The 50,198-nt window shown below is 31.4% G+C and carries 41 protein-coding genes, 7 tRNA genes, 2 pseudogenes and 1 riboswitch; of the genes and pseudogenes, 32 read left to right on the forward strand and 18 right to left on the reverse strand.

The annotated features are described in order from the left end of the window. Window positions 1-9 precede the first annotated feature (9 nt). The gene (gene surE / locus N5D90_RS13280; protein WP_038333074.1) at window positions 10-774 is read right to left on the reverse strand and encodes a 5'/3'-nucleotidase SurE; all 765 of its coding nucleotides are present in this window, start codon (window positions 772-774) and stop codon (window positions 10-12) included. 193 nt (window positions 775-967) lie between these two features. Here surE and N5D90_RS13285 point away from each other — a divergent pair, with 193 nt between their 5' ends. Both N5D90_RS13285 and N5D90_RS13290 read left to right on the forward strand, forming a co-directional pair. Next, on the forward strand, window positions 968-3,040 hold the full coding sequence (locus N5D90_RS13285) for a carboxy terminal-processing peptidase (protein ID WP_280062797.1): 2,073 nt from the start codon (window positions 968-970) through the stop codon (window positions 3,038-3,040). Then, window positions 3,040-4,152, forward strand: coding sequence for an ABC transporter permease (locus N5D90_RS13290; protein WP_280062798.1), 1,113 nt, complete (start codon window positions 3,040-3,042; stop codon window positions 4,150-4,152). Before N5D90_RS13285 ends, N5D90_RS13290 begins: the two co-directional genes overlap by 1 nt. 272 nt (window positions 4,153-4,424) lie before the next feature. Here the strand turns inward: N5D90_RS13290 and N5D90_RS13295 are convergent, their stop codons facing one another. The 4 genes from N5D90_RS13295 to N5D90_RS13310 all read right to left on the reverse strand — a co-directional run bounded on the left by N5D90_RS13295 (window position 4,425) and on the right by N5D90_RS13310 (window position 7,648). Beyond that, window positions 4,425-4,838 carry a GxxExxY protein gene (locus N5D90_RS13295; RefSeq protein WP_280062800.1) on the reverse strand — a complete coding sequence of 138 codons (414 nt, stop codon included), beginning with the start codon at window positions 4,836-4,838 and terminating at the stop codon, window positions 4,425-4,427. Between the two features lie 180 nt (window positions 4,839-5,018). After that, window positions 5,019-5,402 (reverse strand): HU family DNA-binding protein, encoded by a 384-nt coding sequence (locus N5D90_RS13300; RefSeq protein ID WP_280062802.1) that lies wholly within the window; start codon window positions 5,400-5,402, stop codon window positions 5,019-5,021. Window positions 5,403-5,547: 145 nt separating this feature from the next. Next, window positions 5,548-6,816, reverse strand: a complete 1,269-nt coding sequence (locus tag N5D90_RS13305; protein ID WP_280062804.1) for a serine hydrolase — start codon at window positions 6,814-6,816, stop codon at window positions 5,548-5,550. Between the two features lie 88 nt (window positions 6,817-6,904). Next, window positions 6,905-7,648 (reverse strand): RNA methyltransferase, encoded by a 744-nt coding sequence (locus N5D90_RS13310; protein ID WP_280051067.1) that lies wholly within the window; start codon window positions 7,646-7,648, stop codon window positions 6,905-6,907. 4 nt (window positions 7,649-7,652) lie between these two features. Between N5D90_RS13310 and N5D90_RS13315 the strand changes: the two genes are divergently transcribed. From N5D90_RS13315 to N5D90_RS13350, 8 genes are all read left to right on the forward strand, one after another. Then, entirely contained in the window at window positions 7,653-10,256 is a 2,604-nt protein-coding gene (locus N5D90_RS13315; protein ID WP_280062805.1) for a BamA/TamA family outer membrane protein, read from the forward strand. Between the two features lie 37 nt (window positions 10,257-10,293). Beyond that, a complete protein-coding gene (fbaA, locus tag N5D90_RS13320) occupies window positions 10,294-11,361 on the forward strand; it encodes a class II fructose-bisphosphate aldolase (protein WP_038333058.1) in 1,068 nt (355 codons plus the stop codon). Window positions 11,362-11,403: 42 nt separating this feature from the next. Next, complete coding sequence (accD, locus tag N5D90_RS13325) at window positions 11,404-12,252, forward strand: acetyl-CoA carboxylase, carboxyltransferase subunit beta (protein WP_125350474.1); 849 nt, start codon at window positions 11,404-11,406, stop codon at window positions 12,250-12,252. Between the two features lie 88 nt (window positions 12,253-12,340). Next, window positions 12,341-12,413, forward strand: a tRNA-Gly gene (locus N5D90_RS13330). A 35-nt stretch (window positions 12,414-12,448) separates the two neighbouring features. Further along, a tRNA-Leu gene (locus N5D90_RS13335) sits at window positions 12,449-12,532 on the forward strand. Between the two features lie 29 nt (window positions 12,533-12,561). Next, window positions 12,562-12,634 (forward strand) — tRNA-Gly (locus tag N5D90_RS13340). Window positions 12,635-12,657: 23 nt separating this feature from the next. Then, window positions 12,658-12,741 (forward strand) — tRNA-Leu (locus N5D90_RS13345). A 90-nt stretch (window positions 12,742-12,831) separates the two neighbouring features. Continuing rightward, window positions 12,832-14,079 (forward strand): YaiO family outer membrane beta-barrel protein, encoded by a 1,248-nt coding sequence (locus N5D90_RS13350; protein WP_280062808.1) that lies wholly within the window; start codon window positions 12,832-12,834, stop codon window positions 14,077-14,079. Here the strand turns inward: N5D90_RS13350 and N5D90_RS13355 are convergent. From N5D90_RS13355 to N5D90_RS13380, 6 genes and pseudogenes are all read right to left on the reverse strand, one after another. Continuing rightward, the gene (locus tag N5D90_RS13355; protein WP_280062810.1) at window positions 14,076-14,453 is read right to left on the reverse strand and encodes a hypothetical protein; all 378 of its coding nucleotides are present in this window, start codon (window positions 14,451-14,453) and stop codon (window positions 14,076-14,078) included. The genes N5D90_RS13350 and N5D90_RS13355 overlap by 4 nt on opposite strands. Next, window positions 14,438-15,550 (reverse strand): annotated as a pseudogene (locus N5D90_RS13360) (LTA synthase family protein). The gene N5D90_RS13355 and the pseudogene N5D90_RS13360 overlap by 16 nt, the downstream one beginning before the upstream one ends. Before the next feature lie 113 nt (window positions 15,551-15,663). Beyond that, window positions 15,664-17,502 (reverse strand): glycosyltransferase, encoded by a 1,839-nt coding sequence (locus N5D90_RS13365; protein WP_280062811.1) that lies wholly within the window; start codon window positions 17,500-17,502, stop codon window positions 15,664-15,666. Window positions 17,503-17,504: 2 nt separating this feature from the next. Then, the gene (locus N5D90_RS13370; protein WP_280062812.1) at window positions 17,505-18,476 is read right to left on the reverse strand and encodes a HEAT repeat domain-containing protein; all 972 of its coding nucleotides are present in this window, start codon (window positions 18,474-18,476) and stop codon (window positions 17,505-17,507) included. Window positions 18,477-18,573: 97 nt separating this feature from the next. Then, entirely contained in the window at window positions 18,574-18,930 is a 357-nt protein-coding gene (locus N5D90_RS13375) for a response regulator transcription factor (RefSeq protein ID WP_115001656.1), read from the reverse strand. An 11-nt stretch (window positions 18,931-18,941) separates the two neighbouring features. Continuing rightward, window positions 18,942-22,865: a response regulator gene (locus N5D90_RS13380; protein WP_280062813.1), complete on the reverse strand. Its 3,924-nt coding sequence runs from the start codon at window positions 22,863-22,865 to the stop codon at window positions 18,942-18,944. A 145-nt stretch (window positions 22,866-23,010) separates the two neighbouring features. Here N5D90_RS13380 and N5D90_RS13385 point away from each other — a divergent pair, with 145 nt between their 5' ends. From N5D90_RS13385 to cobC, 4 genes are all read left to right on the forward strand, one after another. Next, complete coding sequence (locus N5D90_RS13385; protein ID WP_280062815.1) at window positions 23,011-23,655, forward strand: hypothetical protein; 645 nt, start codon at window positions 23,011-23,013, stop codon at window positions 23,653-23,655. Further along, window positions 23,652-23,788: riboswitch (cobalamin riboswitch) on the forward strand. It overlaps the preceding gene by 4 nt. 97 nt (window positions 23,789-23,885) lie before the next feature. Beyond that, window positions 23,886-24,905 (forward strand): nicotinate-nucleotide--dimethylbenzimidazole phosphoribosyltransferase, encoded by a 1,020-nt coding sequence (gene cobT, locus N5D90_RS13390; RefSeq protein WP_280062817.1) that lies wholly within the window; start codon window positions 23,886-23,888, stop codon window positions 24,903-24,905. Then, entirely contained in the window at window positions 24,899-25,675 is a 777-nt protein-coding gene (locus N5D90_RS13395; RefSeq protein WP_280062818.1) for an adenosylcobinamide-GDP ribazoletransferase, read from the forward strand. Before cobT ends, N5D90_RS13395 begins: the two co-directional genes overlap by 7 nt. After that, the gene (gene cobC / locus N5D90_RS13400; RefSeq protein WP_280062819.1) at window positions 25,660-26,220 is read left to right on the forward strand and encodes an alpha-ribazole phosphatase; all 561 of its coding nucleotides are present in this window, start codon (window positions 25,660-25,662) and stop codon (window positions 26,218-26,220) included. The genes N5D90_RS13395 and cobC overlap by 16 nt, the downstream gene beginning before the upstream one ends. A gap of 1 nt (window position 26,221) precedes the next feature. Here the strand turns inward: cobC and N5D90_RS13405 are convergent, their stop codons facing one another. Together N5D90_RS13405 and N5D90_RS13410 are read right to left on the reverse strand one after the other, a co-directional pair. After that, window positions 26,222-26,938, reverse strand: a complete 717-nt coding sequence (locus N5D90_RS13405) for a DUF2071 domain-containing protein (RefSeq protein WP_280062820.1) — start codon at window positions 26,936-26,938, stop codon at window positions 26,222-26,224. Beyond that, window positions 26,935-27,267 (reverse strand): hypothetical protein, encoded by a 333-nt coding sequence (locus tag N5D90_RS13410; protein ID WP_280062821.1) that lies wholly within the window; start codon window positions 27,265-27,267, stop codon window positions 26,935-26,937. The genes N5D90_RS13405 and N5D90_RS13410 overlap by 4 nt, the downstream gene beginning before the upstream one ends. Window positions 27,268-27,411: 144 nt before the next feature. Here N5D90_RS13410 and N5D90_RS13415 point away from each other — a divergent pair. From N5D90_RS13415 to N5D90_RS13425, 3 genes are all read left to right on the forward strand, one after another. Next, window positions 27,412-27,484, forward strand: a tRNA-Gly gene (locus tag N5D90_RS13415). Between the two features lie 32 nt (window positions 27,485-27,516). After that, a tRNA-Leu gene (locus tag N5D90_RS13420) sits at window positions 27,517-27,600 on the forward strand. Window positions 27,601-27,626: 26 nt separating this feature from the next. Continuing rightward, a tRNA-Gly gene (locus N5D90_RS13425) sits at window positions 27,627-27,699 on the forward strand. A 120-nt stretch (window positions 27,700-27,819) separates the two neighbouring features. Here N5D90_RS13425 and N5D90_RS13430 read toward each other — a convergent pair. Continuing rightward, entirely contained in the window at window positions 27,820-28,131 is a 312-nt protein-coding gene (locus tag N5D90_RS13430) for a DUF3817 domain-containing protein (protein ID WP_115001665.1), read from the reverse strand. A gap of 108 nt (window positions 28,132-28,239) precedes the next feature. Between N5D90_RS13430 and N5D90_RS13435 the strand changes: the two genes are divergently transcribed. The 8 genes from N5D90_RS13435 to N5D90_RS13470 all read left to right on the forward strand — a co-directional run bounded on the left by N5D90_RS13435 (window position 28,240) and on the right by N5D90_RS13470 (window position 37,942). After that, window positions 28,240-29,868, forward strand: a complete 1,629-nt coding sequence (locus N5D90_RS13435) for a hypothetical protein (protein ID WP_280062822.1) — start codon at window positions 28,240-28,242, stop codon at window positions 29,866-29,868. A gap of 38 nt (window positions 29,869-29,906) precedes the next feature. Next, window positions 29,907-30,401 (forward strand): hypothetical protein, encoded by a 495-nt coding sequence (locus N5D90_RS13440; RefSeq protein ID WP_280062823.1) that lies wholly within the window; start codon window positions 29,907-29,909, stop codon window positions 30,399-30,401. A gap of 562 nt (window positions 30,402-30,963) precedes the next feature. Beyond that, window positions 30,964-32,157 carry an aminopeptidase C gene (locus N5D90_RS13445; RefSeq protein ID WP_280062824.1) on the forward strand — a complete coding sequence of 398 codons (1,194 nt, stop codon included), beginning with the start codon at window positions 30,964-30,966 and terminating at the stop codon, window positions 32,155-32,157. A gap of 112 nt (window positions 32,158-32,269) precedes the next feature. Continuing rightward, complete coding sequence (locus N5D90_RS13450) at window positions 32,270-33,880, forward strand: NAD(P)/FAD-dependent oxidoreductase (protein WP_280062825.1); 1,611 nt, start codon at window positions 32,270-32,272, stop codon at window positions 33,878-33,880. Window positions 33,881-33,907: 27 nt separating this feature from the next. Beyond that, entirely contained in the window at window positions 33,908-34,114 is a 207-nt protein-coding gene (locus N5D90_RS13455; RefSeq protein WP_280062826.1) for a hypothetical protein, read from the forward strand. After that, a complete protein-coding gene (locus tag N5D90_RS13460) occupies window positions 34,114-34,581 on the forward strand; it encodes a hypothetical protein (protein WP_280062827.1) in 468 nt (155 codons plus the stop codon). Before N5D90_RS13455 ends, N5D90_RS13460 begins: the two co-directional genes overlap by 1 nt. After that, window positions 34,581-34,958, forward strand: coding sequence for a fluoride efflux transporter CrcB (gene crcB, locus N5D90_RS13465; protein WP_280062828.1), 378 nt, complete (start codon window positions 34,581-34,583; stop codon window positions 34,956-34,958). Before N5D90_RS13460 ends, crcB begins: the two co-directional genes overlap by 1 nt. A gap of 71 nt (window positions 34,959-35,029) precedes the next feature. Further along, window positions 35,030-37,942 (forward strand): pitrilysin family protein, encoded by a 2,913-nt coding sequence (locus tag N5D90_RS13470; RefSeq protein WP_038333002.1) that lies wholly within the window; start codon window positions 35,030-35,032, stop codon window positions 37,940-37,942. A gap of 90 nt (window positions 37,943-38,032) precedes the next feature. Here the strand turns inward: N5D90_RS13470 and N5D90_RS13475 are convergent, their stop codons facing one another. The 3 genes from N5D90_RS13475 to N5D90_RS13485 form a co-directional block, all read right to left on the reverse strand. Next, the gene (locus N5D90_RS13475) at window positions 38,033-39,232 is read right to left on the reverse strand and encodes a helix-hairpin-helix domain-containing protein (RefSeq protein WP_280062829.1); all 1,200 of its coding nucleotides are present in this window, start codon (window positions 39,230-39,232) and stop codon (window positions 38,033-38,035) included. Window positions 39,233-39,366: 134 nt separating this feature from the next. Then, a complete protein-coding gene (locus N5D90_RS13480; RefSeq protein ID WP_038332996.1) occupies window positions 39,367-39,588 on the reverse strand; it encodes a PspC family transcriptional regulator in 222 nt (73 codons plus the stop codon). Further along, the gene (locus N5D90_RS13485) at window positions 39,589-40,860 is read right to left on the reverse strand and encodes a DUF2851 family protein (protein ID WP_280062830.1); all 1,272 of its coding nucleotides are present in this window, start codon (window positions 40,858-40,860) and stop codon (window positions 39,589-39,591) included. 105 nt (window positions 40,861-40,965) lie between these two features. Between N5D90_RS13485 and N5D90_RS13490 the strand changes: the two genes are divergently transcribed. The 6 genes and pseudogenes from N5D90_RS13490 to N5D90_RS13515 all read left to right on the forward strand — a co-directional run bounded on the left by N5D90_RS13490 (window position 40,966) and on the right by N5D90_RS13515 (window position 47,711). Further along, entirely contained in the window at window positions 40,966-41,595 is a 630-nt protein-coding gene (locus tag N5D90_RS13490; RefSeq protein ID WP_280062831.1) for a TetR/AcrR family transcriptional regulator, read from the forward strand. Further along, window positions 41,585-42,244, forward strand: a pseudogene (locus N5D90_RS13495) (TolC family protein); the annotation flags it as partial. The gene N5D90_RS13490 and the pseudogene N5D90_RS13495, both read left to right, overlap by 11 nt. Window positions 42,245-42,298: 54 nt before the next feature. Further along, window positions 42,299-42,880 carry a TolC family protein gene (locus N5D90_RS13500; RefSeq protein WP_257468003.1) on the forward strand — a complete coding sequence of 194 codons (582 nt, stop codon included), beginning with the start codon at window positions 42,299-42,301 and terminating at the stop codon, window positions 42,878-42,880. An 11-nt stretch (window positions 42,881-42,891) separates the two neighbouring features. After that, window positions 42,892-44,085 carry an HlyD family secretion protein gene (locus tag N5D90_RS13505; protein WP_280062832.1) on the forward strand — a complete coding sequence of 398 codons (1,194 nt, stop codon included), beginning with the start codon at window positions 42,892-42,894 and terminating at the stop codon, window positions 44,083-44,085. 21 nt (window positions 44,086-44,106) lie between these two features. Continuing rightward, window positions 44,107-45,678 (forward strand): DHA2 family efflux MFS transporter permease subunit, encoded by a 1,572-nt coding sequence (locus tag N5D90_RS13510; protein WP_280062834.1) that lies wholly within the window; start codon window positions 44,107-44,109, stop codon window positions 45,676-45,678. Between the two features lie 143 nt (window positions 45,679-45,821). Beyond that, entirely contained in the window at window positions 45,822-47,711 is a 1,890-nt protein-coding gene (locus N5D90_RS13515; RefSeq protein ID WP_280062836.1) for an AAA family ATPase, read from the forward strand. Window positions 47,712-47,811: 100 nt separating this feature from the next. Here the strand turns inward: N5D90_RS13515 and N5D90_RS13520 are convergent, their stop codons facing one another. After that, window positions 47,812-48,516: a DUF6261 family protein gene (locus N5D90_RS13520; protein ID WP_280062837.1), complete on the reverse strand. Its 705-nt coding sequence runs from the start codon at window positions 48,514-48,516 to the stop codon at window positions 47,812-47,814. A 561-nt stretch (window positions 48,517-49,077) separates the two neighbouring features. Between N5D90_RS13520 and N5D90_RS13525 the strand changes: the two genes are divergently transcribed. Continuing rightward, window positions 49,078-50,076 carry a hypothetical protein gene (locus N5D90_RS13525; RefSeq protein ID WP_180905121.1) on the forward strand — a complete coding sequence of 333 codons (999 nt, stop codon included), beginning with the start codon at window positions 49,078-49,080 and terminating at the stop codon, window positions 50,074-50,076. Window positions 50,077-50,198: the final 122 nt, after the last annotated feature.

Consider the following 50,198-nt stretch of genomic DNA (forward strand, 5'->3'; position numbering starts at 1 on the left):
TCTACAAATCTACAAATCCCAATTTCTTAAATCTGGTAAAAAATGATGCGCTGTCAAATCATAACGAACTGGCACAACCGAAACATAACCTTCCTCTAAAGCACGTTCGTCTGTATCTTCGCCTTTATCAAGATTTTTAAACTCTCCACTCATCCAATAATACGTTCTTCCACGAGGATCTTCACGTTTATCAAATTTTTCTTCCCATTTAGCATCAGCTTGGCGACAAACTTTTATTCCTTTTATTTCATGTTCTTTCAACTTCGGAATGTTCACGTTCAACACCACACCTTTTGGTAATTTATGTTTTAAAACTTGATCAATAATTGTTTTAATAAATTCTTCTCCAGCTTTAAAATCTGCATTATAAGCAAAATCACACAACGAAAAACCAATCGCAGGAATTCCTTCTATTCCAGCTTCTACAGCAGCAGACATTGTTCCCGAATAAATCACATTCACCGAAGAATTCGATCCGTGATTAATTCCCGAAATACACAAATCTGGTTTACGAGGCAAAATTTGCGAAACAGCCAATTTTACACAATCCACTGGCGTTCCAGAACACGCATACTCTTTTACATCTTCATCAACTTCTATTTCATCACAAAACAATGTCGAATTTATTGTCACCGCATGTCCCATTCCACTTTGCGGACTATCTGGCGCAACAACATAAACTTCTCCAAATCCTTTTGCAATCTCTATCAACGCTCTTATTCCAGGCGCAGTTACTCCATCATCATTTGTAACTAAAATTAGCGGTCTTTCCATATTTTATTCTTACTTTTATTCATCATTTTTACAAATGTAAAAAACTTCCTTCTAATTTCTTTTTTGTTTTATATTTGAAGGAGTCTTAAATTATTAATTTATATAATACCAACGCAATATGTTAATTAAAAAAACGTATGTATTACTATCGTTTTTATCAATGAGTTTGCTTGCTTTTTGCTTTTGCAAACCCATGTTAGACACAGATGAAGAAAGAGAAAAGTTAATCGTAAAAAATACACGAAACACCCTAACTTACCTACATTACAAACCTGCTACTGTAGATGATAAATTTTCGGAAAATGTTTTCAATAAATATTTAGAATACATTGATCCAAGCAAACGTTTTTTATTGCAATCTGATTATGATCTATTCAAAAAAGATTATCACAATTTAGATGATTATTACAAATCAGAAAACTTAGGTTTTTACAATTCAACTGTTGATACAATCTACAAACGTATTGCTGAAGCTGAAAAATATTCGATGGATGCCTTGTCAAAACCTTTTGATTTTAATCAAAAAGAGAATTTCAACATCGATTATAAAACCTCAAAATTCGCGAAAGATAAAAACGAAGCGAAAGATTTGTGGCGCAAATATTTGAAATATAACGTGATGTTAGAAATCATTTCAATGCAAGACGAATTAAAAGGTCAAAAGAAAGATACTTTAGACAACTCTTCTTCTATAAAACCTGTAAAAGATCCTTTGGCAGATGAGAAAAAGAAAATCACAAAAGATACTCCTTTTGCAGAAGTAGAAAAAATGGCGCGTGAAGAAGTTAAAGACTTGATTTCTGACTATTTTCGTCGTATAAAACAGACAAAACGCGAGAACTATTTTTCTATTTACATGAACTCGTTCACAGAACAATACGATCCGCACACAACATACTTCTCTCCAACAAGTAAAGAGGATTTCGAGTTCGAAATGTCTGGACAAATGGAAGGAATTGGAGCCAAAATACAAGACAAAAGAGGTTACGCTACAATTGCTGAATTAATTGTTGGCGGACCAGCTTGGAAGAGCAATAAATTAGAAGTTGGCGACAAGATCATTAAAGTTGCACAAGGGAAAAATGGTGAAGCTAAAAACATCGTTGGGATGATTTTGAGCGATGCTATTCGCCTAATTAAAGGGAAGAAAGGAACAGAAGTTGTCTTGACTATTCAGAAAAAAGACGGTTCTCAACAAACAATCTCTTTGATTCGTGAAGTAATTGAATCGGAGGAAGTGTTTGCTCGCTCATCTATTATTACGGACGAGAAAGGAGATAAATACGGAATCATCTATTTACCTGAGTTCTATACGCCGATGGGAAAAGAAGGCGGACGTTATCCTTCGGATGATATCAAGAAAGAAATTGAAATCTTGAAGAAAGAAAACATCAAAGGTCTTGTTTTCGATGTTAGAAATAATGGAGGTGGTTCTCTTGAAGAGGTAGTTAAAATCTCTGGATTGTTCATCAATCAAGGACCAATTGTTCAGGTGAGACGTTCGGACGGAATGCTTAAAATTCACGAAGACAAAGATAATTCTATCGCATACGACGGGCCTTTAGTAGTAATGGTTAACGAGCTTTCTGCATCTGCGTCAGAGATTTTTGCTGCAGCAATGCAAGACTATGGTCGCGCTGTTATCGTGGGTTCACCGCAAACCTTTGGTAAAGGTACTGTACAAACAATCTTGCCTTTAGATCGTCAGTCGGGAAGTGATGAGTTAGGAGCTATTAAGTTAACAATACAAAAATTCTACCGAGTAAACGGAGGGTCTACACAATTGAAAGGAGTTCAGTCGGACATTGCATTAGTTGATCAATTCACTTACGAAGATATCAGCGAAGCTTCTCGTCCAGAAGCCTTGAACTGGGATCAAATCAAACCATTGGTTATTGCAAAATGGCCTTCTGCTTTCGATTTAGCGAAGATTAAAGCGAACAGTAAAACTCGTTTGGCAAACAATGCACACTTAGCATTAATGAACGAAAGTTTCAAGTTCATCAAATCAATGGAAGATGTAAAAGAGATTCCTTTGAACTTAGAAGATTACAAAACGTACCGTAAAACTCGCGAAGATAAAATCAAGAAATTCGAAGCTTTAGACAAGTATAAAAACAATTTCAAATTTACAATGAATCAAAACGATTTGGCAACTACAAAAACAGATACTGTACTAAAAGCTAAACGTAACAATTGGTTCAAAGGAATGCAAAAAGACTTTTATTTAAACGAAGCTGTTAACGTTTTAAGAGACATTAAATAATGGAACAAGAAAACGGTTCATTTTCTCATATCGTATTCAATAAATTAAGAAAGAACACCCTTGGTGTTCTTTCTTTTAGTGTAATAGTATTAGCTGCAATCATTTCTATTTTTGCTTATGTCTTTGCGTCCGACAAAACGGAAAATGCAAACAGACAAGACTTAACCATTGCATATTCACCTATAGGTTATCAGCAAAAAACAATCGAAATCCCCTTACCTAATTATTCAGGAAAGACTAACTTTTCTGATTTTATATTCGGGAAAGAGATCGATACCGAACAAATAAGTATCACATCTTACAAAAGAAATGGACAAAGCATTACTTATGTTCCATATATAGGAAACGGACTAAGTGGTGAAGCAGTAAAGATAGATTTGTTAACTTGGACAAAGCATAATATCAAAACGCAAGATATAGAGAAGGATTTTATCTATACAAAAACCTATTTACTTGGAACAGATTCTTACGGAAGAGACTTTTATTCTCGATTAATTATCGGGACAAGAATTTCTTTTCTTATCGGGTTTATCGCTGTTTTCATTTCATTAGTTGTCGGAATCTCCTTGGGTGCTCTTGCAGGTTATTACAAGGGACGAACAGATAACATTATAATGTGGTTGATAAATGTTGTGTGGTCTATCCCAACTTTACTATTGGTTATTGCAATTACCTTAGCTATTGGAAAAGGATTTTGGCAGATATTTATCGCAGTTGGACTAACGATGTGGGTAGAAGTTGCACGTGTAGTTCGTGGGCAATTCCTATCCTACAGAGAAAAAGAATTCGTAGAAGCGGCAAAAGCTTTAGGTTTTTCAGACGCAAGAATTATCTTCAACCAAATATTACCTAATGTCATTGCTCCTATTATCGTTATATCTGCTGCCAATTTTGCTTCGGCAATTTTAGTAGAAAGTGGTCTTAGTTTCCTTGGAATTGGTGCACAACCTCCTACTCCGTCTTGGGGAAACATCATCAAAGAACATTATAATCATATTATTTTAGGGAAACAACATTTGGCAATTCTACCGGGATTAGCTATTATGTTATTGGTTCTTGGATTTAATATCTTTGGAAATGTATTGCGAGATATTATGGATATTAAACAGTAAGAAACTCATAAAGTTTTATATTTTCTTTTTTTAAACACTTTAAAACACAAGTTATATCTTTATCTATGTCTCTATGTTTTTAATATTTTATCTTTTTTAACCACATAGATACATAGGTTAAATATTTATAAAGATTAGAATAGATATTTTATTTTCACATTAGATTTATAGAAGGTTATAATTATTAATCAAAATCTATGTTTCTATGTAGTTATGATTTTACCAAAACAAAATTTAAAACCTATCTATTCTAACAATATAAATACATGGGTTTAATAATTTGGAAGATGAGTAAAAAACTCATTAACATACGTTTTTTGTCCTTCATTAAATATGTTAAAACAATTGAAGTTGATTAGTATTCCTTTTGGACATTTCAGTAGTTTCATATAAGTTAATAATTGAGCTTCATAAGCAGGAACAATATCCTGTACAGCTTTTAACTCAACAACTATACTATTTTCTACATAGAGGTCACAACGAAAATCAAGATCAAGTAGTTTTTCTTTATAGACAACTGGAACCTTCATTTCTGTGAGAAAATTTATTTTCCTATGATTTAACTCTTCTTTTAAGCATTGATGATAAACACTTTCTAATAATCCTCTACCCATTATTTTATGAACTTCTATAGCAGAACCTATTATTTCATAAGTTAATTCATCTAAATATTTTTTAGTTATCATAGTCTATGTTTCTATGTTGTTAATGATTATTCAAGTGAGATATAAATAAACTTTTTATAAAACCTCCCTATCTTTTATATAAAACCTAAGGAGGTTTTAAACAAAACGTCAAGTGATTTTAATGAAAACCACTTGACGTTTTTTATTTACTTCAATTAGAAGTTAGAAAAATTATCTTAACTATTTCTTTTTCTCATACTTTAAAGTAGCTAAAGTATCTCGTAAATCGAGACCAGGCCTAAAAAGTATTTTAGCCCCTTTTATCAATGTCGAATTTACTTTGTTTGCAGTATCCACTCCCTCACTACTTATACTTATTTGAAAAGAACCGAAATCTCCTAAGCGAACAATCTTTCCATCTGACAAATGTTTCGATAACATTTTAGCCAAATCAATCAATGTTGCATACACATCACTCTCACTGACAGATGAGGTTTGTGCAATTTCTTTACTCAAATTTCGAAGTGAAACTTCGCCATCAGCAACAGAACTTGCATAGAACTTTTTAAGACCTCCTGAATCTCCAGGGTAAGCCTTCTGAATAACGTTGTATTTTACAGCCATAGAAAATAAGTGTTTTAGTTAAATTGTTAATTAACTCTAATTTAATACTTTATATTTAATTATCAAAATAAAACTATTGATTATCAATAAAATACATTATTTCATAAAAATAAAAAAGGCTTCCTTATATAAGAAAGCCTTGCTATTATCTTGAAACTTTGGTCGAAAGTTTTGCTGTTGTTTTTGGTACAATTGGTTGTTGATGCAACCTCATCGAGTCTTTATTAGGTGCTTTTAGCGGATAAGTTCCTGTAAGTCCAGCCAATTTGAATGCACTATATATATTCTTATTCTGCTTGTTTCCTAATGCAATTACCGTAAATTGATTGTTAACATCGTGTACAAAAACGGTGTTATTCCCGTGCCACCAGCCATTGTGATACAATATTTTTTTACCATTGTCATATTCTAACAAGCGCATTCCAAGCCCATAATTCTTGAAACCTTTTTGCTCATAACTATATCCTTGGAAAGCTTCTTTCTTTATATTCTTCGGTAAGAAATCATCTGAATACATGGCAACATCTAACTTGTACAAATCTCTTGGCGTTGAGTAGATATTTTTGTCTCCATACGTGCGGTCAAAATCATCCCAAGCCCACTCGTAACCATTGTATTTGTAGGAACGTGCTACTGTATCTTTATCGCGATCATACTCAAAAACAAAGGTATGATTCATCTCAAGAGGGTCAAAAACCATGTATTTCATTGCTTTCGGATAAGGCATTTTCATAATCTTTTCGATTACTAAAGCAAGAAAAGCGAAGTTGGTATTCGAGTAATAAAACCCTTTGTCTGCGGGACGAATTTGCTTAACGTCAAATTCTCTAAAGATATCTAACACATCTTGATTAGAAATTGGTTTCTCGCGATCCATCATTACCTTCTTGTTATTCCACAAAACGTTGGCATAATTTGGCAAACCACTGCGGTGATTTAGCAAATTACGAACCGTGATATCATCGTAAGGAAAACCTTCTAATATTGTATTTACTTTTTGATCTAATTTGATTTTACCTTTTTCTACAAGCTTAAGTATCGCCATAGATGTAAAAACTTTCGAGATAGATGCAATGTGAATAGGCGTTTCGGCAGTAATAGGACGCTTATGTCTTTCGTCTGCCATCCCTTGATATTGCTCTAAAAGTACTTGCCCATTCTTCACAACCAACAAACCTCCGCTCACTTTCCCGTCAACCCAAAAGTCTTTATAATAGGTGTTTAGTTTATTTCTGTAATCATTAAGTTCTGCTTGTGTGTACTTCATTGGCTTGAAATCTGCTTTCCAATCCAACGAATCATAGCGCAAAGCATGAGGATCCTTCTTTCTAACTTCTTCTTTTTGTTCGTTTTTCTTGCTACAGCTTCCCATAAACAGCATTGCAGAAGCAAGAACAACCGCTACATATTTCATGTGTTTTTTCTTAATCTTATTGTTTGTTTCTACTAAAGTATATATTTATTTGTGGAATAGTTACCCGTTTATAAACATTAAGTTTTTTTTATGATTTGTGAGAAAGTTGAGACTTAAATTCGCCTAAGATGACACTTGTTGCAACGGCAACGTTGAGACTTTCGGTAGAACCATTTTTCCCAAAGAACGGAATGCTTAGTTTATGTGTCGTTAACTTCTCGATTTCTGGAGAAATTCCATTCGCTTCGTTCCCCATAACCAAGATACCTTCTTGTGGAAGTATTTGTTCATAAATAGATTCTCCTTCCATAAAAGTTCCGAAAATGTTTCCTTTATAGTCAGATAAGTATTTCTCCAAATCGATATAATGAACTTTGACTCTTGTAAAAGATCCCATTGTCGACATCACAACTTTTGGGTTGTACATATCCACAGATTCTTTGGTACACAAGATATCTTCTACACCAAACCAATCTGCCAAGCGGATAATTGTTCCTAAATTACCTGGATCGCGAATATCATCCAAGGCAATACTCAAACCATTTAACTTGATATTTTCATCATAATTAGGTAATTCACAAAGTGCTAAACCTACATTCGGAGTAGTTAAGAAACTGATCTTTTTCAAATCTTTTTCTTCAATAAAAGTCTTTTTGATGTGTGTAGCTTCTGGCCAAAAGTCTTCAATTATAAATAATTCTTTAATATTTATAGAACTTTTTATAACTTCCCCGATATTTTTAACACCTTCTACGACAAACAAATTATATTTTTGTCTATATTTTTTAGAACCCAGAGAAGTTATTATCTTAATAACGTTATTTGATAACATATTTATGCAAAAAAAAATTACAACAAATATAACACTTATCTCTTGTTTAGGATTACTTTTTTATAGCTGTAGTACAACTAAGAAAGTACCTGAAGGAGAATATTTGTTTGTAAAGAACAAATTTATCTACGATAAAGAAGATCCCGATATTAAGAAGAAAAAAACTATAATCAACAAAGATTTAAGTGATTATGTAAAACAAAAGCCAGCTGGTAAGTTCCTTGGTTTTTTCCCTCTTTGGCAATGGGTTTACAATTGGTCTCCTGCGAAATTTGATGAAACTTTTCAGGAATATTATCGACAAGACGCTTCGGTTCGTAACCAAAAATTATTGGACAGTTTACTAACGAAGAATAATCTGAGCGAATATGTTGGGCAGAGTTTATGGAAAGAACGTCTTTATTATAATCAAGGAGAGGCGCCAGTTTTGTTAGATGAACAACAATCAGAATTTTCAGCAAAGAACTTAAATAGATTATTTCATGATAAAGGTTATTTCGATTCGAAAGTAGCAGTTTCCTATGATAAAGATTCTGTTGCAAAAAAAGCAGAAACAATTTATGATATTAAGTTAGGTGAACCTTCTTATATCGAAACATATGATCAAAAAATAGCTGATCAAAAAATAGAAGAATACTTGAATTCTCCTCTTGGAAAACAAACTGTTTTGCATGCTGGAGATCAATATAATTTTGACAAATTTGAGGAAGAACGCGATCGTATTATCGATTTGTTAAAGAATAGAGGTTACTATGATTTCAATGATTCGGGCGAAGATTTATATTTTGAAGCGGATACATTAAAAAGTAACAAACGCCTTGATGTAACGATGTTTATTGATAAATATATTCAAGATTCTTTGAAAACGGATAGCATTACACCTTTTACACAATATCGTTTTGGGAAGATAAATATTTATGCAGATTCTCGCAGTTTTGTTGATGATGAAAGTAAATTAATCAAAGAAGAATATAAAGATTATAACGTTTTATATACAAAAGAGCCAGAATATCGACCAAGATATTTTACAGATGCATTTGTAATTCGTCCTGGTCAACTGTATCGTCAACGACAAGAAATTCAGACAAAACGTAATATTTTCAAGAAAGAGAACATTAACTTACATGGATTCCGAATTAATAAACAAGATTCTATCCTAAATATAGATGTTTTCTTTACGCCAAAAAAGAAATATGACTTGAATCTCTTTGTCGAAAGTTATGCTTCTCGCTATATGAATTTTGCGATTTCTCCCGGGATGACTTTAACTTCGAGAAATTTATTTGGAGGAGGAGAAAATTTAGAAACAACTTTAAAAGGAACTTTAGGTTCTGTCAACAAAGATTTCTCAATGAATAAAGCATTCTTAAATGCTTATGAAATCGCAATCGAAACAAAGTTGAAGTTTCCTTATTTATTGACACCAATTAATCTTGATAATATTTTACCAAAACGTTTTACTGCCGAATCTGCTATTCGAATGAATGCAAGTACGCAGAAAAATGTAGGTTTAGACAAAACAACTTATGGTTTTGGTTTTGATATGGATATTTCGAGTTCGGAGTTTCAACACAAAGTCTCTTTATTTAATACGGAATTTATTAGTAATCGAAAAAAAGATCGCTATTATGAAGTATTTACAAAAGATAATAATACAAAAAACGAAGTAAAAAATTTATATTACGCATACAATCCTAATGCACCAATTTATGTAACGGACGATGAATTAACAGACGCAATCGAAGCTGACAAAGGATTCCAAAGTTCATTAACAGGAGAAGATGCAAAGTTGTATGTTGATTTTGAGAATATGTTATATAGAAAAGCTAATATTTCTCAAAATGTGTTAATCAACTCTTTTATCTATCAATTTACATTTAATCAAGAAAATTCATTTCGACCAAAAAGTAATCCTTGGTTTATTCAAGCAAGAATTGAATTAGCCGGAAATGTATTAAGAGGTTTAGACAAGGCTTTTGGTTTTAATAAAGCAGAACCAGATCGAGATGGAAATCAAGCAGGTTTGATCTTTGGAATTCCTTATTCTCAATTCGTAAAATTTGATGTGGATGTTAGACGAAAATTCAAATTAAATTCAAATTCTAGCGTAGCGGGACGTTTCTTATTCGGAATCATTCAACCATATGGAAACTCAGATGTTGCACCCTTTGTAAGAAGTTATTCGGCTGGAGGAGCAAATGATGTTCGTGGTTGGGCACCGTTGACATTAGGTCCTGGAAGTAAACCACGTATCGATTCTAAAAATCAAAGTTTAGAATTTGAAAGCATGAAATTATTATTCAATGCTGAATATCGCTTCAATCTTTTTGGAAGTTTGGAAGGTGCATATTTTCTTGATGCTGGTAATATTTGGGGTGTTAATAAAAATCGTCCAGAAACATTATTTAAGTTCAAAGATTTTTACAAAGAATTCGGAATTGGTTCTGGATTAGGTTTCCGTTATCACATTGGTACGTTTGCAATTGTAAGATTTGATTTGGGTTACAAAATTTATGACCCTTCTTATGAATTAGGTGATCGCTGGCAATTTGACAATTTTAATTTGCTTAAACCAAGAATCCACTTCGGAATTAATTATCCTTTCTAAAAAAACATCTATATTTGTTTCACAAAATACTAACATAATGAGCAGAAAATTTCCTGCCGGTGTTGCTACCGGTTCATTAGTTCAAGACATTATCAATGATGCAAAAGCAAATCAATACGCTTTACCAGCGTGTAATGTCATCGGTTCAGATACTATTAACGCTGCAATGGAAGCTGCAGTTGAAGTAAACTCTCCAGTTATTATTCAATTTTCTAACGGAGGTGCTGCTTTTAATGCCGGAAAAGGATTGAAAGGAGAAAATCAACTTTCTGCTATCAAAGGTGCTATTGCGGGAGCAAAACATATTCACACTTTAGCTGAATCTTACGGAGCTACTGTAATTTTACATACAGACCACTGTGCAAAAAAATTATTGCCTTGGATTGATGGAATTATGGACGCTAACGAAGAACATTTTAATAAATTCGGAAAGACTTTATTTAGTTCTCACATGTTAGATTTGTCTGAAGAGCCTTTAGAAGAAAACGTAGAAACGTGCAAAAGATACTTAGAAAGAATGTCTAAAGTTGGAATGACTTTGGAAATGGAATTAGGTATCACAGGTGGTGAAGAAGATGGTGTTGACAATTCTAATGTTGACAATTCATTATTATACACTCAACCAGAAGAAGTTGCTTACGTTTACGAAAACTTGAAATCTATTTCTGATAATTTCTGGATTGCAGCAGCATTTGGTAATGTACACGGTGTTTACAAACCAGGAAATGTTGTCTTGACTCCTAAAATTTTAGATAACTCGCAAAAATACATCAACGAAAAGTATGGTGTAGACAACGCTGTTAACTTCGTATTCCACGGAGGTTCTGGTTCTACTTTAGAAGAAATTAGAGAGGCAATTAGCTACGGAGTTATCAAAATGAATATTGATACAGATTTACAATATGCATTTATGGAAGGAATTCGTAAATATTTTGACGAAAATGCAGCTTATTTACAAGGACAAATTGGAAACCCAGAAGGTCCAGAATCTCCTAACAAGAAATATTATGATCCACGCGTGTGGTTAAGAGCTGGAGAGGTTTCTTTCAAAGATAGATTAATCCAAGCTTTCCACGATTTAAATAATGTTAATACTTTAGGATAATCTTTTCTTTAAGATTATTTCTATCAAATAAAAACAGAGAATATGCCTTGGTTTATTAGAAGCAAGAAAAATATTACAACGCCTACAGAGTCTAAAAAAGACGTTAAGAAAGGCTTATGGTATAAAACGCCATCAGGAAAAATTATTGAAACTGAAGAACTGAAAGCAAATGCGTATGTAAGTCCAGAGGATGATCATCACGTACAAATTGGTTCTCAAGAATACTTTGATATCTTATTTGATGATAGTAAATTCACAGAATTAGATGTAAAAGTAGAAAGTAAAGACCCATTAAATTGGACAGATACAAAACCTTATAAAGATCGTTTAAAAGAAATTAAAAAGAAAACGGGAATGACAGATTCTATTCGCAATGCGACTGGAAAAATTCATGGACGTGACATTACAATTTCTTGTATGGATTTCAAATTTATTGGAGGTTCTTTAGGATCTGTAATGGGAGAAAAAATTGCTCGTGCAATTGATTATTCTATCAAACACAAAACACCTTATATTATCATTACACAATCTGGTGGTGCGCGTATGATGGAAGCTGCAATTTCGTTGATGCAATTAGCAAAAGTAGAAGCTAAATTAATTCAATTAGCAGACAACAATATTCCTTATATTACAATCTTAACAAATCCATCTTTTGGAGGAATTACAGCATCTTTCGGATCAATTGGTGACATTATCATGGCAGAACCAGGAGCATTAATTGGATTCGCTGGACCACGTGTTATCAAAGAAACTATTGGTAGAGATTTACCAGAAGGATTCCAAACTTCTGAGTTTTTATTAGAAAAAGGCTTCGTTGATATGATCGTTCACCGTAAAAAGATGAAAGATAAAATAAAAGAAGTAGCTGATATGTTAATGCCTATCAACTAATTAAAATAAGTGCAAATATATTTTTAAAATTTTATTCAAATTTGATTTGGATTATTAGAAATTGATTTTATATATTTGCACTCCAATCGCGAGAATAGCTCAGCTGGTAGAGCGCAACCTTGCCAAGGTTGAGGTCGCGGGTTCGAGCCCCGTTTCCCGCTCTTTGAAATATAAAAATTCATAAAAATCAAATTTTGCCTTGGTGGTGGAATTGGTAGACACGCAGGACTTAAAATCCTGTGTCCATTAGGACGTGCGGGTTCAAGTCCCGCCTGAGGTACTTTTTAATTTGATTTTTACAATTTGCACGCGGGAATAGCTCAATTGGTAGAGCGTCAGCCTTCCAAGCTGAATGTTGCGGGTTCGAGTCCCGTTTCCCGCTCAACTTCTTTCCTAGAAGTGGATGCCTTGGTGGTGGAATTGGTAGACACGCAGGACTTAAAATCCTGTGTCCATTAGGACGTGCGGGTTCAAGTCCCGCCTGAGGTACAACAAAGCTCAAGAATTTATTTTCTTGAGCTTTTTTTATGCTCTAAATAATTATATCTTTATCCTCATAATAAAGTACGTTTTTACCACATGATTCAAAAATCATTTTTAAGAAAAACACTCTTTACTCTTACCTTTTTACCTTTATTTTCGTATAGTCAAGAATCGAAAAGTTCGGATGATTTATTTCAAGAAGCACGTCACAAAGCTTTCGAAGAAAAAGATTATACAACTGCCAAGAAACTTGCATTACAAGCTTTAGATCAATCGCCAGAATATACAGATATCGCTGTTTTTTTGGGACGAATATATACGTGGAATGATGAAACCGAAGAAGCAAGAAAAATTTTTCAGAATATTGAAAAAAACATGGCCCCTTCTACCGATTTCTATTTAGCTTACACATCGCTTGAATATTGGAATGATAATTATACAGAAGCCGTTTCTATTATTGATCGTGGATTAATTAAATATCCTAAAAATGAGGATTTATTGTTGTTAAAAACTAAAGTTCTTAATTCAAACAATGCTTATGATGAAGCTTCAAAAACAATTAAAGAATTATTAGCAATTAATCCCAAGAATACGGAAGCACGTGAATTAGCAAATCGTATTGAAATCAATAATACTAAAAACGCAATTGGTGTTAATTACAATTACTCGCATTTTGACAAACAATTTGCAGATGATTGGCATCAAGTTTCGGTTAGTTATAAAAGACAAACTTCGATAGGTTCATTGGTCTTTAAAGTAAATTACGCAAACAAGTTTAGAGATAATGGTGTTCAATACGAAGTAGAAGCTTATCCAAGACTTTCTAAGACATTTTACATGTACGTCGGCGGCGGATATTCGGATAGTGATGGAATTTTCCCTAAATATCGCACAGGCGCTTCTCTTTACGCTAATTTACCCAAAAGTTTTGAAGCCGAGTTAGGTTATCGTCAACTTCATTTTTCGGATGATGTTTGGATGTTTACGGGATCAATTGGAAAATATTATAAAAATTATTGGTTCAATTTACGTGCATTTGTAACGCCAAGTAACAACAACATTTCGCATTCGTATACATTCACAACGCGTTATTATACGGGCGATGCAAACAATTATTTAAGCTTAGCGATTGGTACAGGTATTTCGCCAGAAGATTTTAACAACAATCTTTTAGAAGATACAACTTACAAATTGAAGTCCTTCAAAATTGGAGCAGATTATAACTTTTCAATCAATGAATTAAACTTAATTTCAATTGGTGCGAATTATTATAATCAAGAATATCGACCAAATCAAAAAGGAAATCAATTTGATGTAAGTGTTTCGTACAGCCGAAAATTCTAATTGATATAACGATTAAATATAGAATCAGGAACCATTTTTTGAGTATTTTTCAAAGAATGGTTTTTTGTTTTAAAGCTTTTCAAACGATTTTTCAACTCTGTTTCCATTTTCGAATTTTGTTCAACATCTTCTGTTAAATTCTTTTCGATTCGATATAACTTCCCTCCTGACAAATGATAATTTTGAAAAACATAATCGTCCAAAATATTTTTATTTTGCATCAACGGAACGCCTTGTTTTCTATAATTCGTTTTACCATTTTCAAGATTTTGTCCCATCCAAGTCACGTAATTCGGTAATTTCATTTTATACGAATCTCTAAAATATGTCACGAAAGTTGGCGCAACATCAAAATGCGTCACAACATTTGACATCTTTTCGGTGACTTCAACAAAGGAGAATAGACAATAATCGGAACATGAAAACGATCAATCTTTGTTTCCATCGGAACTTCTGGCATTCGATGATCTCCAGTAATCACAAAAATAGTTTGATTAAAATCTGAACGCTTTTGATAAGCTTCGAAAAAGTTTTTTACAGCTTCATCAACACTCAAAAAGGTCACCAATTGTTGTTTATATTTTTTTACTGTCGTCAAAGTTGTCGCATCATAATTTCGAGATTTAATCAACGTTTCAAACTGCTTATTATATTTCTCAACATTGTTTATTAAGAAAGGACTATGCGTCGCTAACGTCATCAAAACATTAAAATACGGTTGATTATTTTCTTTCTGCGTTGCTAAATATTTTTTGAACACTGAATGATCGTCAAATCCCCAAGAAAATCCATTATTTGACGGAATTTTAGCATAATTACTTTCATAATCATTTTCATCAATAATAGTTTCAACACCTGAATAATTCAAGTATTTCGACATAAAATCAAAATCAGCATCACCACCTTAAAAATAACCAGTTTTATAACCATTACTTTTTAACAAATTATACAAATTGAAATGTTGAGGTAAGTTTTTTTGTTCCATAAAACCATTTTCAGCAAATGGCAAAGAACCCGTCAATCCAGGTAAAACTCCATATGTTCTTCCCGTCGTGCTTAATCCATTTTCCCAATACAAACCCTTTTTCGAAAGCTGATCGATATATGGTGTAAAAGAACCTAAATATGCACCTTCGTTACTAAAAGCTCGTCCCAAACCTTCAATCACAATAAAAACAACATTCGGTTTTTCTGTTGTTAGATTAAATTGATCCGCAAAGAAATTTTTGTTCTCGTCTTGATACAAAAATGGATAATTGGTTTTATCAAAATAATGTCGATTATCTTCATTATTTGAACTCGAATTTGAGTTTAAAAAGTCAATTTCCGAAAGTTTATCTTCTGCATATTGTTCAATCGAATTTGAGAAAAAATAAGAAGATTTACTCGAAATTAGATTAGATGAAAACTCATCATTTTGAGTGCTTTTTAAATACAAATTAATTGGTATAATAAACGATAAAAAACTCAAAATTATTAATGGTAATTGAAGAATTTTTTGATTGATTTTTAATCGATAACCGAAAATAAATATCGTTGTTAAAATAGCAATTACAGCGATTGATAAAAGAATATTTGTAACATTTACAACACCTGATGCTCAATAATTAATTTCAATTCTTCGAACGTATAAGAAAACAAATCTGAACCTAATAAATTGAGTGTTGTTTGAAAATATTTAATCAATAAAACATTTGAAATAATTAAAAAAGAATACGCAAAAACGATCCATTTTTTTGCCCAACTTATCGAATAAAATTGCAACAAAAAATAAATAAAACTCACCACAAAAATACTATCTAAAGCAAAAACAATATTATGTACGAATAAGTCAAAAAATAAAGTTTGATTAGAAGTTGTTGTAAGATTTTCTTGATAAAGATAAAATTCAAGAATTGATGACAATCCAAAAAGTAACAAATAAACCAACGAAATAAAAGTAGTTTGTTGAACTAAATTAATGAATCCAAGTTTCAGTTTTTGCCAAATAGATAATTCTTTCGCTTGATTTCCACCAAAACCTTGTCGTGTCATTTCTCCCCACGAATTATTTTTCAGAAAGAAATCCTTCACCCCTTTCACGCCTGCCATCACAACAAATGGATGAAATGTAAACGGCTCTATAAACGCCGTAAAAAATAATTTCGGAATATCGCCTTTTTTGTGATAAACATTATACGTCATCAAATCAATCAGAATGGCATAAATCGAATATAAAATTCCGTAAAGCAATACAAAAGCCATTAAAGGAAAGAAAATATGCCAATTTATTAATCCTAAAAAGAATAAAACAACGAAAATGATCCAACCAATGTATTCGATAATCGGTCCTAAAAATTCGAAGAAAAACCAATACGGATAACTCATCATTCCAAGTTTTCCATATTTAGGATTGAAAAATAAAATACGATGTTTCCACAATGTTTCTATCGTTCCACGCATCCAACGATTGCGTTGTTTGGTTAAAATTTCTTTACTTTCTGGCACTTCTGTCCAACAAAGCGGAACGGGAATATTCACCACTTTATAGGCCAATTTTTGTTCGTGCATATAACGTCTCATTCGCACAACAAGCTCCATATCTTCACCAACTGTATCGTGATCGTAACCGCCACATTGAAGCACAATTTCACGATCAAAAGCACCAAAAGCACCCGAAATCAGCATCAAACCATTGGCGCGCGACCACGCCATTCTTCCCAAAAGAAATGCTCGAATGTATTCTAACGCTTGCGCTCTTCCTAAACGAGTTTTTGGCAAATTAACATCGACAATTTTTCCGTCAACAATGGTACAATTATTCGCCAAACGAATTACGCCCCCACATGCAATTACTTTCGCTTTTGCCTCATCCATAAACGGTTTTGCAAGCTTCAGAATCGCATCTTGTTCTAAAATACAATCGACATCAATACAAACAATATAATCGTTTGTTGCAATATTAATTCCGACATTTAGCGCATCCGATTTTCCTCCATTTACTTTGTCAACAATAATTAATTTCTTGAAAACAGAATTTGTACTTTTATAAATCGCATTAATTGGTTTCGTTTCGATATTTCCTTCAACGAAATAATCAATTTTAATCAAATCATACGCTTCAATTAATCGTTTCAACGAATCATCTTTGGAGCCATCATTTACAATAATAATTTCGAGTTGATTGTAATACAACGACAACAACGAACGCACATTCTCCACAATCGTTGCACCTTCGTTATAAGCGGGCGCAATCAGACTAAAAGTTGGCGCATTTGGCGATGTTGCAATAAGCGAATAATCGGTAAAACTGTTTTTTCGTATATAAGATTTTATCGCTCCTTTTGCATAAAAACCAATCCAACCGTAGACTAAAATTAATAGGATTGAATAAAAAAGGAAGCCGTAAATAAAAAAATCGAAAGCCGTTTCTAGCCAATTCATGATTAGTTTTCTTGGATAATTTGATTAATAATTTGTTTTAATTCAGGAGAGTTTGATTGATGTGCAAGTTTTTGTAAATTGGTTTTTGAACAACAATTATTTAAAGCTTTTACACTTGCTTTTTTGACAGAAAATGAAGGATTTTCCTTTGCTTGAGTTTCTAAAAATGTGTTATTTTCTGGATTAGAAATTTTCTCTAAGGCTTTTAAAATTTGAATTTGAAACTTTTCGTTACATGTTTCATATTGCTCAATCAATAGCTTTGAAGTTGAATCATCTTCGATTCTGACTAATGTTTTAATCGTTTCTTCCACAACTTTTTCATCAGAATCATGCAAATTATCTGCGACCAAATCGTGCATTTGTAACAATTGAAACTTGCGAATTAATTTCATTGTTAAAATTTTCACACTTTGATTAGATGATTTTAACCAATTCGAAATTATCGTTTCAACCTCATTATTATTTGGTAAAATTGTAATCGCATCCAACAATTTCAACTGTTGCCAATCCGTCAATTGTTCCTGTAAATTATCTAAAAAAAATAAACCTTCAAAACCAGAAAATTTTACCAAACCATATTGCGCTTCAGATCGAACTAAATCATTTTTATGCTGTAACATACTTTTTATTTTCGGTAAAGTTTCAACATGATTCATCGCCGTAACTTCCTGTATTGCTTCGGCGATTTCGTAATCTTTTTGACTATTTAATTTCTGTAAGGATATTTTTTTTAGTTGATAATGATCAAATAAATTTCGAATGTTTTCTTTCGAATTTCCAGAAAAATTTTGTTCTGCTTTTAATAATTTTTTGATAAAATAATGTTTGAATGAACTTGATTTCAAATAATCCTTAAAATCATTATTCGAATTCGGCTCATCATCCAAAATTGTTTCATAAATTTCTTGATCAATAATCGCATTCCACTTATTTTTCTTAGTAATGATTTTATACTCAATTATACTTTTCAACAATGTATAAATGATTATCAAAAAAAGTAAAATAAGCAGAATATAAATTCCTACGACTAACTCGGAATAGGTTATTATTTGTAGGATAATCATGCTTTTATTTTAGCAATTTCTTCACGCGAACCGACAATTCAATAGGACTAAATGGTTTCACCATAAAATCATTTGCACCCAAATTAAATGCTTCCACTACCACATCTTCTTGCCCTAAAGAAGACAAAATAATCATTGGTGTATCGGAATTCTTACTTTTTCTAACAGCACTAATAATCTCCAAACCAGACGCAAAAGGCATCATAATATCGGTAATAATCAAATCAATATCTTCAGTCTCAATCTTACTGATTGCTTCTTTTCCATTTCGTGTTAAAACAACTTTGTAACCTTCTTTTTTCAGTTTGTGCTCAATTGTTTTTAAAATCAATTCATCGTCTTCGGCAATTAAAATCTGCATAATATTGGTTTTTAAATATTATTTAAATAGTTAATAACTAATTCTATTTCGGTTTTCACTTTAATAATCAGCTGGTTTTCTTGTAGGTAATTGATTGAAGTTGATTTTTCTATTTGTTCGGTTAAATCAGCCAAAATTGTAAGTCCAGCGGTTTTTGCTGTTCCTTTTACTTTATGACCTAATTGATTTAATCCTTCTAAATTTTGTTTGTTGGAATAAGTTTCAAATTCTAGTATAGATTTTTCTAACTCATTAATAATTATTTCTATAAATGTTTTTCTAAACGATTCGTCTTCTTTCGTATAATTATTTATCATCGAAAGATCAAGGTGATTTCCAAAATCATTGGTTTCAATCTTTTCATATTGAGAAAAGTCTAACCATTTTTCTAGGACATCAAAAATATCTTTTTCTCGAATTGGTTTTGCTAAGAAATCATTCAATCCAGCATCAAGACATTTTTCTTTTTCGCCTTTTACATTTCCCGCTGTCACTGCTATAATCGGAGTTTCTTGAAAATTGTTTAATAAACGAATAACCTTAGTTGCTTCAATACCATTCATTTCTGGCATTTGAATATCCATCAAGATTAAATCGACTTTATTTTCTTGACAAATCGACACTGCTTCCACACCATTTGCAGCTGTATATAAAATAGAATTTGGCGCAATATTTTTTATAATCTGCTGATTTAAAGTCATATTAACTAAATTATCATCAGCAATTAAAATGTGAAATTGTTTCGAAAAATCTTGTGAAATTTCTTCTTGATTTTCAATTTCTATAGTTTGAATTTCTTTCGAATCAATAATCGTTTTACGCAGCGTTTCAAACAATTCTTCAGACTTAATTGGTTTCAATAAACGAGAAGTTATTCCCAATTCTTTTGCTTTCTGAATTAGATATTCATCCTCAGAAGAACTATGCAATAATACTAAAGGAGTTTTTGTGTTCTTTGTTATAAAATACTCTTTTATTTTCTGAATTGTTTCTAAACCATTCAAAACTGGCATGTGATAATCCATCAAAATAACATCGTAAACATCGCCATTCAAAACTTTCTGAAGCGCTTCCATTCCATTGTTCGCAATATCAGATGTTATATTTTTGAACTTCAACATATGTTGCAAAATCATTTGATTACTTTGATTATCATCTACAATCAACACATGATTTATTTCGTCCAAATGATCAAATTGTTGCTCAATATTATATTCGTAATCAACTTCTAAATCAAAGAAAAATGTAGAACCTTTATCTATTTCGCTTTGCAATTCTAGATGACTTCCGAAATAATTTAATAATTTATTCGAAATTGTTAAACCTAAACCTGTTCCTCCGAAACGCTTACTAACAGTACTATCCTCTTGTGTAAACGCATCAAAAATCTTGGCTTGTTTTTCTGGTTTTATACCAATTCCTGTATCACGAACAGAGAATCTCAGTTTTGCTTTTTCTCCTTTCACAATTGGTTCAACTGGACTAATTTTTAGTTCTATTTCTCCACTATCCGTAAATTTCACAGCGTTTCCAAGTAGATTAATTAACACTTGTTTCAATCGAGCTTCATCAATCCAAATAAATTGAGGTAAATTATTATCTATATTCAACAACAATTCAATTTTTTTGTTTTCGGCTTGATAAAGAATCACATTGATTACTTGATTTCCTAATTCGAACAGATTATTTTTTTCTATCGAAACATCCATTCTACCCGATTCAATTTTAGAGAAATCTAAAATGTCATTTATTATTGACAATAATGAATTTGCAGAATCATTAATAAAATTCAAATATTGTTTTTGAGTTGGATTAAGCGGAGTTTTCAACAATAAATCAGAGAAACCAATCACACCATTTAACGGCGTCCGAATCTCGTGACTCATATTGGCTAAAAACTCAGACTTTGCTTTACTAGCGATATCGGCGTTCTTTTTTGCTTTTTTAAGTTCTCTATTTTTCTTGACAGATTCTGTTATATTTTGCGAAAACATAATCAAACCGCCAATTTGTTTTTTATTGATATACCACGGATGAATCGCCCACGAATAGTGTTGATCCGTGTCATATTTTGGCGTGCGATAAATGGTATCTTCATTCGAATAATTTTGACCTTGCAAACAAGCCTCATAAATCGCTTTTCTTTCAGCAGGAACATCGTACATTTCGTAATGAGATTTTCCAATCACATTTTTCTTTTTTATCGCAAATTCATCACTCCATTGATTACTCAAAGTCAGATAATTCATTTCACTATCAAACATTGCAACAGAAGCAGGTACGTGATTAATAAACGTTTCGAAAATAGCTTTTTGTCTTGTCAACTCTAACGTATAACGTTTTCTCTCATTAATATCCTGAAAAATTCCAAAAACGCTAACACATTCTCCATTTACAAATTCTGGAATTCCTTTGCATCTTACCCAAATTGTTTTTCCTTTTTGCGTAACAATCTGTAACTCCATATCATATTCGATTCCTTTTTCTATCGCATCTTTAAAGGCTTTCTTTATTTTTGGATAACTACTTTTAGCTTCATAAAAATTGAGTGCAGTTTCTACATTTGGTTCATAATCTGGTTCAACTTCATGGATTTTTTTCGTTATATCAGCCCAAATTAATTTTTGCTTCACTAAATCATATTTCCAACCTCCAACATTCGCAACTTCGTACGTATGATCTAGCAACTGACGAACACGATTAAGATCTCTTTCCAACAAAGTCCTTTGTGTCATATCCACAGCAGTACTCATTACAACAGGATTTCCTTCGTTATCTTTGTCCAAAATATTACTGTATAACCAATATGTTAACGAACCATCTTTCTTAATCAAACTCATCAAACCAGAATCTTGCTTTTTATTCAAAATCGTCTCTATATAGGTTTGATATTCTTTTTGATTAGATTTTGGAATTATTTTTTTCAGATTCAAATCTTTTGCCTCATTTTCTGAATAGCCCATAGATTCTAATCCTGTCTTATTTATCGACAATATATTTCCATCCAAATCATGAATTGTCATTAAACCAAGCGAAGAATTGAAGAAATTTCTAAACTTACGTTCGCTATTTTCTAATTCTACTTTTTTCGAATTTTCAAGCGTAATATCTCGACCAAAGAAAAAGATTTCGTTATCAATTTTTAAGTTAGATTTTGTATACCATTCCACTAACTTCTCTTCTTGAGATTCAGGAGAACACATCAAACATTTAAAATTGATTGAATCTGTATTATTTTTAAGATTTGATAAATAGGTATTGACTTTCGTTTTATCTTTTTCCGAAACAAAATCTAAAAAGTTTTCTGCAATAATTGCCTTTTCATCTTTTATTCCTAAAACCTCTTTAAAAGAAGGATTTATAGATTTTAGAACACCATTAATATCGGCAACTCCAATAAGATTATTAGATATTTTATAGATATTTTGAAAATAAGAAGCGTCTTTTTTTCGCTTTTTACTAACCAATAATTTAGTAATATTTTTCCCAAGTTGAATCAATAGATTACATTGTTTTTCGTCCAACGTTCTTGGATAATGGTCGTTTACACATAATGTTCCCAACGCATTTCCATTATCATCAATCAACGGAACACCAGCATAGAACTGAATATTTGCGGCTTTTACACCAGCAATATTTTTTGCAGGTTCAAATTTCGTCACATCATCAATCACCAAAATTTCATTTTCTACCAAAGAAAATTGACATATCGTTTGTTGACGCGGAACAATATCTACCTCGATTCCACAATTTGCTTTAATCACTTGATAGTTTTCATCAAAAACAGAAACTAACGCAATTGGCGCATTACAAATCAAACTCGCAGCATTTGCAAAAACTTCTAATTCTTCGTCTTTATCATGCGCTTGTAAATTATAATCGTAAACCGCTTGCAATCTTTGCTTTTCGTTCGTTGGGATGGGATAATTTTCCATTTAAATAATAGCTATTTTAAAGGAAAGTAGAGGTGGTTAAAGATATTACATAAATCCAAATATTCGAAATCAATTATTTCTAAAAATCAAACCAACCTTTTTATTCATAAAATCATCTCTATTATAAATCTAAACTTTAAAAAATATGAAAATCACAATTCCAACCCCATGCAAAGAAAAATTACGAGATGATAATTTTTGTACGAAATGTCAACATAAAATCACTGACTTTTCTAACTTCACAAATGACGAAATTTCAAATGAATTTCAGAAAAAAAACGTTCATTGTGGTATTTTTCATCCAAGTCAATTAGGTCAAAATCTTTTCAAGAAAACGATTTCTAATGTTATGATTTTTTCTGCTTTAGGATTAATGAGTACTTCATCAAAAGCTCAAAAACATAATACAGCTTGTCATGATAATCCTTTACCTATCAATAATTCTATAGAAAATGAATCGATTGAATTTAAAATAATTGTTACTAAAAGTTCTAACACAAGAATTCAAGAGTTTTCTACTTTCCGATTATTGATTAATGGTGAATTGATAGAACAAACTTTAAAAGTTGGTGAAGAATACACTATAAAATGTGATATCCAAAAAGGTTTACCAATTGATATTCGATTAGCTTCAAACGAAAAAAACATAGAAATTAATAAAAATTACACAAGCAAAAATCTACCAAAAAAATTAAAATTGAATGTAGCAGATTTCGTAGCGGAAGAAATTATTATGGGAGATATTGAAATAGAACCAAGAATACAAGGAATAATTGCTATTAAAGAATAGTTTTTTGCTTTTATGATTATTTTCTTACCTTGCTAACACAAAAGGGAATCGAGTGCAAATCTCGAGCTGTCGCGCAACTGTAAGTAGAGAAAAACTATAAGCCAGACCACTTTTTAGATGATGCTTTCGCGATTGAAGCTCAATCAAAACTACATGTATTTTATTATTTGTTGAATTGATTGCACTTGATTTCGAAAGCATTTTTTTATTAAAATTTAGTTTAGTATAAAATGCAAAAAGAAGAAATTCAACACATTATTGATCTTAAAACAAAACCGCTAGGAGCCTTAGGTTTATTAGAAAAAACCGCACTTAAAATTGGTTTGGTTCAACAAAAAAAACAGTTAGAATTAATCAATCCACATCTAATTGTTTTCGCAAGCGATCATGGAATTGCGCAATCTGGTGTTAGTGCGTATCCTGCGGAAGTTACACCTCAAATGGTTTTTAATTTCCTAAATAATGGAGCGGCGATTAATGTTTTTTGTAATCAAAATGAGATTGATTTAACCATTGTTGATGCTGGTGTAAATTATCATTTCGAGGATTATTCGGTTTTGAAAAATTGTAAAGTAGCCAAATCAACCAAAAATTTCTTGTACGAACCTGCCATGACCTTAGATCAATTGGAACAATGTTTTGATTATTCGAAGACAATTGTGAACGAAATCGCCCAAAATGGGACTAATATTATTGGTTTTGGCGAAATGGGAATTGGGAACACTTCTTCTGCGTCGATGCTTGTACATTATTTGACCGATTTGCCTTTGGAGCAGTGTGTGGGACGCGGAACAGGATTGAATGATGAACAATTACAAAATAAAATCAATATTCTAAATGAAGCGAAGAATACACATGGGAAAATTAATGATCCAAAACAAATTTTAGCGACTTTTGGAGGTTTTGAAGTTGCGCAAATGACAGCTGCAATGTTATCTGCTTATGAACACAATATGTTGTTGATGATTGATGGATACATTGCTTCGGCAGCGATTTTGGTTGCGTCTAAATTAAAACCAGAAATTCTAAATAATGCTATTTTTTGTCATCAAAGTGACGAATCTGGACATCAATATTTATTGAATTATTTCAACGAAGAACCAATTCTGAACATCAATTTGCGTGTTGGCGAAGGAACAGGTTGTGCGTTGGCTTATCCAATTATAAAAAGTGCAGTGAATTTCTACAATGATATGGCAAGTTTCGAATCTGCAGGCGTGAGTAACAAAGAAACTGAAGTGGAATGCTAAAAAAAGAAATCACTTATTTTTTAACCGCATTGATGTTTTTTACACGAATTCCGATTCCGTTCAAAATTCCATATAGCAACGAAATTATGAATCAATCACAAAAATATTACGCGGCGATTGGTTTATTAGTTGGCGCTTTTAACGCGTTGATTTATACAATTTGTCAATTTATTTTACCAATTGATATCGCTATTATTATCACAATGATTGCAAGTGTTTTGCTGACTGGCGCCTTTCACGAAGATGGTTTTACCGATGTTTGCGATAGTTTTGGAGGCGGTTATGGCAAAGAAAAAATCTTGACAATTATGAAAGATAGCCGAATTGGAGCTTATGGTGTAATTGGCGTTATCTTATTGTTGTTATTGAAATTTACATCATTGGTTCATATTGCAGAAAATAATTTTTGGTTGATGATTTTTACTTTAATTTCAGCACATTCGGTTAGTCGTTTTTTTTCTGGAATGATGATTTATACCCACGAATATGTGACAGATATCGACAAAAGTAAATCGAAACCTATGGCAAATAAAGCACTTCCGATAAAAAATCTTGTTATAAATTTTCTTTTCTGTCTTGTGCCTTTTATTGTTTTTGGCGAATGGAAATTCTTGTTGATTTTACCACTTTGTTACCTAGGAAAAGTTTATTTGGGCTGGTATTTCAAGAAATATATTGGTGGATATACGGGCGATTGCTTGGGAACAGTGCAACAAGTTACCGAAGTTTTGTTTTATCTTGGCGTTTTAATTCTATGCAAGTTTCTGTAATTCGACATACAAAAGTTAATGTTCCTTCATCGGTTTGTTACGGACAAACTGATGTGGAATTAGCTGATACTTTTCATCAAGAAGTGGTACAAATTCATACTAAAATTGAAAACGACTTTGAAGTTTTTTTTTCAAGTCCATTGAGCCGTTGTCAACGATTGGCAGAAACTTTCTCGAATGAAATTATTTTTGATGATCGATTAAAAGAATTCAATTTTGGAGATTGGGAAATGAAATCGTGGAACGAAATTCCTTCGGAAGAAATAGAACCTTGGTACGTCGATTTTGTCGAAATTAAAACGCCAAATGGCGAATCGATGCAAGAAATGTCAGAACGACTTTTTAATTTCATGAACGAATTACGAAATACTCAATACGAAAAAGTGTTGATTGTTGCACATGGTGGAATTATTCGTTTGATGTGGTGTTATTTGTTACAAATTCCAATCAAAAATGCATTCAAAATTCCTGTAAATTATGGAGAAATATTTCAGTTTAATTTAGGAAAAACGAATGAAGAAGATTTTATTTTAAGGAAAGAATAGATTACAAACATTTTATCTTTTCTAACGATTTCCATTCATGCTCAATATTGGTCATCAGAATTGCATTATCAAACAGAACAGAACCTTTTGGGAAAATCGTTTCATCTTCAAAAAAGCTTGATTTTACATGTGAAACTTCCAAAGGTTCTACTTCCCAATTATAGGTTTCGAGTTTTAAACCTTCAAAATTATTTCCATTTGGAGAATAACCGACAGAACCATTCTCGAAGAATTTTGACACTTCATCCAACGTTTCGAAAATCGAATTAGAATTAAATTCTACAGTTTTTTTAGCATCAATTTCAATTCGTGTATCATCAGAACTCGTAAAATCTAAATGATAATTATCGTTTTCTTCTATAACATTAAACTTCGCAAAATAATGTTTGCCAGGAAAAACTCGACCACCAACAAGCGCATTCAATTTTAGCGAAGTATCTCTCCTCGGAATATATACACCTTCTTTTGTCTCCCCATTTTCCTCCCACTCAACCGCAATTCGATGCGCAGCATTTTCAGAATTCACTCCTATAAAATCAGGCAAACCTTTTGGTTTTATATCTTTCAATCGAATCAAACAAATTCCAGCAATTGCTTTCCCTTTGTATAATTTTGGACGAAAAGGTTGAGGCAAAATCTTCTCAATATAGTGCGGTTCTACACAAAAATTGATTAACATTCTGCGTTCTATAATACCATGAATTGTAGGGATTTTCATAACTCTATTTTATTATTTTCAATAAATTCATTAATAATTGATTTGAAATTTCGTGTGACATCAAGCTCTAAAATATCTTTTACTGACATCAAGCTTTCTACTTTCCAAGCGTTATTTATAGAATTATATGAATCTAACTTAGAAACTAAATTTTGATAAAAAATATCGTCTCCAATTTCCATTTCAACTTTATTTATAAATTCATTTATTGTAATTGATTCTTCGGGCCAATCATTTTCTGCATCAAAAAGTTTAATTGCAATCGTAAAATCTACTTTCGACTTGAAATAATTTCTTTCAATTAGTATTAATAACTCATCAAATGTCATTCAAATTATATTTTTCCCTAATTTCTCAAAAAAAAATCAACAAGTCAAATATTTCAAAATTAATTTATTAGAAAAAAGTTGTAAAATTTATTCGAAAAACACTTGCAAAAGTAATATTAATGACCTTATATTTGCACTCACAACGCGGGAATAGCTCAATTGGTAGAGCGTCAGCCTTCCAAGCTGAATGTTGCGAGTTCGAGTCTCGTTTCCCGCTCTTTGAAATATTAAATTCAAAAATCAAATTTTGCCTTGGTGGTGGAATTGGTAGACACGCAGGACTTAAAATCCTGTGTCCATTAGGACGTGCGGGTTCAAGTCCCGCCTGAGGTACTTTTTAATTTGATTTGAAAATTTACGCGGGAATAGCTCAATTGGTAGAGCGTCAGCCTTCCAAGCTGAATGTTGCGAGTTCGAGTCTCGTTTCCCGCTCTGTAAAAGCCGAAGATTAATCTTCGGCTTTTTTTATTTAGAAAAATATTAATTCCAAAACATAAAAAAAACCTTAAACAATAACGTTTAAGGTTTTTACTTTTTTATTTAATCGTTGTCTTATTTCGCTTCTTCAGACAACATTTGTTTGTATTTTTTGCCTTCGATTAATCTTTTTTCGGCCCAAATTGTTCCTCCAGGAATAACTGCTGCAACAAAAAAGATCATAAAAATTTTCCAAGACCAATTGTATTTTTCCTTCAATAAATAAACCAATATAATATAAGCTATAAACAATCCTCCGTGTACACGTCCTGCGTGCGTTACCCAAGTCGGATCTTCCCAAATATATTTCATTGGCATTGCGATAAAAAACAAAACTATCGCAGAAATAGCTTCTAAATATCCAGTAATTTTAAATAATTTCAACATTCATCTTAAATTTGAAGTCAAAAATAATTTTTAATTTTCAAATGAACACTAATAGATATCAGTAAAACAAATACTTAACATCTATTTTACACGTTATTATAAGCAACAATGCGATTTTTAGGCTACATATTCTTCTTTTTTATCCAAACTATTTTTCTTTTTGGACAAGAAAAAACATATCATTTTTTACGTTATAATGATGATACAAAATCGTATACAAAAGATTTTGAGAGCAAAAATCTTGATTCTTCTTTAGATTCGCTTCAAAAAACGGGTTATTATACGTTGACGATTGATTCTATAAAAAATGAAAAAGTTTATCTAAACAAAGGAAAATTGTACCAAACAATTTGGGTAAAAAACAATGAATTGTTCGAAAATAAAAATAATTATTTCCCAACGAATAATTTAGATTCTATTCTAAATAAAATCGCCACAATCAACACTAATCAAGGTTATCCGTTTGCGCAAATAAAACTTATTCCAAATGGTTTTGAACAAAATGAACAGAAAATTGAATTGGTTTTAGACAAAGGAAATCAAAGAAAAATTGATGGTGTAAAATTGGTTGGTTACGAAAAATTATCCAAAGGTTATTTGCGTCATGGACTTAATATAAAAACGGGCGAAGTATACAATGAACAGAAGTTGGCAACGATTTCGACATTAATGCAACAAACCAATTATATTGCAGAAGCGCAATTGCCACAAACTTTATTTAAGCCCGATTCTACGATTTTATATTTGTATCCTCGCAAAATGAATTCAAATTATTTTGATGGTGTTTTAGGTTTTGGAACCGATGATAACGGCGATTTTAGATTAAACGGAAATGTTCAACTTTCGTTAAATAATGTGTTCAATAGTTTGGAAGAAATCAGGTTAAATTGGATTGGAACAGCGAATAAAAATACGTCGTTGAATATTGGTGTTAAAGTTCCTTATTTATTCAAATCTGCGATTGGTTCGGAAACGAATTTCAAGCTTTTCAAGCAAGATTCTGTTTTTGTAAATTTAGATTTTTCGGAGCGTTTATTTTATCAACTCAACCTCAACTCGAATATTGGTGTGAGCGGAATTATACAATCGTCTAACTTTTTGTTGGAAGATGATTCTTATCTAAAATCGAGCTACGACGATTATTCTAAAATTGGTTTTGGTTTGAATTATCACTATTTCCTGAAACATCATTTTCGTTTGATGGAAGGAAAATCGATGTTGAATATTGCGGTAAATTCGATTCGTAAAAAGGAAAAGAATTTTTCGTGGACAGAAGATTTGGAAAATAAAACCGTCAATCAAGTTGAAGTTGGTCTAAAAACGTTTCGTTTATTCGAATTATCCAAAAAGCATTTCTTAAAAGCTGGTGCAGAGTTTAGAGGTTTACTCACGAAAGACGATGATTTTTCCGAAAACGAATTGTACAGAATAGGTGGTTTCGGGAGTTTTAGAGGTTTTAACGAAGAAAGTATTACCGCAAATATGTACGGATTTTTGAGTGCAGATTATCGTTTTGTTCCAAGCGAAGCTTTTTATATTGGGCTTTTCGCCGATTATGGTTTTATTGATAACAAACGCGCAAATCTGAACACTTCTTTATTAAGTTTGGGAACTGGAATTTCTTTTTTAACGAAGATGGGAATTTTCAATTTGAGTTATGCAGTTGGTAAAACAGACGAAACTTCATTCGATTTCAAGGAATCTAAAATCCATTTTGGGATATTAAGTCAGTTTTAAAAAAATTATTTTACTTTAGTTTTTATAAACATTGTATAATGAAATATTTATCGCTACTATTTTTACTCTTTAGTTCAACTTTATTTTGTCAAAAAGATGATATTATAAACTTAAATGAAGTCAATATTCAGAATAAAACAAAATACATTTTATTAAAATCTTATTTTAGAAGTTGGATAGTCAAAAATGATAGTTTAACAGATTTTGTAGATGGAGAAGCTTATTATCTTTATCCAAAGGAAGAATTTAAAGATAAATTAAAAGTAAAAAGGTATGTTTTACAATACAGAAACTTTTATAATCCTGAGATAAAAAGTAATAATAAAAAAACGCAAGTATCTATAATGAATGATTATTATGGATTTTGGAATATTCCTAGTTATAATCGTCATGAAAAATATAAAAAAGTAGAAATTTCTAAAGATAATTTTGATATTTATAACAGTAGAGATTCTATAATTGGTAAATATTATCAAGGAATTGAGAATGATAGTATAAATTTTGTTTTAAATTTTTCTCGTAAAAAAATATAAAAATATCATTAAGTAATTTAGGAAAATGGGATAAAAAAGGAATTCCTCAATCTTTCACTTTAATCCAAAATGAAGATTTATTTGGAAGTAAAAAAGAGATTGTAACAGAAATTTTTCTAACAAAAGAACTCCTTTCTGATTTTGATAATCGAAGAAAAAAATACAATTCAATCAACTTTAATACTTCAAATTATTATAATAATTATTGGGAAAATTATCTAATTGAATATCCTTTACCTTTAAATATCGTTAATAAATTCAATTTATTAATTGAACAAAATCCTTAATCTTAAAGGTTACTTTTAATCAACTTAAATCTACATTTATCTCAATCATATCTGTTTGCGATGTCCGTCAAGAAGATTTAATTACAAACATGTCTGTTTTACCTTTCCCGAGGAATCGGTTGATCACAAACAAGTATGTTTTAGCTTACCAAATGTATTGTGAGAATGAATACTAAGAAGTTTTATTAAAAAAACTTTAAATTTTTATAGGTTTATTGTTAACATTTTCGTGAAATTAGCTACTTATAAAATACTCACACAAAATAAATTTAAAAATGCGTAAAATTTTTTATCCAGTTTTAGCTTCAGCTTTATTTTTAGCTTCAGCTCAATTGGCGTCTGCACAAGACAATTTAGTTAATTCTTTGAACAAAAACGTTAGTGAAAATAGTAAAGAAGCTTTCAAATTTACTGATGTTATCAATTTAGCTAAAACTCCAGTAGAAAACCAAGGTTCATCAGGAACTTGTTGGTCATATTCAGGAAATTCTTTCTTCGAATCAGAAATGTTAAGAATGGGAAAACAACCTATTCAATTGTCTCCAATTTTCAATGCAAGAAACACATATGTTGAGAAAGGAAAACAATATGTTCGCATGCACGGTGCAACAACTTTAGGTGACGGTGGTTCTTTCTATGATGTTTTGAATACAATCAAAAAATACGGAGCAGTTCCAGAATCTGTTTACACAGGTTTAAATTACGGAACAAAAACAAATCAATTTGGTGAAATGGCTGCAATTCAAGAAGGAGTTTTGAAAGCGGTTGTTGCAAATCCAAACGGGAAATTAACACCAAACTGGGAGAAAGCTTATACAGCTGTTTTGGATAGCTATTTAGGAGAATATCCAAAAGAGTTCACATACAACGGAAAAAAATACACACCACGTACATTTGCTGATCAAGTAGTAGGAATTAATCCAAACGATTATGTTGCGATTACATCTTTCAAAGATCACGACTATTACAAACCGTTTGTATTAGCGATTCCTGATAACTGGGCGTACGAATCTTTCTACAATGTTCCGATGATAGAGATGACTGATAACATTGATTATGCGTTGAAAAACGGATTTACAGTTGCTTGGGCAACAGACGTTTCTGAAAAAGGATTTAGCTGGAAAAATGGTGTAGCGTATGTACCGGAAGTTGATTTTGCAGATATGAATGCGCAACAAAAAGCAGATATGTTCAAAGGTCCAAAACCAGAAAAAGTAATTACAGAAGACATGCGTCAAGCAGCTTTTGATGATTACCAAACGACTGATGATCACGGAATGCACATTGTTGGTATTGCAAAAGATCAAAACGGTAAAGATTACTACATCGTGAAAAACTCTTGGGGTTTAACTAACGATTACGAAGGATATCTTTATGTAACAAAAGCTTTTGTTCAGTACAAAACAACAAATATTTTAGTTCATAAAAACGGTGTTCAAAAACAAACGTTGAAAAAATTAGGAATTTAATTTCTGATACAATCATAATAAAAGCATTTCTTCGGAAATGCTTTTTTTGTTTAAAAACGAATATTTCAAATGGTTTGATGTACTTTTGCAGTCTAATTTTTAGTCAATAAATATGCCTCAAAATGTAACGATACGCATATCTCCTACAGAAGCTGCAAATGAGAAACTTCTGAAACAACGTTTAGCATCTGCTGTTAAAACAAAACCGGAGAATATCAATGCTTACCAAATTATTCGTCGCTCATTAGATGCGCGAAGCCGAAATATTATTTCCCAATTACAAGTCAATGTTTTTGTAAATGAAGAATTTTCTGATGCTTTCGAGTTTCATCCAAATCTTCAAAATGTAGAAAACAAACACGAAGTTTATATTGCTGGTGCTGGTCCTGCTGGATTATTTGCTGCGTTAGAATTAATAGAACAAGGTTTGAAACCAATTATCATCGAGCGTGGTAAAAATGTTCGTGATCGTCGTCGAGATTTGGCAGCGATGAACAAAGAAGGAAAAGTAAATCCTGAATCTAACTATTGTTATGGCGAAGGTGGTGCTGGGACTTATTCGGACGGAAAATTATATACACGTTCTACAAAACGTGGAAATATCCTGAAATCCTTGCAATGGTTTGTCCATTTCGGTGCAACGGAGCGTATTTTACAAGAAGCGCATCCGCATATCGGAACCAATAAATTGCCTGGAATTATCGCTAACATGCGTGAAGCGATTATTGAATGTGGTGGTGAAGTTTGGTTTGATACAAAATTGACAGATATTATCATCGAGAATAATCAAATCAAAGGAATTGAAATCAATCATGATAAAAAGATAAAAACTTCTTCTTTGATCTTAGCAACGGGACATTCAGCTCGTGATATTTTTAGAATGTTAGATGAAAAAAATGTTTTAATTGAAGCAAAACCTTTTGCATTGGGTGTTCGTGTAGAACATCACCAAAGTTTGATTGATTCTGCTCAATATCATTGCCCAATTGGAGCGGAACGAAACGAGTTTCTTCCTCCTGCCTCATATTCATTAGTTTCGCAAGAAGCTGGTCGCGGCGTTTTCTCTTTTTGTATGTGTCCTGGTGGAATTATCGCGCCTGCATCTACAGACGAAGGAGAATTAGTGGTAAATGGTTGGTCTCCTTCCAAACGTGACGGATTTTTTGCAAACTCAGGAATGGTTGTAACAGTTGATGAAAAAGATTTTGCTAAATATGGTTTTACTGGACCTTTGGCTGGAATGAAGTTTCAACAAATGGTCGAGCAAAAAGCATGGCAAGTTGGTGGAGGAAAATTAAAAGCACCTGCACAACGAATGACTGATTTTGTTTCAGGAAAATTATCTAATTCATTGAATGATTGCTCGTATTTACCAGGTTTAACATCAGGTTTATTGAGCGAAGTTTTACCAAAAGAAGTTCATCAATCTTTGAAATTAGGTTTTCAAACATTTGGTAAAAAAATGAATGGTTACTATACCGAAAATGCGAATATTGTGGCAACAGAATCCAGAACTTCTTCACCTGTTCGTATTCCGAGAAATGAAGAAACTTTAGAACATACGCAAGTTGCTGGTTTATTTCCTTGCGCTGAAGGTGCTGGTTACGCAGGTGGAATTATTTCTGCCGCAATGGACGGAGCAAAAGTTGCGATTGCTGTGAAGAATTTTATCAAAAATAGTTTTATATTTAATACTCAAAATAAAATACGGATGTCAAGCTGAACTTGTTCCAGCTTCGCATCTTTAGAAATGATGAACTTAGGAAAAATAAATAATTTCAAATTTTTATTGATCTCAGTAGTACTGATTTTGATTGGTTATTCAATCAACTTAATCGGTTGGAACATTGGAACAATTACAATTGTTTATTTTGGATTAGGTTTATTCTTTTTAGGAATTATTTCATTCATCATTTTACTATTTTTAGCTTTGATTAAAATTGTTAATAGAATTTAATGAATCTCTTAAAATCTATACTATTAATTTTTATTTCTTCTATAAGTTTTGCTCAAGTAAAAGTTTTAGAAGATTATATTTCTATTGAAAATAATTCATCTGAAGTTTCAAATAAGATTATTTCAAATGAAGATTTTTTAAGAATTTTAATTGATGAATACTATAAACTAACATTTGAAGAAGATTTAATCGATAATGAATTGATAAATTATCAAATTGTAAAAAATGAATTTGATTTCAATAATATTAATCTAAGAAAAAATATCAATCATAAATTTTCTTTTAAATCTAAGAAAAGCAATAAATACAGATATTCAAATCCACTTATTTCAAAAAATAAAAATTATGCTATCATTTACGAACTTGATAATCCAAATGGATTAAGCGGAGGTGGAAATTTAATCTTATTAAAACTTGAAAATGATAAGTGGAAAAAAATTGGAATTTTATATAGTTGGATAGCATAATGAATCTTTTAAAATCTATACTATTTGTTGGTTTAGGTGGCGCTTTTGGTAGTGTTGCAAGATTTTTAATTTCGTACGGAATCGGAAAATATTATTCGCAACCTTTTCCATTTGCTACGTTTTTGACAAATGTTATCGGTTGTTTTTTGATTGGCGCTTTATATGGATATTCAATCAAAAATGGTTTAGGAAATACCTATTTCAATTTTTTACTGATAACAGGATTTTGCGGAGGTTTCACTACATTTTCAAGTTTTTCGTATGAAAATTTCAACTTAATTCAACAACAAAATTACATCACACCAATTATTTATATTTTTTCGAGTGTACTTATTGGGTTAATCTTTACAATGATTGGTTTTAGATTAACGAAATAACTCTATATCGAAAATAGTTTTCTCTTATTCGTTTTAATGTATTACTTTTAAGCAACTTAAAAAATTAATACATGAGGAAATCTATTTTGATCTGCGGAATCATTTTTGGTTCTGTATTTACTCACGCACAATTAAAAACAGTGAAAAAAACTGACAACAAAGGATATACCTACGAAATGGTTGAAAATGATCCTTCGAATACAAGAATTTATACGCTTAAAAATGGTTTGAAAATCTATTTGGCTCAATTGAAAGATGAACCAAGAATTCAAACTCATATTGCTGTAAAAACAGGTTCTAACAACGATCCAGAAGACAATACTGGTTTGGCTCACTACTTAGAACACATGGTTTTTAAAGGAACTTCTAAAATCGGAACTCAAAATTGGGCTGTTGAAAAACCTTTAATCAAACAAATTTCAGATTTATACGAACAACACAAAGCAGAAAAAGATCCTGCAAAAAAAGTTGAGATTTATAAAAAAATTGATCAAGTTTCGCAAGAAGCATCCAAATATGCTGTGGCAAACGAATACGATAAATTAATTTCGTCTTTGGGAGCATCAGGAACTAATGCACATACATCTTTAGAGGAAACAATTTACCATAATAATATTCCGAATAACGAATTAGAAAAATGGTTAAAAGTAGAATCTGAGCGTTTTGGAGAATTAACTTTACGTCTTTTCCATACAGAGTTAGAAGCTGTTTACGAAGAATTTAATCGTGCACAAGACAACGACGGACGTTTGGTTTTCTACAAAATGATGCAGACATTATTTCCTAAATCGCATTACGGAACACAAACTACAATTGGAACTTCAGAACACTTGAAAAATCCATCAATGGTTGCCATTCATAATTATTTCGATAAATATTATGTAGCGAGCAATATGGCTGTGATGTTGATTGGTGATTTCGATTTTGATACGGCTGTTCCAATGATTGACAAATATTTCGGAAATTATGCTACAAAACCTGCTCCACAGCAATATGTAGCAAAAGAAGAACCGATAAAATCTATTGTAACAAGCGAAGTTTTTAGTCCATCTTCGGAGCGCGTTCAATTTGCTTATCGTTTCAATGGCGCAAATAGCGACGATGCAAAATATGTAACATTAATCGATTATATCTTAAGCAATTCTACAGCTGGATTAATTGATTTAAATATCAATCAACAACAAAAAGCTTTAGGAGCTGGAAGTGGCGCGTCATTTTTCCGTGATTTGGGAATGCATTCTTTTTCGGGAACGCCAAAACAAGGTCAGAGTTTAGAAGAAGTTCGTGATTTAATTTTAGGTCAGATAGAAAATATCAAACAAGGAAAATTTGAAGATTGGATGATTGATGCTGTTGTAAATGATTTGAAAAAATCACGTTTACAATCGTGGGAAAATTCTCGTGCATTGGCAGCTAGCTTATATACTGCGTATATCAACGAAACGCCTTGGTCGAATGTGGTAAGTGAATACGACGATTTGTCTAAAATCACGAAACAACAATTGATGGATTTTGCGAAGAAAAATTACAATAATAATTATGTAATTGTTTACAAACGTCAGGGTGAGAACAAAGATTTGGTTCGTGTTTCGAATCCTGGAATTACGCCAATTCAATTGAATCGTGATGCTGAATCTCAATTCTACAAAGATTTCCAAAAAATTGAAACGAAAGATATTCAACCAGTTTTTGTTGATTTCAAAAAAGAATTGAACGAAAGTAAAGTTAAAAATACAGCGTTTACATCAATCAAAAATAATACAAATGACCTAAGTTCTGTGTACTATATCTTGGATATGGGCTCTGATCACAACAAAAAATTAGGTTTAGCAATCAATTATTTAAACTATTTAGGAACGTCTAAATATTCTCCAGAAGCGTTGAAAAAAGAGTTCTATAAATTAGGAGTTTCATACAATGTAAATTCTGGAACAGACAGAAGTTTTGTTTATTTGACAGGTTTACAAAAGAATTTACCAGAAGGAATCAAGTTATTTGAACATTTATTGAATGATGCTGTTGCGAATCAACAATCGTATCAAGAATATGTAAAAACAATCTTGAAGTCGAGAGAAAATTCAAAGAAAAATAAAAACGCAATTGCGGTTGCACTTAATAATTATGCGCAATACGGAGAAAATAATCGTTTCAGAGATATTATTTCTGAAAAAGAATTGAATGCAATTAATCCGACTGAATTAACGCAATTAATTAAAAATGTATTGAATTACAAGCATCAAATTTTCTATTATGGAAATGATGAAGCTGCAACGAAAAAAGCGTTAGAACAATATCACAATTTCGGAAAAGGATTGGATTATCCAGCGAAAAAAGATTTTCCACAACCTGTTACAGACGGAAAAGTTTATTTTGCTCCTTACGACATGGTGCAAGCGGAAATTAATTTCGTGGCGAGAGATAACAAATTTGACAAAAACTTATTGACTTCTTCTGGAATTTTCAATGAATATTTTGGTGGAGGATTATCATCTATTGTTTTCCAAGAAATTCGTGAGTCAAAATCTTTGGCTTATTCTGCTCGTGCAAATTATGCAAATGCAGGTAAAAAAGATTTATACAACTACGTAAGAGCGAATATTGGTACGCAAGCAAATAAATTGCCACAAGCGGTTGCAGCGATGAGCGAATTGATGAATAATATGCCAAAAGCACCAAATCAATTTGAAAATTCGAAACAAGCTGCTTTAAAACAAATTGCAACAAAACGTTACACAAAATCTAATATTTTCTTCTATTGGTTGTCGTTACAAGATCGCGGTTTATCGTATGATATCAACAAAGATATTTATGCGCAAACATCAACTTTGACATTAGATCAGTTGAATGATTTCTTTAACAAACATATCAAAGGACAGAAATACAATGTAGGTTTAATAGGAAATAAAACAAACTTAGATTGGCCTTCTGTAGAGAAATTAGGACAAGTAAAAGAATTGACTTTAGAAGATTTATTCAATTATTAATCGGCTAAAATCATATCAATCAATAAACGCGTTTAGGAAATCCTATAACGCGTTTATCTTTTTAAAAACTAACCTATGAATGAATAATAATCATTCAAACACCAAATAGGGCTCAATTTCTTTAAACTTTTCTTCACTTATCCCGTAACATCTTTTCAACGTTTTTGCATCTTTAAAACTACCTCCTAACGAACGTTTAAAATTAAGAATCGTATTCGCTTGTTTCTCTGTAAAACCACGTTTCATCCAATCCTCATGACTCAAATTATTTGGATTAAACTTCTCTTTAATTTCTATTTTCTCAACTACTTTTTCCTCTGTTTTTGGTTGCTCAACTTTTGGCTGTTCAGCTTTGTAAACTACATTTTCAGGTAAATCAATATAAGGTTCCATTTCCGCATATTTTTCGTCCGAAATCATATAACATTTTTTCAATTGTTCTTTCGATTTAAATTGTCCACCCAAAATATTTTTATATTTCAGAATTGAAGTCGCTTGTTTAGACGAAAAACCTATTTTTTGCCAATCATTTTCAGAAAAATTATTTGGATTAAATTTTACATATTCAATCTTTTTACCACTTTGTTTTTTCTCATTTTTTTCATCTTCCTTCGATTTTTCTGGTAACAAAATGTACGTTTTCATCTCCGCATATTTCACATCATCAATCACAAAACATTTCCTCAATTGCTCTTTCGACGTAAACTTTCCTCCAACAATCTGTTTATATTTCATGATTACTTCTGCCTGTTTTGGAGAAAAACCAAGTTTTTCCCAACCTTGTTGTGGCAAATCATTTGGATTGAAATTTTTATAAACGATTTTAGTTTTTGGTGATGAATAATCTATAAAACTCGATTTAGATTGTTCTGGTAAAAGAACAAAAGGAGCTAATTCCTTGTACTTTTCTTCATCGATAACATAGCATTTCTTAAGCTGTTCTTTCGATGTAAATTCTCCACCAACAATTCCTTTATATTTCAAAATAACTTCGGCTTGACGTTCCGAAAATCCTAAATTCATCCAATCTTCTAAAGACAAATCATTTGGATTAAAAGGTTTGATTGAATCTTTTATTTGCTTTTTTGAAGTTGAATTAAATGGATAATTCTTCGGAGTTGTTTGATAATTTGCAAGCAAGGCTTTATCCGATTCTGTTAACTGATATGTTTCTTTTTCAACTGAAATATGTTGAAAAATTTCAAATAACAAAATCAGAACAAATAATAAATACAAGCCAAATCGTTGCGATTTATTCAGGTAAAAAGTAGATTTTTTTAAATATTTCATCTTGGTTGAAAAAGAGGTGAAAATAAAATCCTTATCACACACTCACCGTATCGAAAAACGATATAACCATCAAATATTTAACAAGTTATGAAGTATAAAATTAATAATAGGTTTTAAGTATTTGTAAATATTTTTTACAAATCAAAAACAGATTTTCGTTTGATGACAAAACAATCTTTTACCCAAAAAAAGAATAACATAATAAAATAACCAACAAATGTTAAACCAAAAGTAGCGAAGGTTAAATAGATGAAAATCAAACGTAATTTTGCAACACGAATTCCCAATTTATCAGCAAATCGCGAAATCACATTGAACCATTCTGTTTCGGTAAAATTCCTTATTTGATCTTTCATTTAACGTAAAATTTGTTGTCCGATAGCGCAATTTAAACATTTTTTTTCGGAGCAATATCTTTTTTTGAGCTGAATTAATTGTTGCGAATCTTTTGCCGATTTATTTTCGAAACCAATTCGTTCAAATTCATCTAAAATCGAGTTATTTTCTGCTTCCATTTCATTCAATAAATCCAAATAAAAATCAATTTCCACCTCATCTTTTTGTCGCTCGAATGCATAACGAATCGGAATAATAGAATTGATGAGCAAATTATTTATTTTATCTTTTGAAAGATTTTTAAGCTGAAATTTCGATTCATTTTTGAATGTATAATGCGTTTCCCAAAAAGAATTTAATTCCAACTTCTCGAAGATTTTATAAAATCCTTTCAAATTTTGGGGCTGAATAATTTCCGAAAACAAACTTTGATAATTCACATAAATAGAAGCCAATTGCGCTAAACGAATCGTTGGAAAACCAATTGGTCGCATTTTCGAAAATCGAAACAAACTATTTTCAATTGGTTGTAATTGATATTTATTTTTCAGAAATTGATATTCGTTTTTTAATTGTTTAAAATAATTATTTTCATAATTTTCTTCTAAAAATCCAGCTTGTCCAAAAAACAAAGCTTCAACTTTTTGGGCATTAAATTGTATTTTTTGCAAAACTTTGAACGGAAAAGAATTTGACCAAATCTCAAAACTTTCTACATTCACTTTCAAGCCAAAATTCTTTGCCAAACTTCTGAACAATGTTTCTTCCCAATTCGAATTATTGTGTTCTAAAATTTGTACAATATCATTTGTTTTCTCTTCGAAACGTTCAATTAAAATTCGTTCAAACCAAAAAGAAAATTGTTTCAAATCAATTGAATTTAAAAACTCTTTGCAATAAATTTTATCCAATTTAGAATTGATGATATTTTGATAATTAAAAACAATTTCCGGTTTTACAAAATCTTGTAAAATCAAAGTTTGCACATTACGTTGACGCAAAATATCAACTTCGCAATCGTGATTCCAAACGACATGTAAAATCACATTTTGATACGATAAATCATTTGAATGTTGATGAAAATTCCAATCCGAAGAATTGACATGCATTTCGACACTTCCAATCCACAATTTATCGCCAATGATGATTTCTGCTTCCAAAAAATCTGGCCCAGCATGATGGTTTAACTTTCCAACTTTCACAATTTCAATGAAATCTCCATGAAAAGTTTGTAAGCTTTGATGTGAAAATTGATTCAATTTCCAAATATGATGTAGAAAAATTTCTTTCATAGACAAAAGTTAATCAATGAATTATAAAAAATCATTAAAATAAATACTTATTTTTTTTAAATTAATTAAACGTTTGTTTAACTTGGCACGTTCAATTTTTATAAGATGAAATTAAGTGAGAAGCAAATAGAAATTTTGGGCGCGGCTGAACGAGTTTTTGGAAGACGAGGAATTGATGCTGCAAGTGTTCGAGAAATTGCAAAAGAAGCAAACATTAACATTGCGATGATTAGCTATTATTTTGGATCAAAAGATAAATTGGTCGAGAATTTATTTAGTTGGCGTATCACAACTTTCAATGAATCATTGGCCTCAATTTCACAAAATTCTACACTTTCTCCATTTGAAAAGTTACAGTCAATCCTAAAAGCTTATTTGAATAGAATTTTGGATAAACCTGAATTTCATCGAATTATGGCAAGAGAATATTCGAAAAGAGATTCAATTTTAGAAATTGATTGTAAAGTCAATGACTTAAAAACAAAAAATTTAGAATATATCACAAATATTATTAGTGAAGGATATTCTGAAGGCGTTTTTAAAAGAAAAGCTCCTGCCGAAGCTGTTGTAATGGTAGTTATTGGTGGAACATCTTATTTGATTTTGAACGAAAAAACATATATGAAACAATGGGGATTATCTTCTCATGAAGAGTTTACAGAACATATTCACGAAGAATATTACCCTTATTTAATAGATTCTTTAAAAGCAATTTTACTATACGATGAAAAATAAAATTTTCTTACCGATTTGTTTAGTTGTTGCTACTTTCGCTCATGCGCAGGAAACCAACGTTTCTTTGCAGGAAGTTATTCAACAAAGTTTGCAGAACAACAAATCTGTGAAAGTTGCCGAAGCTGCTAAAAATACAAGTGAGTATAAAGTACAAAGCGCGAAAAACAATCGTTTACCAGACATTTCGTTGAGTGGACAATACATGCATTTGTTTACGACAACAAATGTAGACATCAAACTTCCGATGCAATCTTCTGGTGGAGGAATGGGAGTTGAACCGAGCCAATTATTATTAGGACAAGCAAGTGCTTCTGTCCCTGTTTTTGCTGGATTTAAAATTAAAAATGCAATCAAAAGCAGTGAATTGATGGTTGATTTATCAAACTTTTAAATCGAAGCAACAAAAGAAAATGTGGTTTGGCAAGCTATTAATTTATATTTTGGATTGTACAAAACGCAACGTTCTATCGATGTTTTGAATGAAAACTTAGTGAGAGCAAATCAACGTGTGAAAGATTTTCAAAACTTTTTGGATAACGGAATCATCGCGAGAAATGATTTGTTGAGAGCAAAATTACAAGCATCGAATGTGCAAGTTGCAATTGATGAAGCCGAAACGCAATACAAAAACATTAATTACCGATTGAATTTATTGACTGGACAAGACGAAAGTAAAATCGTTCATGTTGATAATGTAGAAACCTTGAAAACCATCAATCAAAATTCTCAAGATTACGTCAATCGTACAGATATTAAATCATATGATGTAAAAAATCAGATTGCTGATAGTCAAATCAAAATTGCGAAAGCAGCTTATTACCCTCAATTAGCGGTTTCAGCTGGATATATTGCGATGGATATTGATAAAGTTGCTTCGGTTACAAATGCAACAAATGTTGGTGTCGGATTGAAATATGATTTATCTTCTTTGTATAAAAATAAAGCAGAAGTTGAAATTGCAAAAGCTCAGAAATTAGAAAATGAGATGCAAAAAGAAACGACAATTGATAAAGCTAAAGTTGAAATGAACGAAGCTTTTCAAAAGTATGATTTAGCAAAAAAGAAAAATAATGTTTACAAAGAAGCTGTAGAACAAGCGAACGAAAACTACAGAATTGTAAAAGATAAAAATGACAACGGATTGGCTGATACAGACGATTTATTAGAAGCGGATGTACAACAATTGCAAGCAAAAATCAATCAAGTTGTCGGAGATGCTGACGAACAATTAGCGATCTACGAATATTACTATACTACAGGAATTTTATTAGAAAACGTACAATAACACCTCTCGATATGGAAGAAAATAATCAAGAAAAGAAAAAAATAAATTCAAAATTTATCATCGTTTTAGGAGCATTAATCATCCTTGGAGGTGGATATGGAGTTTATAAATATTTACACGGACAAGCGCACGAAATTACTGATGATGCACAAATTGAATCAAAAATAACACCTGTTATTCCTAAAGTTTCAGGATACATTCAGAAGATTTTAGTAGAAGATAACCAAATGGTTCACAAAGGTGATACGTTAGTTGTTTTGGACGGATCTGAATTTGCCTTGAAATTACAACAATCACAAGATGCTTTATTACAAGCAGAAGGTCAATTAGGAGTTGCTCACGCAGGCGTTTCTCAAGCTGGTGCAGCAATTGGAGTGACAGAAGCTGGTGCAGTTGCAGCAAATACTACAATCGAAACAGCTCAAGCAAGTGTTAATACAGCTCAAGCAAATGTAGAAGCAGCAAAAGTACAAGTTTGGAGAACGAAAAATGATTTTGATCGTTACAATAAATTATACCAAAATCAATCGATCACAAAACAACAATACGAGCAAGCTTTAGCAGCAAAAGAAACAGCTGAAAAACAATTACGAATTGTACAAGAACAATTAGGTGTTTCTCGTGCTCAATTAGCTTCTACAGCAAAACAAGCGCAAGCTACAGCAAAACAAGTAAACACTTCGAAAGCACAAGCTGATGCTTCGAAAGCACAAATTAAAGTTGCAGAAGCAGCAATTGGTCAAAGCAAAACAAACATCGATAATGCAAAATTATATTTGTCTTATACGTATGTAATTGCGGCTGAAGATGGACAAGTTTCTAAAATTAATTTACAACCAGGACAATTGGTTCAAGCTGGTCAATCTTTGTTTAATATTGTGACTACAAATAATATTTGGGTTGTGGCAAATTACAAAGAAACTCAATTAGAAAAAATTAGAGAAGGACAAGAAGCCATCATCAAAGTAGATGCATATCCAAACCACGAATTCAAAGCGAAAGTAACGTCTTTATCACCTGCAACTGGTGCTAAATTTGCGTTATTACCTCCAGATAATGCGTCTGGTAACTTCGTAAAAACAGTTCAACGTCTTCCTATTAAAATCGAATTTATCGATCAAAAAGACGAAATGTTGAAAATGATTCGTCCAGGTATGAACGTGGAAGCTGATATTCTTTTAAAATCGAATACTTCTGCAAAGTAATAACACCTATTCAGAAAAATTATGGAAGAAAATAATTTAGTTGAATATGGTGCAAGACGTGTAATCATCACCATTACCGCCATCATGTGTGCATTGTTAGAGATTGTTGATACAACAATTGTTAACGTTGCAATGAACGACATGAAAGGTAGTTTGGGTGTCTCTTTAACTGATATTGCGTGGGTGGTTACCGCTTACGCAATTGCCAACGTAATTGTAGTGCCGATGACCAGCTGGTTGTCGCAACAATTTGGACGACGCAATTATTTTGCGGCTTCGATTATCATTTTTACAGTTGCCTCATTTCTTTGTGGAAACGCAACAACATTGTGGGAAATTATCTTGTTCCGATTTATACAAGGACTTGGTGGTGGAGCGCTGTTGGTAACTTCGCAAACCATCATTACCGAAAGTTATCCACCCGAAAAACGTGGTTTAGCGCAAGCTATCTACGGAATGGGAGTTATCGTTGGTCCTACGCTTGGTCCACCTTTGGGAGGTTATATTATTGATAATTGGTCTTGGCCATATATATTTTACATCAATATTCCGATCGGGATTATTGCCGTATTGTTAACGATATCATTTGTTCGCAGTCCAAAATACGCAGAGAAATCAAAACTAAGTCAAGTCGATTTCTTGGGAATTATTTTATTAGCCATTGCAGTTGGATCGTTACAATATGTATTAGAACACGGACAACAAGACGACTGGTTCTCAGATTCGACAATTGTAACCTTGAGTATTGCAAGTTTCTTCGGATTCATTTTATTTGTTTGGCGAGAATTAATTTTCAAACATCCGATTGTAAATTTACGTGTACTGAAAGATAGCAACTTGGCAGTTGGTACTATTTTATCCTTCATCTTAGGATTTGGATTATATGGATCGACATTCGTTATTCCAATTTATACACAATCAATCTTAGGATGGACAGCGACTGATGCAGGTTTATTATTAATTCCTTCATCGTTGATGACTGCATTCATGATGCCAATCATCGCAACAATGTTACAAAAAGGTGTACCACCAAAATATATGGTTGCAGGAGGATTCTTTATCTTTTTCTGTTACAGTTTTTGGTCATACAAAATCTTAACACCAGACACAGGTTCCGAGCATTTCTTCTGGCCTTTAATTGTACGTGGAGTTGGATTAGGATTATTATTTGTACCTGTTACCACACTTTCACTATCAAGCTTGAAAGGGCAACAAATTGGTGAAGGAGCTGCCTTTACAGGTATGATGCGTCAGTTAGGAGGATCTTTTGGTATCGCGATTATTACAACATTTATTTCTCGTTGGACAGTTGGACACCGAACAAATTTAGTTTCGCATCTTGATACATCCGATTTTGATGTACAAAAACATATTCAGAATTTACAAATGAGCTTCGTGAGCAAAGGTTTTGCCCCAAATGAAGCATTAAATAAAGCCTACAACCTACTCGATTTACAAGTTACCAAACAAGCTACTGTATTAACGTACATGGATGTTTTCTTGTATTTGGGTGTAGTTTTCCTAATCTGTATTCCATTTATTTTGTTCTTTATCAAAAAAGGAGCAGGTAAAGTAATCAGTGCAGGACATTAATCAGAATAATTATTTTTAGTATTTCAGGTTTTTTATAAATGTAAAATCCATCTCAGTTCTTGAGATGGATTTTTTTGTTGAATTAAATATAAATGGATTATTTTAGAATTTGAATCTTATACTATAATTAGTACTTTAAAGACATGAAAGTAAAAAAAATAGATTTACCAGAAACTATAACATCTGGTATTGGACTTGCTGCTGTAAAAATGGACAGATTAAAAGATATTGTTTTAATAGCTGGTAAAAATGGATCAGGTAAAAGTAGATTATTAAATCTTATTAAAGATAATTTAATAAATATACCAAATAGTACAAGACAAATAGAATTAAACAGAGATGTAAAATCTCATAAAGAGCAAATTAAAATTTATGAGAACTATTTGCAAATATCAGATGAAGAGATAATTCATAAATATGGAACAAGCCGCGAAGGTATTGTTAATAACTTAAAATATTATTATGAACAATTAAAAATAAGTGAATCAAAATTAATAAGTCTGGAGTATTTCGAGTTTGATAAAGATGAAGCTATTTCTGTTGTTTATTTTGTCCCGAAATCATTAAGATTAACCGATAGTTATACTATTTCAAAACGTGAAATTGATAATTATGCTAATAATATTTATGAAATTGGTATTGAATCCATTGCTAACGGAGCTATTCCAGAAATAGATAGAGTCGTAAAGAGATGGATTACTGCATCCTCTGGAGTAAAAATTTCGGAAGAAGATAAAAACAAAGCAATTCAAGATTATGAAAAATTAAAAAAATATGTTAAACTATTTTTAAATACAGATTTAGAAAGTGATATTGATGGAAATCCTACAATATTTAATACTAGGATTGGTGAAGCAAACTTATCAGATGGACAAACTATTTTACTCCAATTTTGTATGGCTTTGTATGCTCAAGAAATTAAATTAGATAATTTAATTATTTTTATGGATGAACCAGAAAATCACTTACATCCTGCTGCTCTTATAGAAGTACTTGACAAAATATCTTCTCAAGTAAGAAATGGTCAAATTTGGATTGCGACACATTCTATTAACGTATTAGCACATTTTGATCCTTCAAATATTTGGTATATGGAAAATGGTAAAATATCATATGCAGGTAATGTCCCGCAAAAAGTTTTAAATGGATTATTGGGAGATGAAAGCGAAATTGATAAATTATCTAATTTTTTAGATTTACCAGCGAAAATGTCAATGAATAATTTTGCTTATGAAAGTTTATTAAATCCTGAAGTTGTTTTTACGGATAATACTGATCCTCAAACTAACCAAATTCATAAGTTAATTCAAAAAAAGATTGATTCGGGTGAAAAAATTAAAGTTTTAGACTTTGGTATAGGTAAAGGAAGATTACTTGCTTCAATTCATGAAAACGAAAGATTAAATGGTAGAAACGTTACTGATTGGTTAGACTTTTATGGTTTTGATATAACAGAAGAATATAAAGATGAATTAGAAGAATTATTTAAAGAAATTTATGGTGATTCTTCTACTAGATTTTTTAATGATAAAGCTAAATTAATTTCTTCTTTAGGTGAAAACACTTTTGATTTTATCATAATGAGTAATGTTTTTCATGAAATTGAACCAAAATATTGGATAAACTTATTCAATTCTCCAACTTCTGTTTTTAATACTCTAAAAGATGAAGGTGTCTTATTAATTATAGAGGATCAATATCTTGCTGTTGGTGAAAAAGCTCATGCAAATGGTTTTTTAGTATTTGATGAACTAGAATTTAAGAAACTCTTTAAAATAGAACAAGATGATGGATACATAACTACCGATTACAGAGGAGATGGTCGATTAAAATCTCATCATATCCCTAAAAAATGTATTACAAGAATTGATTCAAATTCTAAGAAAGTTGCATTAGAAGTTTTATTACAAAATTCAAAAGATAAAATAAAAGTAATTAGAGCTAAAGATTCTCCAACTTTTAAAGATGGTAAATTACATGGTTTTTGGAGTCAACAATTAGCTAATGCATCTTTAGTATTAGAAGAGCTATAATCTTATCAACATCACAAATAGAAATTAATTATATTAAAAACTCCACCTCAAACTAATGAGATGGAGTTTTTTTTTATTCAGTAATTAACGTTTAATAATTTTATAATGTCGGTTCGTTTGTTCCATTAGTAGACAGAGAACTATTCTTTGCAGCTTTCACAATTTCATTCAAATCATGGTACAATTTTGTCCAATCTGGTACATCTTTCATCGCTGTAATTAGATTGAGGTAAGATCGCAGCACTTGTTCCAATTCTTTTCGAGTAGATGAAGCACTAGCAATTTGGCGCAAATCTCCGTTGGCCTCTGCTTGTTGCGCAAATAATACCTCGAAATCTGTATGCTTTGTTTTCAGTTCAGTAAAAGCCGTTGCAAGCGCTAAATTTGTGAGACGTTGTGTGTTTTCAGGCTTTTCTAATTCTTCGATAAGCTTCTTCAATTGCGCTGTTTCGGCAGAATAGCTCAATCGGTCCAAATCCAATCCAAACGTTTGGAAAACTTTATACAAAGCTTCCGCATCTTGATAGTTTGCAACAGAAGTCAATTTGCGGTAACCATTCAGGAAAGCCTTCATGTTACTAAATGCAACATCTCGCTCTTTATCAGCTGTCGCCACCTCTTTTCCTTTTCCACTGTAAGTCAACTTTGCGTATACCGTATCGTAGTTTTGATAACTCGCAATAAGCGATAACAACAAAGGGTGATTCTCTACAATGGTATAATTTCCAGTTTGAGAAGAATTGATAATTCGCTGCGCTAATGTCGCCAGATTTTTTGTAGATAATGAAGTTAATGTAATTTTCATAGTAGATTGTTTTAGATTATAATTCACTTAATGTTAGTGTTTTATAAACTTAATCAATATATTATTATCAAACAATAGTTTTTATTATAAATAAGTAAAACAGACTTGTTTGTAATTAACTGAGGACTCGGGAAAGCTAAAACAGACTTGTTTCTAATCAACCGAGAACTCAGGAAAGGTAAAACAGACTTGTTTGTAATAAACCGAGGACTCGGGTAAGGTAAAACAGACTTGTTTTTAATCAACCGAGAACTCAGGAAAGCTAAAACAGGTTTGTTTATAATAAACCAAGGACTAAGGAAAGGTAAAACAGACCTGTTTGTAATAAACCGAGGACTCAGGCAAACTAAAACACACTTGTTTATAATAAACCAAGGACTCGAGAAAGGTAAAACAGACTTGTTTGTAATAAAATGAAAATTCTGCTAAGGTGAAATATATTTTTATTAAACAATTCGTTTATAAATAATTATATTAGCGAGTAATTGAACAAAATACAGATATAGATACCAATCTATATTTTATAAAATAATATGTTAGCTATAATATTTCTTTCGTGATATGAATATAAAAGACTTAGCTTTAAAAATTGATGAATTATCATCTAATTTCAAAATCGGAAATCTACAAGAAATAAGAAAGAATCTAAAAAATTTAAAAGCAAAACCTGGCTCAAAAATATTCAATGATAAAACAACATTTGATGATTGGGCGTTCCATTATGGAGGAAGGAAAGAATTACAATTCAACATTGGTAATGAAGATGAAGGGATTAGATATGGAATTGCATTTTCATTAGAACCAAGTCAATCATTACCTAATATTCAAGATTTATTTCCAAAAATATTACGTTTAAATTCTCTAATAATAAATCAACCTGATTTATTTTCTGACTATAAAATGTGGTATTGGCAAAATGGAAAACGTAGTGTAATAAACAATGTATTTGAAATAAATGAACAACTAACAAAAATTGGAACTTTTATTTTTATAGGAAAATTAGTTGATTATAATAATGTTAATGTAATTGAAATTCTTAAAGATTTTGATGATTTATTGAACATCTATATCGAAGTAGAAAATGAAAACATTACAATTGGACCTCAAAACCAAAAATCTACAACTGGATTTATATTTGCTAGTGGAAGACCAAACCTTCCTCAAAGCACTAAATACACAAGAACCCAACAACAAATAAATGTAAATGCAAGACATTCGTTCTTACAAGAAAAACTATACAAAAAGCTAACATCAGTATTTGGTGAAGAAACTGTTGGAATGGAAATATTTTTAAATGGAAAAAAAATAGATTTAGTTTTAAAAATAAATAATTTATTTACTTTTTATGAAATTAAAACTTCCAACTCAGCAAAACAATGTATTAGAGAAGCCCTTGGACAAATATTTGAATATACCTACTTTGACGGAAAAAAATATGCAGATGAAATTGTAATTGCAGGCGAATATCCAATTGATAAATCAACCCAAAAGTATTTAAAATTCCTAAATTCAGAATTTAATTTACCAATATCATATCATCAAATAGATATTAATTTTTAACAAAACTACAGCTAATAACTAAGGTGTCTTATCTATAAACAAAAGGAATATTCTTAAATCACAGAACACAAACTAAAAACTCCTTGTCAAGATTCAAAAACTTTGACAAGGTGTTTTTTTTC

The sequence above is a fragment of the Empedobacter sp. GD03797 genome (assembly GCF_029842105.1).
Classification (GTDB): Bacteria; Bacteroidota; Bacteroidia; order Flavobacteriales; family Weeksellaceae; genus Empedobacter; species Empedobacter falsenii_C.

Coding starts and splice junctions, on each gene's coding strand:
- accD (WP_125350474.1), top strand. CDS start 11,404: ATGCCTTGGTTTATTAGAAGCAAGAAAAATATTACAACGCCTACAGAG.
- N5D90_RS13355 (WP_280062810.1), bottom strand. CDS start 14,453: ATGTCAAATGTTGTGACGCATTTTGATGTTGCGCCAACTTTCGTGACA.
- N5D90_RS13310 (WP_280051067.1), bottom strand. CDS start 7,648: ATGTTATCAAATAACGTTATTAAGATAATAACTTCTCTGGGTTCTAAA.
- N5D90_RS13450 (WP_280062825.1), top strand. CDS start 32,270: ATGCCTCAAAATGTAACGATACGCATATCTCCTACAGAAGCTGCAAAT.
- N5D90_RS13520 (WP_280062837.1), bottom strand. CDS start 48,516: ATGAAAATTACATTAACTTCATTATCTACAAAAAATCTGGCGACATTA.
- N5D90_RS13285 (WP_280062797.1), top strand. CDS start 968: ATGTTAGACACAGATGAAGAAAGAGAAAAGTTAATCGTAAAAAATACA.
- N5D90_RS13395 (WP_280062818.1), top strand. CDS start 24,899: ATGCTAAAAAAAGAAATCACTTATTTTTTAACCGCATTGATGTTTTTT.
- N5D90_RS13485 (WP_280062830.1), bottom strand. CDS start 40,860: ATGAAAGAAATTTTTCTACATCATATTTGGAAATTGAATCAATTTTCA.
- N5D90_RS13455 (WP_280062826.1), top strand. CDS start 33,908: ATGATGAACTTAGGAAAAATAAATAATTTCAAATTTTTATTGATCTCA.
- N5D90_RS13435 (WP_280062822.1), top strand. CDS start 28,240: ATGCGATTTTTAGGCTACATATTCTTCTTTTTTATCCAAACTATTTTT.
- crcB (WP_280062828.1), top strand. CDS start 34,581: ATGAATCTTTTAAAATCTATACTATTTGTTGGTTTAGGTGGCGCTTTT.
- N5D90_RS13505 (WP_280062832.1), top strand. CDS start 42,892: ATGGAAGAAAATAATCAAGAAAAGAAAAAAATAAATTCAAAATTTATC.
- N5D90_RS13375 (WP_115001656.1), bottom strand. CDS start 18,930: ATGCAGATTTTAATTGCCGAAGACGATGAATTGATTTTAAAAACAATT.
- N5D90_RS13380 (WP_280062813.1), bottom strand. CDS start 22,865: ATGGAAAATTATCCCATCCCAACGAACGAAAAGCAAAGATTGCAAGCG.
- N5D90_RS13490 (WP_280062831.1), top strand. CDS start 40,966: ATGAAATTAAGTGAGAAGCAAATAGAAATTTTGGGCGCGGCTGAACGA.
- N5D90_RS13305 (WP_280062804.1), bottom strand. CDS start 6,816: ATGAAATATGTAGCGGTTGTTCTTGCTTCTGCAATGCTGTTTATGGGA.
- N5D90_RS13475 (WP_280062829.1), bottom strand. CDS start 39,232: ATGAAATATTTAAAAAAATCTACTTTTTACCTGAATAAATCGCAACGA.
- N5D90_RS13445 (WP_280062824.1), top strand. CDS start 30,964: ATGCGTAAAATTTTTTATCCAGTTTTAGCTTCAGCTTTATTTTTAGCT.
- N5D90_RS13295 (WP_280062800.1), bottom strand. CDS start 4,838: ATGATAACTAAAAAATATTTAGATGAATTAACTTATGAAATAATAGGT.
- N5D90_RS13385 (WP_280062815.1), top strand. CDS start 23,011: ATGAAAATCACAATTCCAACCCCATGCAAAGAAAAATTACGAGATGAT.
- N5D90_RS13510 (WP_280062834.1), top strand. CDS start 44,107: ATGGAAGAAAATAATTTAGTTGAATATGGTGCAAGACGTGTAATCATC.
- N5D90_RS13410 (WP_280062821.1), bottom strand. CDS start 27,267: ATGACATTTGATGAGTTATTAATACTAATTGAAAGAAATTATTTCAAG.
- N5D90_RS13290 (WP_280062798.1), top strand. CDS start 3,040: ATGGAACAAGAAAACGGTTCATTTTCTCATATCGTATTCAATAAATTA.
- N5D90_RS13460 (WP_280062827.1), top strand. CDS start 34,114: ATGAATCTCTTAAAATCTATACTATTAATTTTTATTTCTTCTATAAGT.
- N5D90_RS13480 (WP_038332996.1), bottom strand. CDS start 39,588: ATGAAAGATCAAATAAGGAATTTTACCGAAACAGAATGGTTCAATGTG.
- surE (WP_038333074.1), bottom strand. CDS start 774: ATGGAAAGACCGCTAATTTTAGTTACAAATGATGATGGAGTAACTGCG.
- N5D90_RS13440 (WP_280062823.1), top strand. CDS start 29,907: ATGAAATATTTATCGCTACTATTTTTACTCTTTAGTTCAACTTTATTT.
- fbaA (WP_038333058.1), top strand. CDS start 10,294: ATGAGCAGAAAATTTCCTGCCGGTGTTGCTACCGGTTCATTAGTTCAA.
- N5D90_RS13300 (WP_280062802.1), bottom strand. CDS start 5,402: ATGGCTGTAAAATACAACGTTATTCAGAAGGCTTACCCTGGAGATTCA.
- N5D90_RS13405 (WP_280062820.1), bottom strand. CDS start 26,938: ATGAAAATCCCTACAATTCATGGTATTATAGAACGCAGAATGTTAATC.
- N5D90_RS13315 (WP_280062805.1), top strand. CDS start 7,653: ATGCAAAAAAAAATTACAACAAATATAACACTTATCTCTTGTTTAGGA.
- N5D90_RS13525 (WP_180905121.1), top strand. CDS start 49,078: ATGAATATAAAAGACTTAGCTTTAAAAATTGATGAATTATCATCTAAT.
- cobT (WP_280062817.1), top strand. CDS start 23,886: ATGCAAAAAGAAGAAATTCAACACATTATTGATCTTAAAACAAAACCG.
- N5D90_RS13515 (WP_280062836.1), top strand. CDS start 45,822: ATGAAAGTAAAAAAAATAGATTTACCAGAAACTATAACATCTGGTATT.
- N5D90_RS13430 (WP_115001665.1), bottom strand. CDS start 28,131: ATGTTGAAATTATTTAAAATTACTGGATATTTAGAAGCTATTTCTGCG.
- N5D90_RS13350 (WP_280062808.1), top strand. CDS start 12,832: ATGATTCAAAAATCATTTTTAAGAAAAACACTCTTTACTCTTACCTTT.
- N5D90_RS13365 (WP_280062811.1), bottom strand. CDS start 17,502: ATGAATTGGCTAGAAACGGCTTTCGATTTTTTTATTTACGGCTTCCTT.
- N5D90_RS13470 (WP_038333002.1), top strand. CDS start 35,030: ATGAGGAAATCTATTTTGATCTGCGGAATCATTTTTGGTTCTGTATTT.
- cobC (WP_280062819.1), top strand. CDS start 25,660: ATGCAAGTTTCTGTAATTCGACATACAAAAGTTAATGTTCCTTCATCG.